This window comes from Streptomyces sp. NPDC051963 (assembly GCF_044593495.1).
Lineage (GTDB): Bacteria > Actinomycetota > Actinomycetes > Streptomycetales > Streptomycetaceae > Streptomyces.
Window position 1 is genome coordinate 294,439 of sequence record NZ_JBIUCC010000002.1, and the last position, 55,593, is coordinate 350,031.

Annotated in this window: 56 protein-coding genes and 1 riboswitch (2 of these 57 cut by a window edge); of the genes, 30 read left to right on the top strand and 26 right to left on the bottom strand. The window is 70.0% G+C overall.

Annotated features, from left to right (window positions below):
- From ACIHFB_RS07820 to ACIHFB_RS07840, 5 genes are all read left to right on the top strand, one after another.
- On the top strand, window positions 1-568 hold the 3' portion of the coding sequence (locus ACIHFB_RS07820; protein WP_365278970.1) for a TerB family tellurite resistance protein. The gene continues 128 nt to the left of window position 1, outside the view; only the last 568 of its 696 coding nucleotides appear in the window; its start codon lies off the left edge, out of view; it ends in the stop codon at window positions 566-568.
- 149 nt (window positions 569-717) lie between these two features.
- Window positions 718-2,808 (top strand): MMPL family transporter, encoded by a 2,091-nt coding sequence (locus tag ACIHFB_RS07825; protein WP_400125874.1) that lies wholly within the window; start codon window positions 718-720, stop codon window positions 2,806-2,808.
- A gap of 102 nt (window positions 2,809-2,910) precedes the next feature.
- Window positions 2,911-4,086, top strand: a complete 1,176-nt coding sequence (locus ACIHFB_RS07830; protein WP_400126745.1) for a sensor histidine kinase — start codon at window positions 2,911-2,913, stop codon at window positions 4,084-4,086.
- On the top strand, window positions 4,083-4,748 hold the full coding sequence (locus ACIHFB_RS07835; protein WP_365278964.1) for a response regulator transcription factor: 666 nt from the start codon (window positions 4,083-4,085) through the stop codon (window positions 4,746-4,748). The genes ACIHFB_RS07830 and ACIHFB_RS07835 overlap by 4 nt, the downstream gene beginning before the upstream one ends.
- A 33-nt stretch (window positions 4,749-4,781) precedes the next feature.
- Entirely contained in the window at window positions 4,782-5,960 is a 1,179-nt protein-coding gene (locus ACIHFB_RS07840; RefSeq protein ID WP_400125876.1) for an exo-alpha-sialidase, read from the top strand.
- Window positions 5,961-6,057: 97 nt separating this feature from the next.
- Here the strand turns inward: ACIHFB_RS07840 and ACIHFB_RS07845 are convergent, their stop codons facing one another.
- The 5 genes from ACIHFB_RS07845 to ACIHFB_RS07865 are packed head-to-tail and all read right to left on the bottom strand — an operon-like array spanning window position 6,058 to window position 12,768.
- Window positions 6,058-6,993 (bottom strand): dihydrodipicolinate synthase family protein, encoded by a 936-nt coding sequence (locus ACIHFB_RS07845; protein WP_400125878.1) that lies wholly within the window; start codon window positions 6,991-6,993, stop codon window positions 6,058-6,060.
- Window positions 6,990-8,021 carry an ABC transporter ATP-binding protein gene (locus tag ACIHFB_RS07850; RefSeq protein WP_365278957.1) on the bottom strand — a complete coding sequence of 344 codons (1,032 nt, stop codon included), beginning with the start codon at window positions 8,019-8,021 and terminating at the stop codon, window positions 6,990-6,992. The genes ACIHFB_RS07845 and ACIHFB_RS07850 overlap by 4 nt, the downstream gene beginning before the upstream one ends.
- On the bottom strand, window positions 8,018-10,165 hold the full coding sequence (locus ACIHFB_RS07855) for a dipeptide/oligopeptide/nickel ABC transporter permease/ATP-binding protein (protein WP_400125879.1): 2,148 nt from the start codon (window positions 10,163-10,165) through the stop codon (window positions 8,018-8,020). The genes ACIHFB_RS07850 and ACIHFB_RS07855 overlap by 4 nt, the downstream gene beginning before the upstream one ends.
- Window positions 10,165-11,124, bottom strand: coding sequence for an ABC transporter permease (locus tag ACIHFB_RS07860; protein ID WP_365278951.1), 960 nt, complete (start codon window positions 11,122-11,124; stop codon window positions 10,165-10,167). Before ACIHFB_RS07860 ends, ACIHFB_RS07855 begins: the two co-directional genes overlap by 1 nt.
- A gap of 18 nt (window positions 11,125-11,142) precedes the next feature.
- Window positions 11,143-12,768: an ABC transporter substrate-binding protein gene (locus ACIHFB_RS07865; RefSeq protein WP_400125881.1), complete on the bottom strand. Its 1,626-nt coding sequence runs from the start codon at window positions 12,766-12,768 to the stop codon at window positions 11,143-11,145.
- Window positions 12,769-13,003: 235 nt separating this feature from the next.
- Here ACIHFB_RS07865 and ACIHFB_RS07870 point away from each other — a divergent pair, with 235 nt between their 5' ends.
- Window positions 13,004-13,738, top strand: coding sequence for a FadR/GntR family transcriptional regulator (locus ACIHFB_RS07870; protein ID WP_365278945.1), 735 nt, complete (start codon window positions 13,004-13,006; stop codon window positions 13,736-13,738).
- 25 nt (window positions 13,739-13,763) lie between these two features.
- Here the strand turns inward: ACIHFB_RS07870 and bla are convergent, their stop codons facing one another.
- A complete protein-coding gene (gene bla / locus ACIHFB_RS07875) occupies window positions 13,764-14,645 on the bottom strand; it encodes a class A beta-lactamase (RefSeq protein WP_400125883.1) in 882 nt (293 codons plus the stop codon).
- Between the two features lie 132 nt (window positions 14,646-14,777).
- Here bla and ACIHFB_RS07880 point away from each other — a divergent pair, with 132 nt between their 5' ends.
- Window positions 14,778-15,908, top strand: coding sequence for an abortive phage infection protein (locus tag ACIHFB_RS07880; protein WP_400125885.1), 1,131 nt, complete (start codon window positions 14,778-14,780; stop codon window positions 15,906-15,908).
- On the opposite strand, the gene ACIHFB_RS07885 is transcribed toward ACIHFB_RS07880, so the two are convergent.
- Entirely contained in the window at window positions 15,905-17,392 is a 1,488-nt protein-coding gene (locus ACIHFB_RS07885) for an alpha/beta hydrolase (RefSeq protein ID WP_400125886.1), read from the bottom strand. The genes ACIHFB_RS07880 and ACIHFB_RS07885 overlap by 4 nt on opposite strands.
- A 104-nt stretch (window positions 17,393-17,496) precedes the next feature.
- Entirely contained in the window at window positions 17,497-18,024 is a 528-nt protein-coding gene (locus ACIHFB_RS07890; RefSeq protein ID WP_365278934.1) for a GNAT family N-acetyltransferase, read from the bottom strand.
- Between the two features lie 176 nt (window positions 18,025-18,200).
- On the opposite strand from ACIHFB_RS07890, the gene ACIHFB_RS07895 reads away from it, so the two are divergent.
- The 6 genes from ACIHFB_RS07895 to ACIHFB_RS07920 all read left to right on the top strand — a co-directional run bounded on the left by ACIHFB_RS07895 (window position 18,201) and on the right by ACIHFB_RS07920 (window position 24,794).
- Window positions 18,201-19,007, top strand: coding sequence for an SCO2525 family SAM-dependent methyltransferase (locus ACIHFB_RS07895; protein ID WP_365278932.1), 807 nt, complete (start codon window positions 18,201-18,203; stop codon window positions 19,005-19,007).
- Window positions 19,008-19,072: 65 nt separating this feature from the next.
- Complete coding sequence (locus ACIHFB_RS07900) at window positions 19,073-20,914, top strand: SCO2524 family protein (RefSeq protein WP_365278930.1); 1,842 nt, start codon at window positions 19,073-19,075, stop codon at window positions 20,912-20,914.
- 4 nt (window positions 20,915-20,918) lie between these two features.
- On the top strand, window positions 20,919-21,836 hold the full coding sequence (locus ACIHFB_RS07905; RefSeq protein ID WP_365278927.1) for an SCO2523 family variant P-loop protein: 918 nt from the start codon (window positions 20,919-20,921) through the stop codon (window positions 21,834-21,836).
- On the top strand, window positions 21,833-22,816 hold the full coding sequence (locus ACIHFB_RS07910) for an SCO2522 family protein (protein WP_365278925.1): 984 nt from the start codon (window positions 21,833-21,835) through the stop codon (window positions 22,814-22,816). Before ACIHFB_RS07905 ends, ACIHFB_RS07910 begins: the two co-directional genes overlap by 4 nt.
- Window position 22,817: 1 nt before the next feature.
- A complete protein-coding gene (locus ACIHFB_RS07915) occupies window positions 22,818-23,786 on the top strand; it encodes an SCO2521 family protein (RefSeq protein ID WP_365278922.1) in 969 nt (322 codons plus the stop codon).
- Between the two features lie 87 nt (window positions 23,787-23,873).
- On the top strand, window positions 23,874-24,794 hold the full coding sequence (locus ACIHFB_RS07920; RefSeq protein ID WP_365278919.1) for a DUF6879 family protein: 921 nt from the start codon (window positions 23,874-23,876) through the stop codon (window positions 24,792-24,794).
- Between the two features lie 14 nt (window positions 24,795-24,808).
- Here the strand turns inward: ACIHFB_RS07920 and ACIHFB_RS07925 are convergent, their stop codons facing one another.
- Both ACIHFB_RS07925 and ACIHFB_RS07930 read right to left on the bottom strand, forming a co-directional pair.
- Window positions 24,809-25,627, bottom strand: coding sequence for an ABC transporter permease (locus tag ACIHFB_RS07925; RefSeq protein ID WP_365278916.1), 819 nt, complete (start codon window positions 25,625-25,627; stop codon window positions 24,809-24,811).
- The gene (locus ACIHFB_RS07930) at window positions 25,624-26,538 is read right to left on the bottom strand and encodes an ATP-binding cassette domain-containing protein (RefSeq protein WP_400125889.1); all 915 of its coding nucleotides are present in this window, start codon (window positions 26,536-26,538) and stop codon (window positions 25,624-25,626) included. Before ACIHFB_RS07930 ends, ACIHFB_RS07925 begins: the two co-directional genes overlap by 4 nt.
- A 133-nt stretch (window positions 26,539-26,671) precedes the next feature.
- Here ACIHFB_RS07930 and ACIHFB_RS07935 point away from each other — a divergent pair, with 133 nt between their 5' ends.
- The 3 genes from ACIHFB_RS07935 to ACIHFB_RS07945 all read left to right on the top strand — a co-directional run bounded on the left by ACIHFB_RS07935 (window position 26,672) and on the right by ACIHFB_RS07945 (window position 29,204).
- A complete protein-coding gene (locus ACIHFB_RS07935) occupies window positions 26,672-27,865 on the top strand; it encodes a sensor histidine kinase (protein WP_400125891.1) in 1,194 nt (397 codons plus the stop codon).
- A complete protein-coding gene (locus tag ACIHFB_RS07940; RefSeq protein ID WP_365278907.1) occupies window positions 27,862-28,515 on the top strand; it encodes a response regulator transcription factor in 654 nt (217 codons plus the stop codon). The genes ACIHFB_RS07935 and ACIHFB_RS07940 overlap by 4 nt, the downstream gene beginning before the upstream one ends.
- A 164-nt stretch (window positions 28,516-28,679) precedes the next feature.
- Entirely contained in the window at window positions 28,680-29,204 is a 525-nt protein-coding gene (locus ACIHFB_RS07945) for a hypothetical protein (protein WP_400125893.1), read from the top strand.
- Here ACIHFB_RS07945 and ACIHFB_RS07950 read toward each other — a convergent pair.
- The 5 genes from ACIHFB_RS07950 to ACIHFB_RS07970 all read right to left on the bottom strand — a co-directional run bounded on the left by ACIHFB_RS07950 (window position 29,201) and on the right by ACIHFB_RS07970 (window position 33,274).
- Window positions 29,201-30,190, bottom strand: coding sequence for an ABC transporter substrate-binding protein (locus ACIHFB_RS07950; RefSeq protein WP_400125895.1), 990 nt, complete (start codon window positions 30,188-30,190; stop codon window positions 29,201-29,203). The two genes, ACIHFB_RS07945 and ACIHFB_RS07950, sit on opposite strands and share 4 nt — an antisense overlap.
- The gene (locus tag ACIHFB_RS07955) at window positions 30,183-30,971 is read right to left on the bottom strand and encodes an ABC transporter ATP-binding protein (protein ID WP_365278898.1); all 789 of its coding nucleotides are present in this window, start codon (window positions 30,969-30,971) and stop codon (window positions 30,183-30,185) included. Before ACIHFB_RS07955 ends, ACIHFB_RS07950 begins: the two co-directional genes overlap by 8 nt.
- The gene (locus ACIHFB_RS07960) at window positions 30,971-32,023 is read right to left on the bottom strand and encodes an iron ABC transporter permease (protein WP_365278895.1); all 1,053 of its coding nucleotides are present in this window, start codon (window positions 32,021-32,023) and stop codon (window positions 30,971-30,973) included. The genes ACIHFB_RS07955 and ACIHFB_RS07960 overlap by 1 nt, the downstream gene beginning before the upstream one ends.
- A 46-nt stretch (window positions 32,024-32,069) precedes the next feature.
- A riboswitch (cobalamin riboswitch) is annotated at window positions 32,070-32,216 on the bottom strand.
- Entirely contained in the window at window positions 32,193-32,459 is a 267-nt protein-coding gene (locus ACIHFB_RS07965) for a DUF397 domain-containing protein (RefSeq protein ID WP_400125897.1), read from the bottom strand. (Overlaps the previous riboswitch by 24 nt.)
- Window positions 32,441-33,274 (bottom strand): Scr1 family TA system antitoxin-like transcriptional regulator, encoded by an 834-nt coding sequence (locus ACIHFB_RS07970; protein ID WP_400125898.1) that lies wholly within the window; start codon window positions 33,272-33,274, stop codon window positions 32,441-32,443. The genes ACIHFB_RS07965 and ACIHFB_RS07970 overlap by 19 nt, the downstream gene beginning before the upstream one ends.
- A 116-nt stretch (window positions 33,275-33,390) precedes the next feature.
- On the opposite strand from ACIHFB_RS07970, the gene ACIHFB_RS07975 reads away from it, so the two are divergent.
- The 7 genes from ACIHFB_RS07975 to ACIHFB_RS08005 all read left to right on the top strand — a co-directional run bounded on the left by ACIHFB_RS07975 (window position 33,391) and on the right by ACIHFB_RS08005 (window position 37,722).
- On the top strand, window positions 33,391-33,597 hold the full coding sequence (locus tag ACIHFB_RS07975) for a hypothetical protein (RefSeq protein ID WP_365278886.1): 207 nt from the start codon (window positions 33,391-33,393) through the stop codon (window positions 33,595-33,597).
- On the top strand, window positions 33,594-33,809 hold the full coding sequence (locus ACIHFB_RS07980; protein ID WP_365278883.1) for a hypothetical protein: 216 nt from the start codon (window positions 33,594-33,596) through the stop codon (window positions 33,807-33,809). The genes ACIHFB_RS07975 and ACIHFB_RS07980 overlap by 4 nt, the downstream gene beginning before the upstream one ends.
- On the top strand, window positions 33,793-33,960 hold the full coding sequence (locus ACIHFB_RS07985) for a hypothetical protein (protein ID WP_400125901.1): 168 nt from the start codon (window positions 33,793-33,795) through the stop codon (window positions 33,958-33,960). Before ACIHFB_RS07980 ends, ACIHFB_RS07985 begins: the two co-directional genes overlap by 17 nt.
- A gap of 383 nt (window positions 33,961-34,343) precedes the next feature.
- On the top strand, window positions 34,344-34,628 hold the full coding sequence (locus ACIHFB_RS07990) for a hypothetical protein (RefSeq protein ID WP_400125902.1): 285 nt from the start codon (window positions 34,344-34,346) through the stop codon (window positions 34,626-34,628).
- Between the two features lie 46 nt (window positions 34,629-34,674).
- Window positions 34,675-35,421 carry a DNA repair protein RecO gene (gene recO / locus ACIHFB_RS07995; protein ID WP_210589469.1) on the top strand — a complete coding sequence of 249 codons (747 nt, stop codon included), beginning with the start codon at window positions 34,675-34,677 and terminating at the stop codon, window positions 35,419-35,421.
- 26 nt (window positions 35,422-35,447) lie between these two features.
- Window positions 35,448-36,287, top strand: a complete 840-nt coding sequence (locus tag ACIHFB_RS08000; protein WP_365278874.1) for an isoprenyl transferase — start codon at window positions 35,448-35,450, stop codon at window positions 36,285-36,287.
- Window positions 36,288-36,378: 91 nt separating this feature from the next.
- The gene (locus ACIHFB_RS08005) at window positions 36,379-37,722 is read left to right on the top strand and encodes a histidine-type phosphatase (protein WP_365278872.1); all 1,344 of its coding nucleotides are present in this window, start codon (window positions 36,379-36,381) and stop codon (window positions 37,720-37,722) included.
- A 27-nt stretch (window positions 37,723-37,749) separates the two neighbouring features.
- On the opposite strand, the gene ACIHFB_RS08010 is transcribed toward ACIHFB_RS08005, so the two are convergent.
- The 4 genes from ACIHFB_RS08010 to ACIHFB_RS08025 form a co-directional block, all read right to left on the bottom strand.
- Window positions 37,750-38,163: a transcriptional repressor gene (locus ACIHFB_RS08010; RefSeq protein ID WP_365278869.1), complete on the bottom strand. Its 414-nt coding sequence runs from the start codon at window positions 38,161-38,163 to the stop codon at window positions 37,750-37,752.
- 68 nt (window positions 38,164-38,231) lie between these two features.
- Window positions 38,232-39,134 (bottom strand): metal ABC transporter permease, encoded by a 903-nt coding sequence (locus ACIHFB_RS08015; RefSeq protein WP_365278866.1) that lies wholly within the window; start codon window positions 39,132-39,134, stop codon window positions 38,232-38,234.
- Window positions 39,134-39,916 carry a metal ABC transporter ATP-binding protein gene (locus tag ACIHFB_RS08020; RefSeq protein WP_365278863.1) on the bottom strand — a complete coding sequence of 261 codons (783 nt, stop codon included), beginning with the start codon at window positions 39,914-39,916 and terminating at the stop codon, window positions 39,134-39,136. The genes ACIHFB_RS08015 and ACIHFB_RS08020 overlap by 1 nt, the downstream gene beginning before the upstream one ends.
- A gap of 33 nt (window positions 39,917-39,949) precedes the next feature.
- Window positions 39,950-40,897 (bottom strand): zinc ABC transporter substrate-binding protein, encoded by a 948-nt coding sequence (locus ACIHFB_RS08025; protein WP_400125903.1) that lies wholly within the window; start codon window positions 40,895-40,897, stop codon window positions 39,950-39,952.
- Between the two features lie 160 nt (window positions 40,898-41,057).
- Between ACIHFB_RS08025 and ACIHFB_RS08030 the strand changes: the two genes are divergently transcribed.
- From ACIHFB_RS08030 to ACIHFB_RS08040, 3 genes are all read left to right on the top strand, one after another.
- Entirely contained in the window at window positions 41,058-42,440 is a 1,383-nt protein-coding gene (locus tag ACIHFB_RS08030; RefSeq protein ID WP_365278857.1) for a glycine--tRNA ligase, read from the top strand.
- A gap of 290 nt (window positions 42,441-42,730) precedes the next feature.
- Entirely contained in the window at window positions 42,731-43,537 is an 807-nt protein-coding gene (locus ACIHFB_RS08035) for a DUF4394 domain-containing protein (RefSeq protein ID WP_400126747.1), read from the top strand.
- Window positions 43,538-43,604: 67 nt separating this feature from the next.
- Window positions 43,605-44,216: a LysE family translocator gene (locus tag ACIHFB_RS08040; protein WP_365278854.1), complete on the top strand. Its 612-nt coding sequence runs from the start codon at window positions 43,605-43,607 to the stop codon at window positions 44,214-44,216.
- Between the two features lie 3 nt (window positions 44,217-44,219).
- On the opposite strand, the gene ACIHFB_RS08045 is transcribed toward ACIHFB_RS08040, so the two are convergent.
- Window positions 44,220-45,272, bottom strand: coding sequence for a chitinase (locus ACIHFB_RS08045; RefSeq protein WP_400125905.1), 1,053 nt, complete (start codon window positions 45,270-45,272; stop codon window positions 44,220-44,222).
- 183 nt (window positions 45,273-45,455) lie between these two features.
- Between ACIHFB_RS08045 and ACIHFB_RS08050 the strand changes: the two genes are divergently transcribed.
- Together ACIHFB_RS08050 and ACIHFB_RS08055 are read left to right on the top strand one after the other, a co-directional pair.
- Complete coding sequence (locus ACIHFB_RS08050; protein ID WP_400125907.1) at window positions 45,456-46,463, top strand: aldo/keto reductase; 1,008 nt, start codon at window positions 45,456-45,458, stop codon at window positions 46,461-46,463.
- A gap of 19 nt (window positions 46,464-46,482) precedes the next feature.
- Window positions 46,483-47,082, top strand: a complete 600-nt coding sequence (locus ACIHFB_RS08055) for a TetR family transcriptional regulator (RefSeq protein WP_400125909.1) — start codon at window positions 46,483-46,485, stop codon at window positions 47,080-47,082.
- Here ACIHFB_RS08055 and ACIHFB_RS08060 read toward each other — a convergent pair.
- From ACIHFB_RS08060 to ACIHFB_RS08075, 4 genes are all read right to left on the bottom strand, one after another.
- On the bottom strand, window positions 47,079-47,927 hold the full coding sequence (locus ACIHFB_RS08060) for an alpha/beta hydrolase (protein WP_365278842.1): 849 nt from the start codon (window positions 47,925-47,927) through the stop codon (window positions 47,079-47,081). The two genes, ACIHFB_RS08055 and ACIHFB_RS08060, sit on opposite strands and share 4 nt — an antisense overlap.
- Before the next feature lie 23 nt (window positions 47,928-47,950).
- Window positions 47,951-49,096, bottom strand: a complete 1,146-nt coding sequence (locus tag ACIHFB_RS08065; protein WP_400125911.1) for a serine hydrolase domain-containing protein — start codon at window positions 49,094-49,096, stop codon at window positions 47,951-47,953.
- Between the two features lie 85 nt (window positions 49,097-49,181).
- Window positions 49,182-49,388, bottom strand: coding sequence for a hypothetical protein (locus tag ACIHFB_RS08070; RefSeq protein WP_365278836.1), 207 nt, complete (start codon window positions 49,386-49,388; stop codon window positions 49,182-49,184).
- Window positions 49,389-49,486: 98 nt separating this feature from the next.
- Window positions 49,487-50,902, bottom strand: coding sequence for an MFS transporter (locus ACIHFB_RS08075; protein ID WP_400126748.1), 1,416 nt, complete (start codon window positions 50,900-50,902; stop codon window positions 49,487-49,489).
- A gap of 116 nt (window positions 50,903-51,018) precedes the next feature.
- On the opposite strand from ACIHFB_RS08075, the gene ACIHFB_RS08080 reads away from it, so the two are divergent.
- Complete coding sequence (locus ACIHFB_RS08080) at window positions 51,019-51,903, top strand: helix-turn-helix transcriptional regulator (protein WP_365278831.1); 885 nt, start codon at window positions 51,019-51,021, stop codon at window positions 51,901-51,903.
- A 50-nt stretch (window positions 51,904-51,953) separates the two neighbouring features.
- On the opposite strand, the gene ACIHFB_RS08085 is transcribed toward ACIHFB_RS08080, so the two are convergent.
- Entirely contained in the window at window positions 51,954-53,405 is a 1,452-nt protein-coding gene (locus tag ACIHFB_RS08085; protein WP_365278828.1) for an MFS transporter, read from the bottom strand.
- Between the two features lie 64 nt (window positions 53,406-53,469).
- Between ACIHFB_RS08085 and dusB the strand changes: the two genes are divergently transcribed.
- Window positions 53,470-54,624 carry a tRNA dihydrouridine synthase DusB gene (dusB, locus tag ACIHFB_RS08090; RefSeq protein ID WP_400125914.1) on the top strand — a complete coding sequence of 385 codons (1,155 nt, stop codon included), beginning with the start codon at window positions 53,470-53,472 and terminating at the stop codon, window positions 54,622-54,624.
- A 23-nt stretch (window positions 54,625-54,647) separates the two neighbouring features.
- Here dusB and ACIHFB_RS08095 read toward each other — a convergent pair whose 3' ends face one another.
- Window positions 54,648-55,593: the 3' portion of an FAD-dependent oxidoreductase gene (locus tag ACIHFB_RS08095; RefSeq protein ID WP_365278823.1), read on the bottom strand. Its footprint extends 386 nt past the window's final position; 946 of the gene's 1,332 nt are visible here — the last part of the coding sequence; the start codon falls outside the window, past its right edge; it ends in the stop codon at window positions 54,648-54,650.

Genomic DNA, 55,593 nt, shown 5'->3' on the forward strand with positions numbered 1-55,593 from the left:
CCAGCGGCTGACCGGCCGCCGCCGCTTCACCCTGCTCGGTGTGCCCGTGCTGCCGCGCGGCGAGACCGGCCCGGTCGTGGAATGCGCCGCCTGCCGCCGCCACTTCGGCACGGACGTCCTCGACCACCCCACCACCACCCGCTTCTCCGCGATGCTCCGCGACGCCGTGCACACCGTCGCCCTCGCGGTCCTCGCCGCGGGCGGCACCTGCAGCCGTACGGCCCTGGAGGCCGCCGCGACCGAGGTCCGCGCCGCCGGCTTCGACGACTGCACGGAGGACCAGCTGAACGCCCTGGTCGAGGCGCTGGCCGCGGACACCGGCCGGGTCTACGGCGAACCCTGCGGTGCGGGCCTGGCCATAGAGCTCCACGAGGCCCTCGACCCGCTGGCCCCGCACCTCGCCGCCCCCGGCCGGGAGTCGATCCTCCTCCAGGGCGCCCGCATCGCCCTCGCGGACGGACCGTACACACCGGCCGAGCGGGATGTGCTCAGCACGGTGGGGGCGGCGCTGACGATCTGCGGGGACGACGTGAGCCGGCTGCTGGCGGCGGCGCGTACACCGTCGTAGTCGTCGCCGTACTCCCCAGGGAGTAAAGCGCCCTCCGTACCGCCCCGGGCAGTACCCCCCAACTCGCCCTCACGCGCGACGAATCGACCCTCTCCCGCCGGGAGTCTGGAGAACGACCCAGACACCCCGACCGGAGGGAGGCCCGTCACATGGGGGCCGCAAAGACATCCGTACGGCGGCGGCGGCGTGCCGTGCCCTGGCTGGTGCTCGGGCTGTGGATCGCCGTACTGGCGATCGCCTCGCCGTTCGCCTCGAAGCTGGGCGACGTCCAGCGTGACCGTGCCGTCGACTATCTGCCGGCCAGTGCCGACTCCACACAGGTCGCCAAGATCCAGGAGCGGCTGCCCGGTGGTGAGGCCACCGAGATGGTCGTCGTCTACCACCGCGACGGCGGGCTGACCGCCGCCGACAAGGCCACCGCCGCCGACCAGATCGAGGCGATCGCGGGTGCGCACACGCTCACCGGCGACCCGGCCGCCGTGCCGTCCCGGGACGGCACCACCCTGATGTACCCGGTGGCCAGCACCGAGCCCGGCACGGACGAGAAGGCCCGGGACGTGCTCGTCAACGACGTACGGGACCTCGCGCAGGGCGGCGACGGACTGAGCGTCGAGGTCGGCGGTCCGGGGGCGCTCGCCACGGATGCCGGCGAGGTCTACAACTCGCTCGACGGACCGCTGCTCTACACCACCGTCGCGGTCGTCGCGCTGCTGCTGATCATCATCTACCGCAGCCCGTTCCTGTGGCTGGTGCCGCTCGTCGTCGCGGGCATCGCCGACTTCCTGTCGATGGGCGTCGCCTACGGACTCAACCAGTGGTTCGGGACATCCGTGTCCGGCCAGAGCTCCGGCATCATGACGATCCTCGTGTTCGGCGCGGGGACCGACTACGCGCTGCTGCTCGTCGCCCGGTACCGGGAAGAACTACGGCGCATCGAGCGGCCGTACGACGCCATGGTCACCGCCCTGCGCGGCTGCGGGCCCGCCGTGCTCGCCTCCTCCGGCACCGTCGCCGCCGGGCTGCTGTGTCTGCTCGCCGCCGACCTCAACTCCAGCCGGGGCATGGGCCCGCTCGGCACGGTCGGCGTGCTGTGCGCGCTGGTGGCCATGCTGACCCTGCTGCCCGCGCTTCTGGTGCTGCTGGGCCGGCGGGTGTTCTGGCCGCTGGTGCCGCGCTACGGCAGCACGCCCAAGGTCCGCCGGTCGCTGTTCTCCGCGATGGGCAGCTCCGCCGGGCGCAGGCCGCTGACCGTGCTCGCCGGCGGCGCGGTCCTGCTCGGGGCGCTCGCGCTGGGCACCCTCAACCTCCCCGGCAACCTCAAGCAGGAGGACTCCTTCACCAGCAAGCCCGACGCCGTCGCCGCCATGGAGACCCTCGCCGCGGCCTACCCCGAACAGGGCACGCAGCCCATCAGCGTCATCACGCCCACCGACCGCGCCGACGCCGCCCTCGCCGACATCCGCGACACCGGCGGCGTGGACAGCGCCGAACGCGGCCGCAGCGGCGACGGCTGGACCGAGATCTCCGTACTCGCCGCCTCCGCGCCCCAGTCCCCTGGCGAGACCCGGACCATCGAGGAGCTGCGCGACCGGCTCGACGGCTCCTACGTCGGCGGGGCCAGTGCCGAGCAACTGGACCTCAAGGACACCAACGCCCGTGACCGGCTGGTCGTCGTACCGATCGTGCTGCTGTCGGTCCTGCTGATCCTCGCGGCACTGCTGCGCAGCATCGTCGCGCCGCTACTGCTGGTCGGCGCCGTGGTCGCGGTGTGGGGCGCGGCGCTCGGCATCGGCGGACTCGTCTTCGGACCGGTGTTCGGCTTCGAGGGCACCGACCCCGGGCTCGGGCTGCTGTCCTTCGTGTTCCTCGTCGCCCTCGGTGTCGACTACGGCATCTTCCTGATGCACCGGATGCGCGAGGAGTCCCTGAACGGCGCCGAACCCGCGGCGGCCGCGCTCACCGCGCTGCGGACGACGGGCGGGGTCATCGCCTCCGCGGGACTGGTCCTCGCGGCGACCTTCGCGGTGCTCACCAGCATGCCGCTGGTGCAACTCGTCGAGCTGGGCTTCGTCATCGCGGTGGGCGTCCTGCTCGACACCTTCCTGGTCCGCACCTACCTGGTCACCAGCGCGAGCGTCGCGCTGCGCCGCAAGGTGTGGTGGCCGGGACGCCTCTCCCGCGAGCCCGAACGGCCGGTGCCGCCGAGGGAACCGGAGCCCGTGGCCGCCTCGACCCACTGACCGACCGGCGCCCCTCCCTCCCGGAGGGGCGCCCTCCTCACGGAAGATGACCGCGTGCAGGCAACCACCACAGCGACGCGACCCCGCCTCGGCGAGCGGGTCATGGCGGCCGTCAACCGCGATCCCCGCACCGCCCCGCACGGCATGCGCAACGACGCGCTGCTCGCCGTGGCGCTGGCCGCCCTCGCCACCGCCCTCGGCCTGGTCGGCGACCACGGGCTGCAACCCGACGCACTCGGCTGGACCCTGCTGCTCGCCGCGCATGTGGCGCTCGTGTGGCGGCGCCGCAGCCCGGTGCTGGTCATGCTCGTGGCGCTGGCCTGCGTCGCCCCGTACCACGCCCTCGACAACAACCACACCGCACCCATCCCCGCGACGATGGTCGTGCTGTACACGATCGCGGCGACCGGCACGGTGCGCCGTACGCTGCTCACCGGCACCACCGTCCTCGGCGCGACACTGATCATCAACGCCGTCACCAACCCCGACGGGGTGCTGGAGATCCTGCGGATCTCCGGCTGGATCGTCGCGGTCCTCTTCCTCGGCATCGACGTCCGCTACTACCGCCAGTACGTCGCCTCCATCGTCGAACGCGCCGTACGCGCCGAACGCACCCGCGAGGAGGAGGCCCGCCGCCGTGTCGCCGAGGAGCGCCTCCGTATCGCCCGGGACCTGCACGATCTGCTCGCGCACAGCATCACCCTCATCGGCGTGCAGACCTCCGTCGCCGCGCACGTCCTGGCCGCCGACCCCGAACGGCTCGACCGTGAGACGGTCGCCAAGGCCCTCGACGACATCGCCGGGACCTGCCGCGCCGCGCGCGGCGAGCTGCGTACGACGCTGGAGGTGCTGCGGGAGCACGGCTCGCCCGACGCCCGCGGCCCGCTGCCCGGCCTCGACGGTGTGCCCGACCTCGTGGAGACCGCCCGGCTCGCGGGGGCGCGCGTGGAGCAGACGGTACGGATACGGCAGGCCCCGCCCGCCGTCGGCGCCGCCGTCTACCGCATCGTCCAGGAGGCGCTGACCAACGCCGTACGGCATGCCGGGCCCGAACCCGCCGTACGTGTCGACCTGTACGAGAAGGACGGCGCCCTGCACCTCGCGGTCACCGACGACGGCACCGGGCCCCCGGACGCCGCACAGCCCGGCTTCGGGATCGTCGGCATGCGCGAGCGGGCCCGCAGCGTGGGCGGCAGCCTCGACGCCGGACCGCGGGCGCAGGGCGGCTTCGAGGTGGCCGCCGTACTGCCCATGACCACCCTGGAAGGGACCGGATGACCATCCGAGTGCTGCTCGCGGACGACCAGACGCTCGTCCGCGCCGCGTTCGCCATGCTCGTCGAGTCGGCCCGCGACATGGAGGTCGTCGGCCAGGCGGGCACCGGTCGCGAGGCCGTGCGGCTGGCCCGCAGCGAACGCGCCGACCTCGTGGTGATGGACATCCGCATGCCCGACCTGGACGGCATCGAGGCGACACGGCTCATCGCGGCGGACGAGGACCTCGCCGGGGTGAAGGTCCTCGTCCTCACCACCTACGACACCGACGAGCACATCGTCGAGGCGCTGCGCGCCGGCGCCTCCGGCTTTCTGGTCAAGGACACCCGTCCGGCCGAACTGCTGGACGCGATCCGCACGGTGGCGGCCGGGGAGGCGCTGCTGTCGCCGGGGCCCACGGCACGGCTGATCGAGCGACTCCTGCGCAGCCCTTCGGCCCCGTCGGCGGCCGTCGGACCCGAATGCCTTTCCGAACGCGAGCGGGAGGTGCTCACGCTCGTCGCGCGCGGGCTCAACAACACGGAGATCGCCGAGGCGTTGGGACTGAGCCCGCTGACGGCGAAGACCCACGTCAGCCGGATCATGGGGAAGCTGGGGGCGAGAGACCGGGCGCAATTGGTCATCGTGGCGTACGAGTCGGGGATGGTCACACCGGGGACCATGTGACGGACAGCATCCGACGATCCGTCAGGGAGAGTGATGACACTCCTGAGCCGCACCCTGCTCGTCACCGCAGCACTCCTCCTCAGTCCGCTCGCCGCTCCCACGGCCGCCCATGCCGCCGCCTGCACCTCCTCGCTGCCGTACGTCTCCGGGCAGGGCGGTTACGACACCTACCGCATCCCCGCCACCGTCAAGACCGGCCAGGGCACGATCCTCGCCTTCGCCGAGGGCCGGCGCGACGGCGCCGGGGATACCGGAAACATCGATGTCGTCCTGCGCCGCTCCGCCGACGGCGGCTGCACCTGGGGCCCGCTCAGGGTCGTCGCCGCCGGGAACGGGGACACCCGGGGCAACCCGGCGCCCGTGTTCGACCCCCGCGCCGACGCGGTCGTCCTGCTCACCTCCTACAACAGCGGAGATGTGACGGAGAGTCAGATCATGCGGGGCGAGGTCACGCCCGCGCAGAGCCGCCGGGTGTTCGTGCAGCGCAGCTGGGACGACGGCCTCACCTTCACAGCGCCGCGCGATGTCACCACCCGGGTCAAGCCCGCGAACTGGCGCTGGTACGCGACAGGACCGGGCCACGCCGTCGCCCTGACCCGCGGCCCGCACGCCGGCCGGCTGGTGGTCCCGGCCAACCACTCGACGGCCCCGCCCGCCGGCTCCGCCGACACCGGCCAGGAGCCCAAGTACTACGGCGCCCACGCCCTGTACAGCGACAACGGCGGCCAGACCTGGAACCTGGGCTTCGTCGACACCACCTACAACGGCTACAACAACGCCAACGAATCCACCGCCACCCAACTCACCGACGGCCGCCTCTACTTCAACTCCCGGGACCAGAACGGCACCAGCACCGGCAACCGCCTGGACACCTACTCCAGCAGCGGCGCCCAGAAGCTGGACCGCCTCTACCGGGTGCAGCACACCCTGGGCGACGTCCCGGTGGTCGAGGGCAGCGTCCTCCAGCTGTCCGACGGCCCGCTCCTCTTCTCCGGCCCGTCCGTACCCACCGCCCGCCAGTCGATGGCCATCTGGCGCAGCACCGACGCCGGCCAGACCTTCCAGAAGGCCCGCACCCTCGACACCCGCCGCGCCGCCTACTCCGACCTGGTACAGGTGAGCGGAACCACGGTCGGAATCCTCTACGAGACGGGAACGAGCGGGACGTACGACACGATCGAGTTCCGCCGGATCCCGGTGAGCAGTCTCTGAGTGGAACGGGTGAACGCAGGGGCGCGGGGAACTGCGCGACCAGCCACGACGGCGCGGCAGCCGCTCAACGACCCATGGCACCCCCCCCGCGGAGCGCTTAAAGCAACCCGGCCGCCGCAAGATGCTTCCCCACCCGTTCCACCTCGTCCGGCGACAGCGGTACCTGCGGCTCCGCCGTCGCCGGGCAGTCGATCACGCCCCGGAGATACAGCGCAGCCTTGAACGCGCCGAGGCCCGACGAGCTGCCGCTCATCCGGGCCGGGTCGCCCACGCCCACCAGGCCGAACAGGGCGCACAGCCGTTCCTGTTCGGCCCGGGCGCGGTCCCAGTCGCCCGCGCGGCAGAGGCGGTCGATGCGGACGTAGCCGTGCGGGTCGACGTTGGCGAGACCGGGCACGGCGCCGTCGGCGCCGAGTGCGAGCGCCGCGTCGACGATCAGCTCGGAGCCGGTCAGCACGCTGAAGCCGGTGATGGCGGGGTGGGTGCGGGCGCCGGTGACGACGGCGCGGAAGCCGCCCAGGTCGCCGCTGGAGTCCTTGAGCGCGGCCAGCACTCCGTCGGCGGCCAGCTCCAGGACCAGGTCCGCGGGGAGTTTGGTGTGGACGGCGGCCGGGATGTCGTAGGCCACGACGGGCACGGGGGAGGCCGCGGCGATCCGCCGGAAGTGGAGGGCGATCTCCGCCGGGTGGGTGCGGGCGTAGAAGGGCGCCGTCGCGACGACCGCGTCCGCGCCCGCCGCCGTCACCTGAGCCACATGGTCCAGCACCCGCGGTGTCGTCATGTCGATCACCCCGGCCAGCAGCGGCAGCGCCCCGCCCATATGTGCCGCCACCGACTCCACGACCAGCCTGCGCTGTCCGTCCGTCAGGAACGCGGCCTCCGAGGACGATCCGAGCACGAACAGCCCGTCCACCCCGCCGTCGATCAGATGGTCGACCAGCCTGAGCAGCGAGGGGACGTCCACCTCGCGGTCCGGTGTCAGGGGCGTGCAGACGGGCGGTACGACACCGGTCAGCGGGGTGGGAAGGTTCATGTCGGCTCCTGGTGCTCTTCCGGTACGGCAGCCTGGCCCACGAGGTCGCGGGTCGGTCGGCCCTCCTCCACTGGATGGTGACACCGGAACCGGTGCACAGGAGTGGACGCAACGGAAAATTCGGGCATCGTGTCGGCGCACTCGGCGTCCGCCTTCCAGCACCGGGTGCGGAAGGGGCAGCCGCTGGGCGGACGTGTCGCCGACGGCACCGGCCCGACCAGCGGGATCGGGTCGATCGGGTGCAGCAGGCCGGGGGTCGCCGAGAACAGGGCGCGGGTGTACGGGTGCCGGGAGCCGTCCGTCACCCGGTCGGCCGGAGCCTCCTCCACGATCCGGCCCAGGTACATCGTGATCACCCGGTCGCTCATCCGCCGCACCGTCTGGATGTCGTGCGAGACGAAGACCAGGGCGAGACCCAGACGCTCCTTCAGGTCGAGCAGCAGATTGAGGATCTGGGCGCGCACCGAGACGTCCAGGGCGCTGGTGGGCTCGTCCGCGACCACGAGATCGGGGTCGAGGGCCAGGGCCCTCGCGATGGCGACGCGTTGGCGCTGGCCGCCGGAGAGCTGGCCGGGGAGCGCGTCGGTCAGCGCCTTCGGCAGACCGACCAGGGACATCAACTCCCGTACGTGTTCGTCCCGTTCCTTCGCGGTGCCCTGCCGGTGCACATCCATCGGGTCCCGCAGGATCTGGCGGATCGTCAGGCGCCGGTTGAGTGCGGTGGACGGGTCCTGGAAGATCATGCCGGTGTTGCGGCCGACGGCGGCCCGGCGTTCGGCGGGCGCCATGCTCCACAGGTCCCGGCCCCGGAAGGACACCGTGCCGGACGTCGGTCGCTCCACACCCACCAGCACCTTCGCCAGCGTGGACTTGCCGCAGCCGGACTCGCCGACGACGCCGACCGTCTCGCCGGGCGCGATGGCGAGGTCGGCGCCGGTCAGGGCGTACACCCGGTCCCGGGTGAACAGTCCGCCGCTGCGGGCCTTGTGGACGACATGGGTGTCGGACAGCTCCACGAGTGCGTTCACTGGACGACCTCCGCGTTCACCAGGTCGATGGCGGGATGGTGGCAGGCCACCGTGTGCGTGCGTGTGCCCGCCAGAACGGGAGCCGTCGTACGGCAGGTCTCGCTCGCCCGTGGACACCGGTCGGCGAACCGGCAGCCCGCCGGGAAGTCCGCGGGGGAGGGTACGACGCCCTTGACCTGCGTCATCCGTTCGGCGGCCGATTCCAGCGAGAGCACGCTGCCGAGCAGCCCGCGCGTGTAGTGGTGGGCCGGTGCCTCCACCAGGTCGGCGGTCACGCCCGTCTCCACGATCTGGCCGCCGTACATCACGACCACCCGGTCGGTGATGTCGGCGATCAGCGCGAGGTCGTGCGAGACGAGGATCAGCGCGAAGCCCAGCTCCTCCCGCAGCCCGAGCAGCAGCTCCATGATCTGTGCCTGCACGGTCACGTCGAGCGCGGTCGTCGGCTCGTCGGCGACGATCAGCTTCGGGTCGCGGGACAGGGCCATGGCGATCAGGACGCGCTGGCGCTGGCCGCCGGAGAGCTCGTGCGGGTAGCTGCGCAGGGTGCGGTCGGGGTCGAGGCCGACCATCGTCAGCAGTTCCTGCGGACTGCGGTGGCCTCCGCGTCGTACGACCTGTTTGAGCTGGGAGCGGATCGTCATCGCCGGGTTCAGGGAGGACAGCGCGTCCTGGTAGATCATCGCCATCTCGTGGCCGAGCAGCCTGCGCCGGACCCGCATCGGCTCGGCGAGCAGGTCCCGCTGGTGGAAACGGACCTGGCCGCGTACCCGGGCCCCCTTCGGCTCCAGGCCCATCACCGTCAGCGCGGTCAGCGACTTGCCGCAGCCCGACTCGCCCACCAGGCCGAGGACTTCACCGGGCTGCACCTCGAAGCTGATCCCGTCGACGATGTCCACGCCCTGGTGCCGGGCCTCGAAGCCGATGGCCAGGTTCTCCACGGCCAGCACCGGCTGAGCGCCGCCGGGCAGCGGACGGGCCCGCGCCCGCAGCCGCGCCGCCGCCTGGGTCAGCCCCGGCAGCTGGAGCACCTCACCGCTCCCCGGCTCCGGTGCCTGAAGCCGGTCCTCCTCGTCGCGGACCGCCACATCCCGTGCCGACGGTGCCGCCCACGCGTCCGAGACGCCCTCGGAGAGGATGTTCAGCGACAGCACGGTCACCAGCATCAGCAGCCCGGGGAAGACGGTCGCCCACCAGCCGCCGGTCAGCACCATGTTCTTGCCGTCCGCGATGACACTGCCCCACGACGGGTCCGGCGGCCGTACACCGGCGCCGATGAAGGACAGCGACGCCTCGAAGACGATGGCCTCGGCGACCTGCACCGTGCAGAACACCAGGACGGGAGCGGCGCAGTTGATCGCGACGTGCCGCCAGACGATGTGCGGGGTGCGGGCGCCGATCACCCGCTCGGCCGTCACATAGTCCTCGCCGTACTGATCGAGCACGTTGGCCCGTACGACCCGTGCCATCGGCGGTGTGAACAGGAACGCGATCGCACAGATCAGCACGGTGATGCCGCCTCCGAAGACGGCGACGAGTACGGCGGCCAGCGCGATGCCGGGGAACGCCATCACCACGTCCAGGCAGCGCATCAGCGTCTCGTCGACGCCCTTGCGGGAGGTGGCCGCCACCGCGCCGATGACCGCGCCCACGAGGAGCGCGAGCGCGGTCGCGCCGAGACCGATGGCGAGGGACCAGCGGGCGCCGTACATCAGCCGGCTCATGATGTCCCGGCCGAGGCTGTCCTGGCCCATCCAGTGCTCGGTGGACGGGTGCCCGGTGCCGTCGACGGGCGGCTGCTGGTCGAGCGGGTCGTCGGGCGCGAGCAGCGGTGCGAACAGCGCCACCAGGACCACGACGGCCAGGAAGCAGACGGCGATCTTCGACAGCAGCGGCAGCCGGCGCCAGCCGCGCAGCCGGACGCCGGGCCGGGCTAGGGCGTGTTGCGAAGGTCCCGTCGTCCGCCCGGAGGGCGGGCCTGGCGGCGTCCGGTGCGTGCTCTCGGCGTGCCGGGCGGAAGCCCTCGTACTGGACGTACTTGGGCTTTCGTCCGGTGCGGCGAGAGTGCGTGCCGGGCGTCGCCAGGCAGGCGGGACTTTCGCAACACGCCCTAGGGCCTCGGTGAGGCTCTTGCGCGTGAACATCAGGCGGCTTCCCTCAGTCGCGGGTTGACCAGCAGGTAGAGGATGTCGATGACGAGGTTGACGATCACGAAGCCGGTCGCCGTCGTCAGCACGACGCCCTGGACGACGGCCGGGTCGCCGTTCTTCACGGCGTCGATCATCAGCTTGCCCATGCCGGGCAGCGAGAAGATCGTCTCGATGACCACCGCGCCGCCGAGCAGATAGCCGACGCGCAGACCGAGCACGGTGAGCGGATTGATGAGCGCGTTGCGCAGGACGTTCCGGCCGACCACCACCCGCGGCGGCAGACCGCTGCCGATCGCCGTCCGGACGTAGTCCTTGTCCAGTTCCTCCACCACGGACGTCCGGACGATGCGGGTGAGCTGGGCCGCGACCGGCAGGGACAGGGCGAGCGCCGGGAGCGTCATCGTCTTCAGCCAGCCGGTGAAGGAGTCCGCCGGGTTGATGTAGCCGCCGGTCGGGAACCAGCCCAGGTCGACCGCCAGGTACTGGATCATCAGCAGCGCCAGCCAGAAGCCGGGTGCCGCGACGCCGGTCAGCGACACGACCCGGATGATCTGGTCCGGCAGCCGGTCGCGGTAGATCGCCGCGGTCACACCGCCGATCAGCGACAGCACCACCGCGATGCCCAGGCCCAGGAAGGTGAGCTGGAGCGTGAGCGGCAGTGCCGTCATGACCTGGTCGATCACCGGCGCCCTGGTGAGTGCGCTGGTGCCCATGTCGCCATGGAGCAGGGCGCCGACGAAGTCGACGTAGCGCACCGGGAACGGGTCGAGCAGGCCGTTCTGCTCACGGAAGTCGTGCAGTTGCTCGGGCGTCGGATTGGCGCCCTGGAAGAACGCGGACGCCGGGTCGACGTCCGAGAACCGCATCACCAGGAACACGAACAGCACGATGCCGAGCATCAGCGGGACGAGCAGGGCGATACGGCGGGCCAGGATCCTGGCGATGGCGACCACGGATCAACTCCTGGAGTTCTAGACCCACTTGGCCTGGAGCAGATTGATTCCCGGGTACGGCTGTGCCCTTATCCCGGCGAGAGTCGTCGGGTCCCAGGCGGTCATCAGCTCGTTGTGGACGACCGGATAGAGCACGGCCTGTTCGGCGACGACGTCGACGTAGTCCTGGATCATCGTCTTCTTCCGGTCCGCGTCCGGCTCCCGCGTCGCCGCGTCCATGTCCTTGAAGAGCTTCCTGGCGACCGCGTTGCCGGCCCAGCGCGTGTACCCCATCCACAGGTTGGTCGGCCCGTAGTTGTAATGCATGATCAGGTCGGCGTCGAGGCCGAACTGGTTGGGGTTCGAGGCGGCGGCGACGACCTGGTAGTCCTGCTTCTGGTCCATCTTGGTGAAGACGGCCGTGGTCTCCTGCGGGGAGAGAGTCGTCTTCACGCCGATCGCGTCCCAGGACGCCTTGATGGTCGGCAGACAGTCGACGATCCAACTGACGTTCACCGCAAGGATGTCGACCTTCAGCCCGCTGACCCCGGCCTCCTTCAGAAGCGCCTTCGCCTTGTCGGGGTCGTAGTCGTAGACGGTCTTGGCGCGCCGGTAGCTCGGGTTGCCCTCGTTCAGGAAGGACGACGACGGCTTGCCGTGCCCCTTCAGCGCCACCTCGACCATTTTCCCGGTGTCGATGGCGTAGTGCAGCGCCTGCCGTACGCGCACGTCGTCGAAGGGCTTGTGCTTGGTGTTGAACATCAGGAACAGGTTGTTCATCCCGGCGCCGCCCGCGACCGTGAGCCCGCCGCCCTTGAGCTGTCCGATGTTGGCGTACGGGATGTTGTCGGCGATCTGCGCGCCCGCGCTGGCCCCGGAGATCCGGGCGACGCGCGGGGCTGCGTCCACGATCGTCAGCCAGTTCATCTTCCTGAAGGCGGGCCTGCGCGGGCCGTTGTAGCCGGGATACGCCTCGAAGGTGGTGTTGGACTTCGGGTGGTGCGCGCTCTGCCGGTACGGTCCCGAGCCGATCGCCGTGCCCTTGATCGCGTCGTCCCAGGCGCCGGGCCGGGAGAACACGTGCTTCGGCATGATCTTGGCGAGGGTGAGCCGCGAAATCCCTTCCGGGAAGGGGAACTTGAGCACCACCTCGACGTTCTGCGCGTCGATCTTGCGGACTTCCTTCAGCCAGCTCGCGAAGAACCCCTTGGCGAGGGTCTGGGTGTCCGGGTCGAGGATCCGGTCGAAGACGAACACCACGTCGTCGGCGGTGACCGGCTTCCCGTCGTGGAACGTGGCCCCGGCGCGCAGCGTGAACTTCCAGGACGTGCTGTTCGGGTCGCCCGGCACCTGCGTGGCGAGCGCCGCGTACGGCTCGCGGGAGATGGGGTCGGTGTCGAGCAGCCCCTCGTAGATGTGGTTGTTGGCGGCCATGCAGAAGGCCGACGCGGTCTGTGTGGGGTCCCAGCTGCCGTCGTTGCCGTAGCCGATCACCGCGGTCAGCGTGCGGTCCTTGCCGCTGCCGCCGGTGTCATTGGTCGACTCCGGTCCCGACGAGCAGGCCGACAGCGACGCGGTGACGGCGGCGGACGCGCCCAGCGCGCCGGTGTACTTCAGGAACGACCGGCGATGCAGCGCCGGCACGTCGTCGGTCACGTCGCGCACGGTTCCTCCAGCGGAATGAGGGTGGGGATACGAGAGGACGGGCGAAAGATATGAAGAGATACGACGTCCTACGTCCTGTAGTCAGCGCGACCATAGGAGGGGCTGTGAGGGCGGTCAAGGGAACGCACACGAATGGCGTATATGCCAGAGGTCGGACCAATGGCGCTGTCGCCTACCGATATTGACGAACCGTCATCGGTGAGACGTGGGACGTGGGACGTCCTGGGCGCGTACGATGCGGCGCATGTCCGAGGAGCCCAGAAACAGTCGGACGGAGCCGCGGAACAGTCGGATACAGCGCGAGGTCGTGCAGCTGATCCTCGACCGCAAGCTCCGGGTCGGTGCGCCGCTGCCCACCGAGACCGAGCTGATGGCCGACCTCGGCGTCAGCCGCAACTCCGTCCGCGAGGCCCTCAAGGCGCTCCAGGCGCTCGACATCGTGGAGATCAGGCACGGTTTCGGGACATACGTCGGACACGCCTCGTTGACCCCGCTGATTGACGGCCTCACCTTCCGCACGCTGGCCCGGCACGAGGACGACAACGACGCGCTCGCCGAGATCCTCCAGGTCCGCGAGGTGCTGGAGGAGGGGCTGATCAGCCGGGTCGCCGTGCTGCTCACCGAGGCGGAGCTGGACCGGCTGGAGGTCGCGGTAGACCGGATGGAGGCAGCGGGCCGCGCCGGGCACGACGTCGCCGAACTCGACGGCGAGTTCCACGAACTGCTCTACGCGTCCCTGGGCAACGCGCTCGTGCCGCAACTCCTCGGCGCCTTCTGGACGGTGTTCCGGCGCGTCGCCCGCGCCCGCGGCTGGACCGACGACCCGGCCCCCGAGGTGACCGTCCGCCGCCACCGCGACATCGTCAGCGCCCTGCGCGCCCGGGACGTGCTGGGCGCGCAGCGCGCGATGACGGTCCACTTCCGCGGAATCGAGGCACGCTCGGCGCAGGAGTCACGCGGGGTGGGGTGAGGCCTGGCGGGGTGCCGCCGCCCCTTCAGCCGAGCGTCTCCGCGAGGACGGCGGCCGTCTCGGCGATCAGCGCGTTGTCCCACGCGGCGGCCTGGTCCGGCTTGGTGGCGAGGACGGACAGGACGAGCGGTGTGCCGCTCTCGGTCCAGGCGATGCCGACGTTGTTGACCGTGCCGTACGAACCGGAACCAGTCTTGTCGGCGATCGTCCAGGTCTTGGGCAGCGCGGCGCGGAAGCGGGCGGCGCTGGTGGTGTTGTTCAGCAGCCAGTGGGTGAGGAGCTGACGGTCCGTGCCGTTCAGGGCGTCGCCGAGTACCAGGTGGGCGTAGGTACGGCCGATCGCGTACGGGCTTGTCGTGTCCGTCGTCCGCCACGGTTCGGCCGAGTTCAGTTCCGTCTCCCAGCGGTCCAGGCGGGTCACCCGGTCGCCGAGGGAGCGGGCGAGGCGGGTGATCGCCGTGGGGCCGCCCAGCTCGCGCAGGAGCAGGTTGCCTGCGGTGTTGTCGCTGTAGCGGATCGCCACGTCCGCGAGTTCGGAGATGGTCATGCCCTCGGCCAGGTGCTCCCTGGTCTTGTCGGAGCCGTCCACCAGGTCGGCCTCGGTGTAGTGGACGCGGCGGGCGAGCACCTCGCCGTGCCGGTCCAGGTCGCGCAGGACGGCCGCGGCGGCCAGGGTCTTGAAGACGGAGCAGATCGGGAAGCGCTCGTCGGCGCGGTGGCGGACGGTGCGCTTCGAGGCGAGGTTGTGGGCGAACACGCCCAGCCGGGCGCCGTGTTGCTCCTCCAGCGCGCGCAGTCGGGCGGTGACGCCGGTGTCCGTGTCGGCGGCGGCGGCCGGAGCGGCCGTGGCTACGAGAGTGGCGGCGGCGGTCGCGAGCACCGTGCGGCGGCGCGGCTCGAACTTCACGGTCAGGCTCTCCTTCGGTCGTACTCCGTCAACGATCTCTTCTGTGATCGACGCAGGACCTCATACCTTGGTTGCCGTGCCGTAGACCTTCGGGCGACGGACACGCCGTTCCCCGCTCGCCACAGTGAGGGCATGGAGAACACCAAGAAGGGGATCAGCAGGGCGCGGTTCCTGGCCGGGGCCGGAGCCGCGGCCGTCGGAGTGGCGGGGGCGCTGCTGCCGGCCACCGGCGCACGGGCGGCGGAGGCGACGACGGGCCGCCGCGGGCTGCGTCACCGGGGCGTCGTCTACACCGTCGGCGCGGGGGAGACCCCGGGCACGGCCTTCAGCGCCGCCCGGATGCGCAGGGACATCCGCGTCATCCGCGACGACCTGCACGCGGACACCGTCGACGTCACCGGCGACGGCGTCGAACGCCTCAACGCGACCGCCACCGAGGCAGCCGAACGCGGGCTGCACGTCTGGCTCCAGCCCACCCTCGGGGACGCACCCGAGCGGGACATCCTCGACCACATCGCCCAGACCGGCCGGCACGCGGAGGGGCTGCGCCGGCAGGGCGCGAGTGTCGACTTCAGCGTGGGGTGCGAGTTCTGGCTGTTCGTGCCGGGGATCGTGCCCGGCGAGACGATCCTGGAGCGGATCGAGAACCTTCAGAACGGCACCGTCGACTGGGTGCGGATGCAGCGCCGCCTCGACCGCTTCACCGCCAAGGCCGCCGCCGTCGGCCGCTCCGTCTTCCACGGCCGCCTCAGCTATGCCGCCGCCCAGGACGACAAGGTCGACTGGAACCTCTTCGACGTCGTCGGCATCGACTACTACTCGTCCCACGCCGACAGCGCGGACTACGTAAGGGAGTTGAAGCGGTACCTGCGCTGGGGCAAGCCGCTCGCCATCACCGAGTTCGGGACGTGCACGTACGTCGGTGCGCCCGAGGCGGGCGGCATGGGCTGGGACATCGTCGACTACGACAAGACCCCGCCGGAGATCAAGGGCGACCTGGTCCGCAGCGAGCGCACCCAGGCCGACTACCTGGTCGAGTTGCTGGACGTCTTCGAGTCGATGGGCCTGTACACGGCGATGGCCTTCGAGTTCGTCACAGCGGACGCCCCGCACCGCCCCGACAGCCCACGCCACGACATCGACCTCGCGAGCTACAGCATCACCAAGGCGATCAAGGACCGCCCCGACGACCCCCGCTCGGACTGGCACTGGGAGCCGAAGGAGGCGTTCCACGCGCTGGCGCGCCGATATCGGCGTTGCTAGTCGCAGTACGTGTCCCGGCCAGGTCGATTCCCGGTCGCCAGGAAACGGGAGACCGTGGTGTCGCCGCACTCTGTGCCGTTGGCCAGGTAGGCGTCATGGCCGGTGGCGTCGTTGACGACCATGACCGCACGCTTGCCGAGGGCCGTGCGTAGCTTCAGGGCGCCGGTGAGGGGGGTCGCCACGTCTCGTTCGTTCTGTATGAGGAGGATGTTGGACGGTCCTCGGTCGGTGATCCGGATCGGCGCCTCGGGCTGCTCGTAGGGCCAGGCGGCGCAGATCATCGCGTTGCGGGGCATGCCGGCGGTCAGGGGGTAATCGGCCCGGCTCCTGGCGACGTCCTTGCGGTAGGCGTCGGCGGAGGCGGGCCAGTCGGCGTCGTTGCAGATGGTGCCGACGCCGACCGCGGCGGCGTTCTGAAGGGCCTCCTCGGGCGGGGCCGGCGGCGCGGGCGGCACGGTTCCCTTCCGGGCGGCCAGGATCAGCTGGGCGAGGCCGGGGAAGTCGTCCGTGTCGTACAGGGCGTTCAGCATCGCCTGACGCAGTTCGTTGCCGTTCAGCACGGGCGGGTTGGCGCCGGGCCAGGGGATCGGCTCGCGGTCGAGGCGGGCGGCCAGGCTCAGGAAGTCCGCCCGCACCCCGACCGGGGTCCCGGCGACCCGGTCCGGATTGCCGGGCGCGGAAGCCCACTTGGCGAACTCCGGGAAGACGTCCTCCACGCCCCGCTCGTACGCGGCCAGCCAGGCGCGCTGGACCTTGACGGGATCGGGGTTGTCATTGCTGTCCAGCACGATCCGGTCGGTGCGGTGCGGGAACAGTTCGGCGTAGACGGCGCCGACATATGTGCCGTACGAGACACCCCATGCGGAGATCTTCTGCTCGCCGAGCGCGGCCCGGACGCGGTCCAGGTCGCGGGCTTCGTTGGCGGAGCTGATGTGCTTGATCAGCTCGCCGCCGTTGCGTGCGCAGGTGTTCGAGATGCGCTCCGCGGTGACCAGGTTCTCCGTGATGGAGCCGTCGGCGGCGGGCCAGGGCCGGGTCGCCGAGAGGGCGAGGTCGGCGTGCCCGAGGTCGCAGCCGACGGCGGTGGACGGGGCCAGCCCGCGCGGGGCGAACCCGATCAGGTCGTAGGCGTCGCGCACCTCCTGCGGCAGCTTCTGGCCCTTGCCCGACGGGTCGTCGATGCTGGTGTTGCCGGGACCGCCGGGGATCAGCAGCAGGGCGCCGCGCCGGGCGGACGGCCGCTCGCCGGCGATACGGGAGACGGCCACCTCGATCGTCGGTCCGTCCGGGTCGGCGTAGTCCATCGGCACCTCGACCGTCGCGCACTGCTGCCGCGGATCGAGCCCGTCGCCCTCGCACTCGGTCCACTTCAGCGGCGGTGCGGACACGTCGTTCGTGGCGGACGCGGTGAGGGGCGTCATGACGCCGAACACGATGCCGGAGGCGGCGGCGATCAGGGCGAGGCTCTTGGTCATCGGCTTCATGTCATCGAGCCTGACGGACCTTGACGAGCCGTCACATCCGGGCAACAACCCACTTCGCCCTGGGGATTACCCCAGGACGGACGTCAGGGTTCCCCCCGGGGGGCTCACAGCCCCATCCGCATGACGATCCGGTCCTCACCGGGCCCGAGATGGTCCCTGCGCACCCCTTCCTCGGACCAGAAGCCCAGCGACCGGTACAGCATGATGGCCGCCGCGTTGGTCGGCTCCACCGTCAGACGGACCTCGTGGACGGCCTGGCCGCGTAACTGGCGCAGCACCTCCAGCATCAGCCGGCGGCCCAGGCCGTGGCGCCGCTGACCGGGAGCGACGGCCAGGCTCAGCACCCAGCACACGCCCCCGTCCGAGGTCGTGGCGAACAGCACGTAGCCCTGGAGGCTCTCCCCGTCGTCGAGAACGAAGATGCCGTCGCCGTGCACGTCGTAGTGCTGGCGGACGACGAAGTACGGGTACGGCTCGTCCGGGAAGACCTCCCTGTCCACGCGCAGGAGTTCGGGCAGGTCCGCCTCGGTGACGCCGCGGGTCGTGAGCGGCCGGTCGGTGCGGTCGGCGAAGAACGCCTGGTCAGCACGGCCGCTCAGAAAAGGGAAACGTTCCTCCGGTACAGCCATCATCCGCCCCCTATGTAATGGATTGGAGTCACTCATGCGAGTGAGCACCTGTTGCCCGCCGTTTCAGGTGTTCAGCCGAGATCCGCCCATCTTGAGCAGGGCAATCCGGATGTTCAAGTGCGCGGAATGTCTATGCCTCGACGCGCTCCCAGTGCGCCTTCTTTTGGTACCGTGAGTGGATGACCTTGAGACCGTCGGGGGGCGCCTTGACCCGGTTGAAGAACGCTGAAGTTTCCTGGGGCGCATTCGACCCGAACGCCTACGTGGAGCACAACTACAGCGTTTTACAGTCAGAGGACGCGGAGATCCTCCACCTGGTCAGAGATCATTTCGGCGATCATTTCCGGAAGCAGGCCGTCGGTCCGGTTTCCGGTATCGATGTGGGCGCCGGCGCAAATCTGTATCCCGCACTCGCCATGCTGCCGTGGTGCGACGAGATCACCCTCTTCGAGCGCTCGCCCGCGAACGTCTCCTACCTCGCGAGCCAGGTCGAGTCCTACGACGAGAACTGGGACCAGTTCTGGCACGCCCTGTGCGAGCACGAGGCGTACGGCTCCCTGGAGATGGCCCCGCGCGAGAAGTTCCGCAAGGTCGTCGGGGTCGAGCAGGGAAATATCTTCCATCTGGAGCAGTTCCGGGGACGGTGGTCCGTGGGGACCATGTTCTTCGTCGCCGAGTCGATGACCGCCTCCCACCAGGAGTTCCGGCTGGGAGTCGAGCGCTTCATGACCGCACTCGCTCCCGGTGCCCCCTTCGCCGCCGCCTTCATGGAACATTCGAAGGGTTATCACGCGGGTGAGCATTTCTTCCCCGCGTGTGACGTGGGAGAATCCGAAGTGCACGCGAGTCTCGAGTCGTTCGCCGAGGACTTCAAGGTCGAACGTCTCAAAGCCTCGGCCGCCGTGCGCAACGGATATACGGGAATGATCGTCGCCTATGGCTGGCGTCGGAAATCGGATCAGGATATTCCGGTCGCTGATCTGTGAATCTTCACAACAGAAGAGGGCTATTCCTCAAGTGATGGCAGTGCGGTCTGTGTGAGGGGCATGGGATGCAGATCAAGCCACGCCAGCATCTGCTGGACATCTGGCAGGCAGTTGCTCGGAACTCCTTCGAGGGCGGAGATTGGGCCTGGGGAAAATGGGGTCGGGAAAGCAGTGTCGCGGACGCGGAGCGCCTGCTCTGCCTGCTCTATCCGGCCACGGAGATCCCCGCGTTCCGGCTGGACGATCCGGACACCACGCAGGAAGACGTCCAGCAGGCGCTGAAGAAGGCAGGCGGACGGCTGGACATTCCGGCCAACATCGTCATGGCCGCCGCCGAGTTCATGCGCACCCACACCGGGGACGACAAGAGGCCCACGTTCTCCGGCGGTTACTACTTCGGGTCCCCGGAGGAGACCACGGACCTCACCGAGGAACAGCGTGAACTCGGCGTGGTCGACTCGTTCTCGATGTCGATCAGTCTCTGCCTGGCCACGCTCGGCTTCCTCAAGGTCTATGCGACCAAGACGAGGCGCAGCGACATCCAGGAGACGATCGCCGAACTGCGCACGGCCACCAGCAACCGGCTCACCGCCGCCATGGTGAGCCTGCTGCGTTCCTTCACCGTCAACGTCTTCGACACCGACTCCTCGCAGGGCCGTACGCTCACCGAACTCCTCGGCCAGGGGCGGCTGTCGCAGCGGCATGTGGTGCAGAAATTCCAGAACCGCTTCCGTCCGCTGCGCGCCGCGATCGCCGAGAGCTTCATCCTCGGTGTCGACGTCGAGGAAGCCCTCAAGGACGAGAGCCAGTTCTTCGAATGCGGCTGGGCATGGGGCCTGGTGCGGGACGCGCCCGAGGTCGAGACCGACGAGCCCATCGGGCCGCAGCCCGCCGGCGTCGCCGACCCGGTGCCGTATCTGTACTTCACCACCGTCGCCCTCGACGGTATCCAGGACCTGTTCTCCGACCGCACCCTCACCCTGGGCCTGCTCAACACCGAACAGCAGAAGCTCGCCGAGGCGCTGCGACTGCGCTGGGAGATCACCCAGCAGTTCTGGTCACGCATCGCCCGCTTCGACGGCGAGCGCTGGCCCCTGGAGGACATTCCCTGGCGTACGACAGGACAGAAGCTGGAGTCGGAGTACTTCTCCCTCTCCGTGGCCGCCATCCTCGTCCACGACCTGATGCGGCGCCGGGCCACCGACGACGACCTGACCCGCACCGTCGCCGTCATGGAGCGCCTCGCCGAACGCGGCCGCATCACCAGCCGCATGACGCGCGACGACCCGGTGATCCTGCTGCACAACCCGGGCGTCACCCTGCCGTTGCAGGGCAGCGAGCGGATCGGGCCGCCCATGCACTGGAAGATGACCGACTTCTCGGCGCAGCTGCTCAAGCGGACCATCCAACTGTGCACGCTCTCCCGCAACTTGAGCTCGCACGACCGGCTGCTGCGGCTGGCCGAGGACATCTTCGGCCATATGTGGCGGCGCCGTATCCGCGACGGCGAGGGCGTCGGCCTCTGGGACAACGTGTTCGCCGTGTATCCCGAATCGCAGCCGCACGAGGGGCCGGTGTCCTGGGCGATCACCGAGCGGGTCGTCGAGGTGATGGTCCAGGTCCACGACATGTACCGGCAGCCGCCGATCCGCAGCCTCGAACTGACCGACCTGACAAGGGCGTTACTCAGTGAGTCCGCCCATCTCCTCGGCAACGAGCAGATGGAACCGGCACCCAAGGACGACGGAAAGCACGGCATGCAACTCAGGAACATCGAGGTCAAGTTGCGCCGCGCCCGCACCCTCGTGGACGAACAGCCCGGCACGGCCTACTCGTTGACCCTCGATGTGCTGGGTCAGCTCGACTCACTCGCCCGGGCCCGCGAAGCCGCGGCCCAGGGAGTGTGACACCGTGCTGATCTTCGCGGCCTCCGACAAGGGAGGCACGGGCCGCTCCGTGACCAGCGCCAACCTCGCCTACCACCGGGCGCTGGGCGGGGACGACGTCTGCTATCTGGACTTCGACTTCGGCTCGCCCACCGCGTCGGCCGTCTTCGACGTGCCCGACGCCCGCCAGGCCGCCGAGGACCGCGGGCTGCACTCCTATCTGGTCGGCGAGGTCAGCGAGCCGGTCCGGATAGACGTCTGGTCGGACACCGAGCACCGGGTGCTGCGCACTCGACCGCCCGGATCCGGCCGGCTGGTGCTGATGCCGGGCGACCTCAGCGGCGGTGAGTTCGCCACCAGCGACGAGAACCTGAGCCGCTGCGTCGATCTGCTGCTGAAGCTCTACCACGAGTTCGATCTCATCGTCGTCGACCTCAGCGCCGGCCGCAGCTACGCCGTGGACATGGCCCTGGAGGCCACCGCACAGCGGGAGATGAGCGGCGTCGACGCCCGCTGGCTGGTCTTCCACCGCTGGACCCGCCAGCATGTGGCGGCCGCCGCGAGCCTCGTCTTCGGCAAGCGCGGCATCGTCGCCGGCGGTGTCGCCCGCGGCCATGACGAGGACGCACTGCGCAGGGCCATCCGCTTCATCCGGGCCGCCGTACCCGATCCCGAATCGGCGCTGTGGTCGCAGGTGTCCGCCACCCAGTCGGCGTGGATGCGCGAATGCGACCGCGACCTCAAGCAGCTCGCCTCCAGCCACGGCATCGGCTGGAGCCAGGTGCTGGGCTCGGTGCCACTGGAGCCGGTTCTCCAGTGGCGTGAGCAGCTCATCACCGACGAGGACGTGCTCGACAGCCAGATCGCCAACATGGAGACCTGGCAGGCGCTGAGTCAACTGGCCGGCCGGCTCACCGACGAGAAATTCTGGGAGCAGGCGTGACCGAAGCCGTGTTCCGGGAGACCACCGCGGATCCCCGCACCCAGTCCGTGCCCTTGTCCCACCTCTCCCTGGAGCTGGGCCACCTCTACATGGAGGACTTCGCGGCGGGCCCCGAGCGGCTGCGCGAGCACTTCGCCGAGGTGCGGATCTGGGTGGAGGCCGCGCGCGCCTCCGCCGCCCGCCGTATCGGAGGCAAACGGCCCCGGATCAGCACCTGCTTCCTCATCGACGACTACTTCACCCGCTTCTCCACGCCGGCCGAACTCGTCCCGCTGATCCTGAAAGAGGCCGAGGAGGCCGGGCTGGTCATCGACTATCTGGCCCGTGAGTCGGGCTGCGCGGTCGCCGACCGGATCGAGCTGGCCGAGTCCGTCATGCACCGTCTCGTCGAGTCACCGCCGCCGGGCAGCCATGGTTCGCGCCCACCGGTCAGCCGTACCGGCTGGCTCGCCAACGGCCAGCGCACGCCCACCACCCGCAACGCCCTGGCCGAGGTCAAGGTCTGGCAGCCGCCCCAGGAGACCGCGGCCCGCAACCACTCGGTGTTCATGGACGTCGAGCTGTGGTCGGAGAAGGACGGCCGCCGCCAGTGGTCGTGTCCTTTCCTGGCCGCCGTATGGCAGTTGGCCCGGCTGGGACTGCTACGGCACCTGGGCGAGCCCGTCCTCACCCCGCACCCCTGGGACGGCGAGGGCTTCCCGCACGACTGGGACCGGCTGCCGCCGCTGCTGAAGCTCAACGACTCCGCGACGCCGTTCAGCGCGTACCGCACCTGCACGCTCATGCCGAACCGTTTCGTTGCCGTCGAGGACGCCGTCCGGCTCATCCTCGACCAGACGGACGTCGACTCCGGGGCCCTGCGGCAGGTCGCCGAGCGGTCCGCCCGCGAAAAGACGGCGGTGCCGGACGCGGTCGCCCAGCGCGCCACCTACGTCTTCTACGAGGAGCCCATCAACTCCTCGGCGTCCGAGGGGACTTGAGATGACGGCCCCCGGACGGTCGGCGCGTACGGTTCTCGCCTGCGGGGAGGTGCGGACCTGTCTGCTGCCGTCCTTCCACGCGCTGGACGGCCGGGCCGCCGCCCAACTGCTCAGGCTGCGGGCCGACGAACACGTGCGGGTCTCCGAGCGGCCCAATCTGTACGCCCTTTCGCCCGAGGTCCTGACCGGAGTCGACTGCCGGCTGCCCACCGCCAACGGCGCCAAGGTCCGGGCCGTCGGCACGGTCGTCTCCCGCGCGGCGCTCACGGAGGGGCGGCTGTTGCAGGCCGGCGCGTACTTCAGCGCCCCGGCCACCGGTCCCGACACGCGCCGCCCCTGGGGTCACTACCTCGTACGCCCCGGTCTGGTCGAGCCCTTCGGGAAACTTCCCGAACAGGCCACGCTGGAGGGCGTGTTGCGAGGTGCCGGGCGCGGTGAGCTCGACCTCGGGGCGATCGCCGAGGATCTGCTGGCCCGACTCGTGCGCCACCCCCTGCTCGACAACAAGGCGCCCTTCAAGTCCCGCCGTACTCACCTGCGTTGGGTGGCCCGGCGGGCCGCCGACGGCGAAGGGGCCTCGCTGCGACGCTTCACCCTGGCCGAGGACGGGCTGCGGACCATGGAGCTGCGGCTGCCGGAGACGGTCCCGGCCGCCACGGCCGCGGGTCTGTGCGAGGACCTCGCGCTGCACGACTGGCTGCTGACGACCGTCGTGCACATGCTGGAGAACAGCCGACTGGGCGCGGCGGACGGCCCGGCGGCCGTCCTGGCGCTGCGCCCCGCCGTCGACCATCTACTGCATCTGTGGATGCCGAGCGCGCACGTGGACCCATCGCTGGGCCACCTGTGGGAGGTGCTGGAGCGAGAACCGGGGTTCAGCCGCCAGTGGCAGAACCTGGTCCAGCGCATCCGCGACCAACTGGCCGTCCAGGCCATACCGCTGCTGCACCAGGCGCTGAGCACGCGCTGAAGGACGGCGGCACCCATCACACACCCGACGGGGGCTACATACATGACCGGAGCATCATTAGGCACCAGGGACAGCGCGGCGGTACGCATGCCCAAGCTGTTCTGGAGAATCCTCATCACCGCCTCGGCGGCGGGCGGGGCCTTCCTGCTGACCAGCGTCCTGAAGGAGGACGACGGGAACATCTGGCAGTGGGTGGCGTCCATCGTCCTCGGCAGCGCGGCGCTGATAGTGCAGTACCTCGTGGACTTCGGGGAGCGGCTCCAGGCGGTCGAGGACAGCCAGCGCAAGCACCTCGACGAGATGAAGTCCAGCCTGACCGCGCACCACGGGGAGATGAGCAGGGCCGTCGACGACAGCTTCTCCAAGATCAACGCGGCGACGGAACTGTTCAGCCGGGTGGACGGTTCGGTGCTCCGCTCCGACGAGGTGACGCGGCTGGTGCGGGCCTACACGGAGGTCGGTGACCAGGGTTCCGACATCGTGAAGTCCTTCGCCGAACAAGAGCTGGGCGACCTCGCCCAGTTGATGGAGGACCTCAGCAACGGCATCTCGACGTGTCCCGGTGAGAACAACGAGTGGCTGGTCGACCTGACCAAGTGCGTCAAGAAGACGCTCTACGCCACGAGTACGTCCGTCGACCGGGACTTCTGGGCCAGCGAGCCCGCGAAGCGCTATCTCACCGAGCAGGAGAAGGCGAAGCAGCGGGGCGTGGAGATCCGGCGGCTGTTCCTCGTGGACGAGCCCGAAGAGGTCACCGACAGCCTTCGCCGACTCTGCGAGCGGCACCGCACGTTCGGAATCGACGCGCGTATCGCCATCCAGTCGGAGGTGGAACCGAACGCCCAGTTGAACGACTTCATCATCTTCGACGGCGAACTGTGCCACGAGACCGAGCCGGACGTCCGGGGCAGGCCCGCCAGGACGACACTGAGGATGACCCGCCACCACGTCGAGGAACGCATCAGCCACTTCAACAGGCTCTGGGACGCTTCACCTTCGGAGAGTTGAGAGGACCGGGGGGCTCACACATCCCTCCGTTCCACGACCACCACCGCGACCGCGGCCGCCACCGCCGCCCACGCCGCGAGCACCACCCAGCTGCCCGTCACCGTCGTCGGATAGTGGGGCGGATAGATCCTGACCGCCGACTCGCCGTATGTGACGTCGACCAGGCGGGCCCAGGCGTGGATGGGAAAGGCGTTGCGGACGGCCGCCGTCCAGGCGTAGCGGTCGGTGATGAAGGTCGGCAGGAGGATGAGTACGACGGTGATGGCGGCCGTCGTCGTGGCGCCGTGCCGGATCACCGCGCCCAGCCCCATGCCGGCCAGCGCGGCGACCGGCGCGAGCAGTACCGAGGCCAGCAGCAGCGACGCCACGCCCGGGTGACCGACCGGGACGTCCGCGCCCCGGCCGGAGAGGATGCCCTGCGTGGCGGCGTAGGACGCCCCGGCGACGACGGCCCCGAAGCCGGTCATGACCCCGGCCACCACCGTCACCTTCGCCGCCATCAGCGCCCGCCGGTCCGGAACGGCCGTGAACGTCGTACGGATCAGCCCGGTCGCGTACTCGCCCACGATCGTGAGCGCGCCGACGCTCGCGCACACGAGGATCAGGATCAGCGCGGCACCGTCGGTGAAGGCGGAGCGCAGCGCCCAGTCCACGTATCCCGTCTTCATGTCCGCGGGCATGTACGGATAGTTGGCGTAGTCGGAGCGGGCCGCGTTCGCGTTGAAGCCGACGACGGCCAGTGCACCGATGCCGAGCGCCCAGTAAGTGGAGCGCAGGGAACGGAGTTTGAGCCACTCGGCGGCGAGGAGGTCGGTGAAGCGGGCGTTCGTCATCGTCGGTCTCCGGCGGTGTACTCGATGCTGTCGGCGGTCAGTTCCATGAAGGCCTTTTCCAGGGAGGCGGCTCGTGTCGTCAACTCCCGGATCAGGAAACGGTGTTCGAAGGCGAGCTCACCGATCCGTTCGGCGCTCAACCCGGCGACCTGCAACGTCTCCTCGTCGTACGGCGCCACCGCGGCGCCCTCCGAGGCCAGGACGGCCGCCAGCGCACCCGCGTCCGGGGACCGTACGGTCACCGTCGGCGCCGTACCGCGCGCGGCGAACTCGGCGAGGCTCTCGGCGGCGATCAGCTCGCCCCGCCCGATGACGATCAGCTCGTCGGCCGTGTGCTCCATCTCGGACATGAGGTGGCTGGAGACGAAGACCGTACGGCCTTCCGCGGCCAGCCCCCGAAACAGCCTGCGCACCCACAACACACCTTCTGGATCAAGCCCGTTGAGGGGTTCGTCGAAGAGCAGCACCGGCGGGTCGCCGAGCAGTGCGGTCGCGATGCCGAGCCGTTGCCTCATGCCCAGTGAGAATCCGCCGACCCGGCGCCGGGCGGTGGCACCGCTGAGCCCCACCTCGGTGAGGACCTCGTCCACCCGGCGTGCGGGGATGCGGTTGCTGCGGGTCAGCGCCCCCAGATGCGCCCGCGCACTGCGCCCGCCGTGCACATCACCGGCGTCCAGGAGCGCGCCGACGTGACGCAGCCCGCGGCGATGGTGGCGGAAGGCGTGGCCGTCGACCGTGGCGGTGCCGCCGCTCGGCTCGACGAGGCCCAGCAGTATCCGCAGGGTCGTGGTCTTGCCCGCGCCGTTCGGACCGAGGAAGCCGGTGACCCGGCCGGGGCGGACGGTGAAGGACAGGTTGCGTACGGCAGTTGTGTCGCCGTATTTCTTTGTCAGCTCGTTGACTTCGATCACGGCACTACGGTCGCGCGGTGGGCCGGTGCGGCACATCGGGCCTCCGCTGACAGTCGTACTGGCCCGATGTCGACCGTGGTTGTACGTCTCCGGGCCGATGACCTGGGCCGCACTGCCTGCCTACGATCCCGGCATGCCCGCCACCGAAGCTCCGCCGCCCCTGCACAAACGCCTGCCGCCGGGTGTCTGGGTGGCGCTCGCGTGGTGTGCGGGGGAACTGTTCAGCCGCCTCGCTCGCGTGCGCCTGCCGGGTGAGATAGAGCCCGACGAGGTGCCCGCGGCCCAGCTGTACCGCTGGGAGGGGCTGGCGACTCTGGCGCTGTCCACCGCCCTGGCCCTGTACGGCAGCCGTCTGCTGTCCCGGAAACCGCTGGCCGCCCTCGTCTGCCTGCTGACGGCCGCGTGCTGTGCGACGACCTCGCTGGGAGGGGGCGAGATACCGATGGCCCAGTTCGTCGCGCCCACCGTCGCCCTGTACTTCATCGCGGCGTCGCACGCCCGCCGGACCGCCCTGATCGCCCTGGCCCTGGCACTCGGCACCCTGGCCGGCTGGCTCACCGCGCGGCTGCTCAGCGGCTGGCATGTCGGCACCTCCGCCGAACTGACCGTCGCCATGGTCGCCGTGATCGCCTGGCTGCTCGGCAACTCCTCCCACCAGGCCCGTGTCCACGCCGAACGGCTCGTGGCCGAGCATGCCGCCCAGGTCGTCACGGCCGAACGCCTGCGCATAGCCCGCGAGATGCACGACACGGTCGCCCACAGCATCGGCATCATCGCCCTCCAGGCCGGAGCGGCGGTCCGCGTGGCGACGACCCGCCCGGCGTCGGCTCTGGAGGCGATGCGGGCGGTGGAGAACGAGGGGCGGGAGACCCTCTCCGGTCTGCGGAGGATGCTGGTCGCGCTGCGGGCGGCGGACGAGGGACGGAGCGTGATCTCCGCGGGTCTGGCGGACGTGGACCGGCTGGCGGCCGTGACGACGGCGGCGGGCGTACTGGTCGAGGTGTGTCGGGTGGGCGACCCTCGCGCGTTGCCCCCGGACATCGACTTGTCGGCCTTCCGGATCGTCCAGGAGTCGGTCACCAATGTCGTACGGCATGCGGGCACGCGCGCGTGCCGGGTCACCCTCGACTATCGCGCCGACGACGAACTGGCCCTGGAGATCACCGACGAGGGCCGCGGGCAGGGGAGTTCGACGGACACCGGGTTCGGGTTGGCCGGCATGAGGGAGCGAGTCGCTCTGCTCCACGGCGAGTTCTCGGCGTCGCCGCGCCCCGAGGGCGGCTTCCGAGTGGCGGCCCGGCTGCCGGTCCCGGCGGTGGGGCGATGAGCACCAGGGTGGTGCTGGCCGACGACCAGCAGCTGATCCGTACCGCACTGAGCATGGTGCTGGCCGACCTGGCCGACATAGAGGTGGTGGGGGAGGCGGCCAACGGGGAGGAGGCGGTACGGCTGGTCGCCGAACTCGCCCCGGACGTGGTGGTGATGGACATCCGGATGCCCGGGATGGACGGCATCGAGGCCACGGACCACATCACCCGGGACCGGCCGGACACCAGGGTGGTGGTCCTCACCACCTTCGACGACGACGATTACGTGTACGGCGCGCTGCGCGCCGGCGCATCCGGGTTCCTGGTCAAGGACATGGCCCTGGACGACATCATCGCGGCCGTGCGGATCGTGGCGGCCGGCGACGCGCTCATCGCGCCGAGCGTGACGCGCCGGCTGATCCGTGACTTCGCGGCCCGTCCGCAACCGTCCGGCGCCGGCCGCGATCTGACGTCCATCACGGACCGGGAACGCGAGGTGCTCACCCTCGTCGGCTCGGGTCTGTCCAACACGGAGATCGCCGCCGAGCTGTGCATCAGTGTGGCGACCGCGAAGACGTATCTGACGCGTCTGCTGGCGAAGCTGGACGCGAGGGACCGGGTCCAGCTGGTGATCATCGCGTATGAGGCGGGGCTGGTGTCGGTGGGCTGACCTACGATGACGCAGGTGGCTCAGATGGCGCAATAAATGGCTCGCGATGGCACCACGTGTGTGCCATGATGGTGTCACAAGCGGCGCACGCCTTGGTCCTGGAGGCCGAGGGGTGCGCGTTTCGCGGAGTGAGCCAGCAAAGGGGGCGGGTCATGGAACGGGTCATGGAAACAGCGCAGAGCCGGCAGCCGGCGGCACCCGGCGCGTTCATCGCCTTCGCCCGATTCGTGTTCTGCGGCGGCGGGGTGGGGCTCGCCTCCAGCTTCGCCGTGGCGGCCGCGGCCTCCTGGATTCCCTGGGTCCTGGCCAACGCCGTCGTCACCGTGGTCTCCACGCTCCTGGCCACCGAGCTGCACGCCCGCTTCACCTTCGGCGCGGGCGGGCGCGCGACCTGGCGTCAGCATGTGCAGTCGGCCGGGTCCGCGGCGGTCGCGTACGCGGTGACCTGCGCGGCGATGGTCGTCCTCCAGCAGCTGGTGGCGGCGCCCGGTGCGGTGCTTGAGCAGGTGGTCTATCTGACCGCCTCCGCACTCGCCGGTGTCGGGCGGTTCGTGGTGCTGCGCGTCGTCGTCTTCGCGCGGAACCGCTCGCAGACCGCGGCCACCGTCCGCGCCGCCCGTCCCGTGCCCGCGGCCATGAACCGCGCCTCGGTCCCGGCGGAACCCGCGACGCTCTGCCACGCCGCCTAGGACGCGGTCGCCCGCAGGTACTTCCCGAGGCGGGCGATCGCGGACGGGTTCCGTGGGCTCTCCACCAGGTCGACGTAGTCCAGCGTGAAGATCCGCTTGTTCTTGACGGCCGACACCTTCCGCAGCGGGGCGTAGGACAGCAGGAACTTCTTCTTCTGTTCCGCCGTCACATCGCCGTAGTCGCAGATCACGATCACGTCGGGGTTCCGTTCCACGACGGTCTCCCAGCCGACCGTCGTCCAGGAGTCCGCCACGTCGTGCATGACGTTGACCCCGCCGGCCTCGCTGATGATCTGGTCGGGCGCTGCGTACCGGCCGGAGGTGAAGGGCTGGTCCTCGCCGCTGTCGTAGAGGAAGACCTCGGGGGAGTCGGCCGGGGCCTTCGCCTTCACCCCGGCCACCACGCGCTTGAAGTCGGCGATCAGCGCGGCCGCCCGCTTCTCCACGCCGAACAGCCTGCCCAGGTTGGTGAGGTCCTCGTACAGCGCGTCCAGCGGCGGCATGATGCCCCGGGAGGTGTCCGTACGGCCGTTGCGGCAGGACTCGGTGAGGATGTATGAGGGGATGCCGAGCTTGCCCAGCGCGTCCGGCGTGAAGCCGCTGTCCTCGCGGAAGCCGTAGTTCCAGCCGGCGAAGACCCAGTCGCCGCGGGCGTCGAGGACGTTCTCCGTGGTGAGCTGGTCCTTCGACAGCCACTTCACCTTGTCGTAGCCGTCCTTCCACGGCACGCCACTCAGGTCGCCCTTGTCGTCGGGCATCGCGAACCCGGCCATCCGGTCCTCCAGGCCGAGCGCGAACATCAGCTCGGTGATCCCGACGTCGTTGGTGACGACCCGCTCCGGGACCTTGTCGTACGTCACCTTGCGCCCGCAGTTGGTGAGCGTGACGGACGACGCTGCCTTCGAGTCGGGCGCGGGCTCGACCTCGGCGCCGCAGCCCGTGGTGAGCACGGCCAGGCAGACGGCGGCGACAACTGGCTTACGCATGGCGGGGAGTTCCTTGATCGGACGGCGGGAGAAGGTCGAAGAGGAGTTGGACGGCGCCCGTCTCCGGATGCCGGACGGGATGGGCGCGCACGCCGAACACCTCGGCGAGCAGGTCAGGGTGCAGGACGTCGTGCGGGGGACCGGTGGCGACGACCCGCCCGTCCGCGATCACGTACAGCAGATCGCAGTGCGCGGCGGCCAGGTTGAGGTCGTGCAGCGCGGCCAGCACCGTCAGACCGCTCGCCCGGACCAGGGACAGCACGTCCAACTGGTGGGCGATGTCGAGGTGGTTGGTCGGTTCGTCCAGGACCAGTACCCGGGGACGCTGGGCCAGCGCCCGTGCGATCAGCACGCGTTGCCGCTCGCCGCCGGACAGGGCCAGAAAGCCCCGATCCGCGAGCCGGTCCACGCCCGTGGACCGCATCGCCTCCGCACAGATCGCCCGGTCCTCGGCCGCCGTACGGCCCCGGTGCGGCAGCCGCCCCATCGCGACCACCTCGGCCACGGTGAAGTCGAACTCCGACGACGACTCCTGCGGCAGCGCGGCCAGCCGCCGGGCGGCGGCACGGGGATCCAGTGCGTGTACGTCGTCCCCGTCCAGCCGTACGACCCCCGCGGCCGGCCGCAGCGCCCGGTACACGCACCTGAGCAGCGTCGACTTCCCGCTCCCGTTGGGCCCGACCAGCCCCACGAACGCCCCGCTGTCCACGGTGAGTTTGATCTCGTCGACGAGCCGCTTTCCGGCCGCCTCGAACGTCACGCCCTCCACATCGAGCCGCATCAGCGCCCCCCGAACGCGTAGCCGCCGCGCCGCATCAGGAGCAGGAAGGCCGGGACACCGACCACCGCCGTGATCACCCCGACCGGCAACTCCGCCGGCGCCGGCAGCAGCCGGGACAGCACATCCGCCCACACCAGCAGCACGGCCCCGGCGAGCGGGGCGACCGCGAGCACCCGCCGGTGATCGGCGCCGACCAGCATCCGTACGACATGCGGCACCATCAGCCCGACGAACCCGATGGCTCCGCTGACCGCCACCACGGTCCCGGTCACCGCCGCCGTGACCAGGAACAACTCCCGCCGCAGCCGGGTCGGTTGCACCCCCAGCGCCGCCGACGTCTCGTCCCCCATCGCCAGCGCGTTCAGCGCCTCCGCCCGCCACCGCAGCCACACCCACCCGGCCGCGACCGTCACGGCGGCGATCGGCACCCGTGGCCAGGTCGCCCCGCCCAGACTTCCCAGCAGCCACATCACCGCCGAGCGCGCCGCCTCGCCCCGGGCCGCGCCGAACACCATCACGGTGGTCAGCGCCTCGAAGCCGTACGCCAGCGCCGTCCCCGTCAGGATCAGCCGCAGCGGCGTCAGCCCGTGCGTCGCCGAACGGGCCGCGGCGTACACGATCGCCATCGCGGCGAGCGCCGAGCAGAACGCGGACACCGACAGCGCCCACACCCCGAGGCCCGCGAACGCCCCCAGCAGGATGACCGCGTTGGCCCCCACGGCGGCACCCGACGAGATCCCCAGCACGAACGGGTCGGCCAGCGCATTGCGCACCATCGCCTGCACGGCCACCCCGACCGTCGCGAGCCCCGCCCCCACGACGGCCGCCAGCACGACACGCGGCAGCCGGATCTCCCAGACGATCGTGTACGCCGCCACGTCCTCGGCGTGGATGGCCCCACCGGTGAAACCGGCCCCCAGGAAACGGAAGACGTCCCCCCAGCCGACCCCCGCGGCGCCGAGCCCGACGCCGGAGACAAGGGAGACGAGGAGCAGGATCGCGAGGGCGGCAACCAACGGCGGCACGGGTATTCGGCCTGGTGAGGGGCGCACGCTCGGCGGTCCTTCGCCTCGGCTCGCAGTCCTCGGCGAGCGGTCAATGGGCTGACAAACCGCCTGCGGGTAATCGGGCTTGTGCGTCGGCCCCAAGGGGCCACGCACACACCGTTGCGGGTCAGCGCCGGACTCTCACCGGACTTCCCCCGCAGGAGGCTCGGGGAGACTAGCAGGCGCGAGTGAAGGCGGCCCAGGTGGCTTCGCCGATAAGGATGACGGGGCCGTCGGGGTTCTTGCTGTCGCGTACCGGTACGACGCCGGGGACTCCGTCGGCGACCTCGACGCACTCGCCGCCGTTGTCGTCGCTGTAGGTGCTTTTGCGCCAGCGGGCGGCACCAGGGAAGTCGTACGCGACCTCGACGCAGCTGCCGCCGTTGCCGTCGCTGTACGTGCTTTTGCGCCAGTGGGCGTTGCTCAGGTCGTACTCGCGCATCGTCTGTGATCCTCCGCCGCCGACTCGATCAGGGCCAGGGACACCTCTGGCGACAGGGCGGCGCCCCTGAGCAGATCGTATGCCGACTTCGCGCGCTTCACCACAGCGGGATCGTCCAGCAGGCTCCCCGAATACACGGCTTCTGTATAGGCCGTTGGGGGCGCGTCTTCGAACTCCATCAGCACCACCATCCCGTTCATGAGCGCGTACGCCCCCGCCGAGTACGGCAACACCTGCACCAGCACCACCCGCTCCCGCGCCAGCCTCGCCACATGCTCCAGTTGCTCGGCCATCACCCCGGCGCCTCCGACCGGAATCCGCAGCACGTTCTCATGCAGGATCACCCAATACACGGGCCGTGTAGCGTCCCGGAGGATCTTCGCCCGGTCCAGGCGGCCGGACACCTTCTCCTCGATGTACTCCTCCGGCGCGAACGGGTTCATTGCCACGGTGATCGCCCGTGCGTACGACGCCGTCTGCAACAGACCCGGCACCAGCGCGGGCGCGAACTCGCAGATCTCCGTCGCCAGAGCCTCCAGCTCCGCCGCCCTCGCGAAGTAATCCGCATACCGTTTGTCGTCAATCAGCTTCCGGCACAGCCGCTCGAAAATACCGTCGGTTTGTAGCGCCTCATCAATCCGCTGCGCGATATCCAACTGTGGCTTTCGAATCGCCTGCTCGAACTGACCGATATAGGCGCCCGAGACGAAGACGCGCGCCCCCAACTCAACCTGAGTGAGCCCCCTATCCTCCCGGTGCCGCTTCAGTTCCGTGCCGAAGAACTCCCATGCCGCCTGACGTGAACCGTTGGCCACAGTTCAACCCCCTTGTACTGCCTCGCACTTGTAGAGCACAGACTCCTGCCGAGTGTAGATGTCGTGCGTCACCCTTGAGATGTGAAGCGTAAAACCCGAAAAGGGAGGGGAACCACGTGAAGGCACAGCACTCGGCGCTCTGCGTCGAAGAGGCGGAGGAAGCAGTGAAGGAATTGCGGGCAGCATTGGAAAACGCAGGAATCATTCTGCCGTCCCTGCGGATCGACCCGGCGAGTCTTGCGCGGGAGGCCCCCTGTCCGCTCGTCGAATTGGGCCGCTGTTCCGTCGAAGCCGCGCAGCGACTCGCCGCGGTGCTGCGGTGAAGCCGCCGGTCGGGTCGTACGTGGTGGACACCCGTAGCGGCAGGGTCGGCATCGTCATGGGGCACGAGGGTCCGTACGTCCAACTCAGACCGTACGGCGGCGGCAGGGAGTGGGACGCCGAGCCGGGCGTGGTACGGGGCGCCACGTCCGCCGAGCGGCTCAGCGCCGCCACGGCCCACGCGAACGCACGCAGTCGTGGCGAAATCCCGTGACGGTGGAGTCTTCACCCTGGTCTCCATGGACGGCACCCGGCAGCTGTCGCCGGAGTTGACGGGTGCCTTCGCCGGCGACCTCCGCTTCCCGGTGGGCGGAACGGTGGTGGCCTTTCTGCACCGTCACCGCGGAAACGCGATCCGCTTTTAGGCGGAGGGCAAGTCGGTCTCCATCGATGCCATGATGGCCGCGGAACTGCTCGCCGAGTCCGGCAACACCGTGATGTTTCTCGACGCCGACATCGCCCACTGCGGCGGCACGAGCGCGCGGTGCGAGCGCGCCAAGGTCGAACTGGGCGACGTCCCTGCGTTCGCCGACCATGTGGCGCTGTTCTCCCGGGCGCGGACGGGAACACGCGGGCGCCGTTTCAGCGAGCGGCTTCTCGATGTCACCCCGGCCTGCTTGAGAAGGCACGACTGCGGGCGGATCCTGCTGCTCCCCGCCACCCGGCCGAGCGACCGGACGTTCGCCTTCGAGGGGTCCGTCGTCACCTTCCTCGGCTGCATCCACCAGATCGGCGGGACGCTTTCGCGATGCCGGCCGGCTGCGCGGCGCTGGTGTTCTACGGCAGGACCAAACTCCCCGACCCGCTCACGGTCATGCCCACCGGTTCGTCGGCCGCGTCGAGAATGCTCGACACCCTCGTCGGATCCGCGTACATCGTGCTGATGCTGCGGATGGCGGTGACGCTCGCGATCGTCTCGGGCGGCGGCCAGAGCAGTCTGCCGACCTGGCTGACGGTGGCGTTCGGTGCCATGGTCGTGGCCCGTGGAGTCAGCCGTATCAAGCGCCTCGCCGAGAAGATCCAGGTGGGCTGACCCACAACCGCACCACCCCACGCACGCCATGGGCGAGAATGGCCCCATGAGCCTGTTCCGCGACGACGGCATCGTGCTGCGCACCCAGAAGCTGGGCGAAGCGGACCGGATCATCACCATGCTCACTCGCGGTCACGGTCGGGTGCGGGCCGTGGCTCGTGGGGTGCGGCGGACGAAGTCGAAGTTCGGGGCCCGGCTCGAACCGTTCTCCCATGTCGACGTGCAGTTCTTCGCGCGGGGGAGCGAACTGGTCGGGCGCGGGCTGCCGCTGTGCACACAGAGCGAGACCATCGCTCCGTACGGTGGTGGCATCGTGAGCGACTACGCCCGGTACACCGCCGGGACGGCCATGCTGGAGACCGCCGAGCGCTTCACGGACCATGAGGGCGAGCCGGCGGTCCAGCAGTATCTGCTGCTCGTCGGCGCCCTGCGCGTGCTCGCTCGCGGCGAGCACGCCCCCCACCTCGTCCTCGACGCCTTCCTGCTGCGCTCCCTGGCCGTCAACGGGTACGCGCCCAGCTTCAGCGACTGCGCGAAGTGCGGGCTGCCGGGGCCGAACCGATTCTTCTCGGTGGCCTCCGGAGGATCCGTCTGCGTCGACTGCCGGGTCGGCGGGAGCGTCGTACCCTCGCCGCAGACCCTGGAACTCCTCGGCGCGCTGCTTACGGGAGACTGGGAGACCGCGGACGCGTGCGAGCCGCGGTATGTGCGGGAGGGAAGCGGGCTGGTGTCCGCTTATCTGCACTGGCATCTCGAGCGCGGCCTGCGCTCGCTCAGGTACGTAGAGAAATAGGCACAGACCAAGGAGACGAGAAGCACATGGCCGTACGCGGGTTCCTGGGGCGCCAGCGCCGCGAGTACAAGACGCCGGAACCGCACCCGTCCGGTGCCCGCGCGCCGAAGCTCCCCGGCGAGCTGATCCCCCGCCATGTGGCGATCGTCATGGACGGGAACGGACGCTGGGCCAAGGAACGCGGGCTGCCGCGCACGGAAGGGCACAAGGTCGGCGCGGAGCGGGTGCTCGACGTGCTCCAGGGCGCGGTCGAGATGGGCGTCGGCGCGATCTCCCTGTACGCGTTCTCCACCGAGAACTGGAAGCGCTCGCCCGACGAGGTGCGGTTCCTGATGAACTTCAACCGGGACTTCATCCGCAAGAGCCGTGACCAGCTCGACGAGCTGGGGATCCGGGTGCGCTGGGTGGGGCGGATGCCCAAGCTGTGGAAGTCGGTCGCCAAGGAGCTCCAGGTCGCCCAGGAGCAGACCAAGGACAACGACAAGCTGACCCTGTACTTCTGCATGAACTACGGCGGCCGCGCCGAGGTCGCCGACGCGGCGCAGGCCCTCGCCGAGGACGTGAGGGCCGGGCGGCTCGACCCGTCCAAGGTCGACGAGAAGACCTTCGCGAAGTACCTCTACTACCCCGACATGCCCGACGTGGACCTCTTCCTGCGGCCCAGCGGCGAGCAGCGCACCTCCAACTACCTGCTCTGGCAGAGCGCTTACGCCGAGATGGTCTTCCAGGACGTCCTGTGGCCCGACTTCGACCGGCGTGACCTGTGGCGCGCCTGCGTGGAGTTCGCCTCCCGCGACCGGCGGTTCGGGGGCGCGATCCCCAACGAGGAGCTGCTCGCGATGGAGGGGCGGTCCGAGAAGGGCTGAGGTCGCGGTGTCACCGTGTCGCCAGTGCATTTGGAACACCCCATAGGTTCCGGCCATGGCGCGTTCATGTCGCCTGCCCAGCATGTGCCCCATGAGACGCCTCACGCCCGCCCTGGCCCTCGGGCTCACCTCCCTGCTGGCCCTCCCGCTGCAGGCGCAGGGTGCTGCCGGACACTCCTCCGGCAGCACTCTCAGCTACGGGACGAAGGCCACGTACGCGCCGCAGCAGAACCCTCGCAGCTATCAGCGTCCGCCTGCCGGCTTCGCCCCGGTGTTCACGGAGAACGTCTCCCGGCACGGCTCGCGTTCCGCCACCGACAGCGAGGACGGCGATCTGGTTCTCGGGCTGTGGGACAAGGCGGACGGCGAGGGGCAACTCACCCGCACAGGGCGGGAGTTCGGCCCCAAGGTGCGGGCGCTGCAAGCCGCCATGGCCGCCGTGGGGTACGGCAACCTCAGCGGGCGCGGTGAGCAGGAGCTGAAGGGTGCCGCCGAGCGGCTGGCGCAGCGGCTGCCGGGGCTGTTCCGGCAGATCGTGAAGGACGGCGAGAAGATCGACGTCGTCAGCTCCGGGCAGGGCCGGGCCGTCGACAGCGGCAATGTGTTCGCGGCGACCCTCGGGGACGCCGACCCGGAGCTGAAGCCGCTGATCGGCCCGGCTCGCGCCGATGCGGACCTGCTCTACTTCCACAAGGCCGACGGCGGTGCGGCGTACCGCGACTACATCGCGAACGACCAGCGGCTGGCCGACACCCTGAAGTCGATCACCGACCAGCCGAAGACGCACCGGGCCGCCCGCAGCGTCCTGCTGCGCCTGTTCAAGCCCGCCTTCGTGGACCGACTCGGCGGCGCCGACCAGGTCGCCGCCGCCCAGGCCGTCTACAACCTGTACGCCATCGGCCCGGCGATGAGCGAGGAGAGCCCGGACGGCAGGGGCTGGGGGATGCAGCGGTACATCTCGCCGTCCGACGCGTCCTGGTTCGGCTACCTGTCCGACGTCGAGGACTTCTACGAGAAGGGCCCCGGCTTCGCCGACAGCGACATCACCTACAAGATGGCCGGTGTCCTGCTCGACGACCTCTTCAAGCAGGTCGAGGCCAAGCGCGCCGGCACCAGCACCCTCGGCGCCGAACTCCGCTTCACCCACGCCGAGGAGATCATCCCGCTGGCCGCGCTGATGGGCCTGCCGGGCAGTACGAAGGCGGCGACGCCGGGACAGCCGTACACCTACGCCGACAACCCGTGGCGCGGCGCGTCCGTCGCCTCCCTGGGCTCCAACATTCAGTGGGACGTCTTCAAGAAGGGCGACCGGTACCTGGTCCGCATGCTCTACAACGAGAAGGAGACGGCCTTCAAGACGGGGTGCCACCCGATCGAGAAGGGCAGCAAGTTCTACGACCTGAACGAGCTGGAGCGCTGCTTCGGGCGGTCGTAGCCGTCGTGGCGGTCGTAGCGGTCGTGGTTACTTCGCCGCCGCGCACTCCGCGCAGGTGCCGAAGATCTCCACCGTGTGCGCCACGTTGACGTACCCGTGCTCCTCCGCGATTGCGTCCGCCCACTTCTCCACCGCCGGACCCTCGACCTCAACGGCCTTGCCGCAGACGCGGCAGACGAGGTGGTGGTGGTGTTCGCCGGTGGAGCAGCGGCGGTAGACGGACTCGCCGTCGGAGGTGCGCAGGACGTCGACCTCGCCGGCGTCGGCGAGGGACTGGAGGGTGCGATAGACCGTGGTGAGTCCGACGGAATCGCCCTTGTGCTTGAGCATGTCGTGCAGGTCCTGCGCACTGCGGAACTCGTCGACCTCGTCGAGCGCCGCCGCCACGGCGGCACGCTGCCGGGTGGCTCGGCCCTTCACCGGCTGTCCAGCGGTCGTCACCGGTTGCCTCCTCACTCACATCTGCGCTTGCCGTGCCGGGCCATTGTGCCAGTCCGGCATGTGCGCGGTCAGACGCCGACCGTCCCGTCCCGTCCGCGGGTGGCCGGAATGGCACACTCCGCCGGGTCGCCCACGGGGTGCGCGGCGGCCAGGGCCCGTGCGCGGCGCCGGGCCAGCGGAGCCGCCAGTGCGGTCAGCACGATGAACGCGGCGATGGTCAGCAGCACAATTGTCGCTCCGGGCGGCACGTCCTGGTAGTACGACGTCACCGTCCCGCCGATCGTCACGGCCACGCCGATGGCCACCGAGATGGCGAACGTGAGCGCGAAACTGCGGCTGAGTTGCTGAGCCGCCGCGACGGGCACCACCATCAGCGCGGAGACGAGCAGCAGGCCCACCACACGCATCGCGACCGTCACCGTGATCGCCGCCGTGATCGCCGTCAGCAGGTTCAGCGCGCGCACCGGCAGACCCGTGACCCGCGCGAACTCCTCGTCCTGGCTGACCGCGAACAGCTGCCGGCGCAACCCCACGGTGACCAGCACCACAAAGGCCGCGAGCAGGCAGATCGCCGTCACGTCGTCCTCGGAGACCGTGGAGAGCGAGCCGAACAGATACGAGTTCAGGTTGGCGTTGGAGCCGCCCGGCGCGAGGTTGATGAACATCACGCCGCCGGCCATACCGCCGTAGAAGAGCATCGCGAGGGCGATGTCGCCGCGTGTCCTGCCGTACCAGCGGATCAGCTCCATCAGGACGGCGCCGATCACCGCGACCGCCGTCGCCATCCACACCGGGGAGGCGGACAGGAGGAAGCCGAGGCCGACACCCGTCATCGCGACATGGCCGATGCCGTCGCCCATCAGGGCCTGGCGGCGCTGGACGAGGTAGATGCCGATCGCGGGGGCGGTGATGCCGACCAGGACGGCGGCGAGCAGGGCCCGCTGCATGAAGGCGTAGTCGAGGAATTCCATCAGCCCAGCAGTCCCGTCCGGATCGGTTCGGCGTCCGGCGCCGCGTGCGGGTGGACGTGGTCGTGGCCGGGCAGCGCATGCTGGCCGACGGCCTTGGGGGGCGGGCCGTCATGCAGGACGCAGCCGTCGCGGAGGACGACCGCGCGGTCGATCAGCGGCTCCAGGGGCCCCAGTTCGTGCAGCACCAGCAGGACCGTCGTGCCCTGGGAGACCTGCTCCGTGAGCGTTTGCGCCAGCACTTCCTGGCTCGCCAGGTCGACGCCCGCCATCGGCTCGTCCATGATCAGCAGCTCGGGTTCGGAGGCGAGCGCGCGGGCGATCAGCACACGCTGGTGCTGGCCGCCGGAGAGCGCGTTGACCGAGTCCTTCGCCCGGTCCGCCATGCCGACCAGCTCCAGGGAGCGCCGTATCGCGTCCCGGTCGGTCTTGCGCAGGACGCCGAAGCGGGCGCGGGAGAGGCGGCCCGAGGAGACGACCTCGGTCACCGTCGCGGGGACGCCGCCCGCCGCGGTCGTGCGCTGCGGGACGTATCCCACCCGCGCCCAGTCGCGGAACCGGCGTCGCGGGGTGCCGAAGATCTCTATCTCGCCCTGGGAGACGGGGACCTGGCCGATGATCGTGCGGATCGCCGTCGACTTGCCGGAGCCGTTCGCGCCGAGCAGGGCGACGACCTCGCCGTGGCCCACGGTGAGGTCGATGCCGCGCAGGACAGGGCGCGAGCCCAGCTCCGCCGTCACGCTCCGCAGGGATATGACGGGGTCGCCGACTTTATGTGCCGTCATGGCGTGCGCCTCCGAACTGCCGGATTCTGCTGGTCACTTGGCGCCGAGCGCCTTCTCCAGGGCCGTCAGGTTCGCCTGCATGACCTGGAAGTAGTCATCGCCCTTGGACTTGTCCGTGATGCCCTCGAGCGGGTCGAGTACATCAGTCCTCAGCCCGGCGTCGTCGGCCAGGGTCTTTGCCGTCTTGTCGGAGACCAGGGTTTCGTAGAAGACGGTGGTCACGCCGTCCGCCTTGGCCTCCGACTGGAGTTCCTTCATGCGGGCCGCGCTGGGCTCGCTCTCCGGGTCCACGCCGGTGACGGACTCCTGGGTCAGGCCGTAGCGCTCGGCGAGGTAGGCGAAGGCCGAGTGGTTGGTGAAGAAGACCTTGGTCTTGGTGTTCTTCAGCCCGTCCGTGTACTGGGTGCTGAGCTCGTCGAGCTTCTTGACCAGGGACTCGGTGTTCGTCTTGTAGTCGGCCGCGTTGTCCGGGTCGGCCTTCTCGAAGGCGGCGCCGACACCCTTGGCGACCTCGGCGTACTTCACCGGGTCCAGCCAGACGTGCGGGTCGAGCGCCGACTCCGACTCCTCGGAGTGCTCCTCCTCGCCCTCGTGGCTGTGCCCGGCGGTGCCGTGGTTCTCCAGCTCGGTGAGGGTCGCGGCGTCGATCTTCGTCTTGATCTCGGACTGTCCGACCGCCTTGTCGACGGCGGGCTGGAGGCTCTTCAGATACAGCACCGCGTCGGACTCCTGGAGCTGCGCGGTCTGCTTGGCACTGATCTCCAGGTCGTGCGGCTCCTGACCGGGCTCGGTCAGTGTGGTGACGTTCACATGGTCCCCGCCGATCTGCTCGGCGAGGAACTGCATCGGGTAGAACGACGCGACGACGTCGAACTTGTCCGTGTTGCCGGCGCCCGCACTGGCGCTGGAGCAGGCGGAGAGAGCCGCGAGACCGAGGGCGGTCACCACGGCCGTGGGTATCAGACGACGACGTACGTTCATGACAGTCATTTTCAACAAATCTGGAAACGGTTGTCAACAAAGGTCCGGGACGGCTTGAAGGGCAGCCCGATTTGGTTGAGGGGGAGCCTCCGCCGGTAACCTGAAGCATTCGCTGGAAGCACCTCGCTTCGTCGCCCGTCGTCGTAATGAAGAGAGCACCGTGGCCGCCGACAAGATCGACACCATCGTCAGCCTGAGCAAGCGCCGTGGCTTCGTATTTCCCTGCAGTGAGATCTACGGCGGACAGCGCGCCGCCTGGGACTACGGGCCGCTGGGTGTCGAGCTCAAGGAGAACCTCAAGCGTCAGTGGTGGCGCTACATGGTGACGTCGCGCGAGGACGTCGTCGGCATCGACTCGTCCGTGATCCTGGCCCCCGAGGTGTGGGTCGCCTCCGGTCACGTCGCCACCTTCACGGACCCGCTCACCGAGTGCACCTCCTGTCACAAGCGGTTCCGCGCGGACCACCTGGAGGAGGCGTACGAGGCCAAGCACGGCCGTATGCCGGAGAACGGCCTCGCGGACGTCAACTGCCCGCACTGTGGCAACAAGGGCCAGTTCACCGAGCCCAAGCAGTTCTCGGGTCTGCTCTCCACCCACCTCGGCCCGACCCAGGACAGCGGCTCCATCGCCTACCTGCGTCCCGAGACCGCCCAGGGCATCTTCACCAACTTCGCCCAGGTGCAGACCACTTCGCGCCGCAAGCCGCCGTTCGGCATCGCCCAGATGGGCAAGTCCTTCCGCAACGAGATCACGCCCGGCAACTTCATCTTCCGCACCCGCGAGTTCGAGCAGATGGAGATGGAGTTCTTCGTCAAGCCGGGCGAGGACGAGAAGTGGCAGGAGTACTGGATGGAGCAGCGCTGGAACTGGTACACGGGCCTCGGTCTCCGTGAGGAGAACATGCGCTGGTACGAGCACCCCAAGGAAAAGCTCTCCCACTACTCCAAGCGCACCGCCGACATCGAGTACCGCTTCCAGTTCGGCGGCAACGAGTGGGGCGAGCTGGAGGGTGTCGCCAACCGCACCGACTACGACCTCGGCGCCCACTCCAAGGCCTCCGGCCAGGACCTCTCCTTCTTCGACCAGGAGGCCCAGGAGCGCTGGACGCCGTACGTCATCGAGCCCGCCGCCGGTGTCGGCCGCGCGATGCTCGCCTTCCTCCTCGACGCCTACATCGAGGACGAGGCGCCCAACGCCAAGGGCAAGATGGAGAAGCGCACGGTGCTGCGCCTCGACCACCGCCTGGCTCCCGTGAAGGTCGCGGTGCTGCCCCTTTCGAGGAACCCCGAGCTGTCCCCGAAGGCCAAGGGTCTCGCCCAGGCGCTCCGCCAGAACTGGAACATCGAGTTCGACGACGCCGGCGCGATCGGCCGCCGCTACCGCCGCCAGGACGAGATCGGTACGCCGTACTGCGTGACGGTCGACTTCGACACCCTGGACGACAACGCGGTGACGGTGCGCGAGCGCGACACCATGAAGCAGGAGCGGGTGTCGCTGGACCAGATCGAGGGCTACCTGGCCAGCCGGTTGATCGGCGCGTAGCTGTCCGAAAACCCCGGTTTCGTTACGGACGTAACAGACGTAACGGAACCGGGGTTTTTGCCATCCGATGCCCGTGCGGCTCCGAAGGAGGGGACATGCGCGACCCGCAGTGGGCGGGTCGCGGTGAGAACCTCCACGGGGGCACCATGCGCAAGCAAGCAGTCATCGCCGCGTCCGTCATGGCGCTGGCCATCGGAACAGTCGGCTGTGGGGCGATGGGCGACGGGGCGGCGAAGGCAGAGCCGTCGTCGTCCTCGTCCTCCGACGCCGCCGTCGAGAACAAGGGCGGCATGGCCGCGGACACGGGCGCGGCGCAGAGCGGCCGGCTCACCGCCATCGGCCTCACCGCCGACCAGCGGCTCGTCAGCTTCCGCACCGACCGTCCGGACCGCACCCTCCCGCTCGGCAAGGTGAACGGCCTGGCGGGCGACACCAAGCTCGTCGGCATCGACTACCGCGTGCAGAACGGCAAGTTGTACGGCGTCGGCGACCGCGGCGGCATCTACACCATCCGCGAGATCGGTGCGAAGGCCACGAAGGTCTCGCAGCTGAGCGTGGCCCTCCAAGGCGGCGCCTTTGGCGTCGACTTCAACCCGGCCGCCAACCGTCTGCGGGTCATCGGCGACACCGGCCAGAACCTCCGCCACAACATCGACGACCCGGCGGGCGCACCGGCGGCCGGCACCACGGCCGTCGACGGCACCCTGACCAACCCGCCGGTCCCGCCCGCGACGGTGGGCGCCACGGCGCAGGGCGTGACGGGAGCGGCGTACACGAACAACGACCTCTCCCAGACCACGGCCACCACGCTCTTCGACGTGGACACGGTGAACGACCAGGTCTCGGTCCAGTCCCCGGCGAACGCGGGCAACCTCGCCCCCACCGGCAAGCTGGGCGTCGACGCGGGGCCGAGCGCCGGCTTCGACATCTACACGTCCACGAGGAGCGGTGCGAACACGGCGTACGGCGTCTTCAAGGTCGGTGGCGCCCAGCGGCTGTACCGCGTGGACCTGCTGAACGGTTCAGTGACGCGGGCCGGGACCTTCGACGGCGGCCGGGCGGTCGTGGACCTCGCGCTGCCGCTGAAGCAGGGCTGAGTGGTCCCCGTACCGGACGTGTGATTGGCCCTGTACGGGTGCGTGGCGGCCCCGACAGGGTGGCGGCATGAGCATCGCGTTCCTGCTGACCACCCTGGTCGTGGTCGCCACTCCCGGTACCGGCGTCGTCTACACCCTCGCGGCCGGGCTGTCGCGCGGGCGCCGCGCGAGCGTCGTCGCGGCGGCCGCCTGCACCCTCGGCATCGTCCCGCACATGCTGGCCTCGATCACCGGCGTCGCCGCCCTGCTGCACGCGAGCGCGACGGCTTTCCAGGTCCTCAAGTACGCCGGTGTCGCCTACCTCCTGTACATGGCGTGGGCGACCCTGAAGGACCGGGACGCGATTGCGGTGGACGAGGAGACGGCCCCGCAGTCCGCGCGCCGGGTGATCGTGCGGGGCGTCCTGATCAACATCCTCAACCCGAAGCTGACGATCTTCTTCTTCGCGTTCCTGCCGCAGTTCGTGAGCCCGGGCGAGCCCGACTCGCTGCTCCGGATGCTCGCGCTCAGCGGCGTCTTCATGCTGCTGACCTTCGTCGTCTTCGCCGCCTACGGCATCCTCGCCGCCTCCGTCCGCAGCCACGTCACCTCCCGGCCGAGGGTGATGACGTGGCTGCGGCGGAGCTTTGCGGGGTCGTTCGTGGCGCTGGGGGCGAAGCTGGCGGTCACGGCACGTTGATGATCAACGGCCCTGCAGGGACTTGACGTTGTCGCCGAATGTCCAGTTCTTCGAGCCGTCCCAGTTGATGGACCAGGTCATCAGGCCCTTGAGGCCCGTGCCGTAGTGCTGCCAGGCCTGGGAGACCAGGGACGGTGCCATGTAGCCGCCGCCGGCACCCGACTGGGCGGGCAGACCCGGGACCTGCTTGTCGTACGGCACCTTGATCGTCGTACCTTGAATGACCAGGCCCCTGTTGAGGCAGTCGGTCTGGGCGACGAAGCCCTCGACGGTGCCGGCGGAGTAGGAGTCGCCGGAGCAGCCGTACATGCTGCCGTTGTAGTACTGCATGTTCAGCCACCACAGGCGGCCGTTGTCGGCGTACTTCTTGATGACGGGGAGATACGCGCCCCAGATCGAGCCGTACGTCACGCTGCCTCCGGTGACGTATGCGGTCTCCGGGGCCATGGTGAGGCCGAAGTTCGACGGCATCTGGGCCAGGATGCCGTCGATGATGCGGATCAAGTTGGCCTGGGACGTGGACAGTTGGCCGATGTTGCCGCTGCCCGTGAGGCCCGTCTCGATGTCTATGTCGATGCCGTCGAAGTTGTACGCCTTCAGGATCGGCACGATGGTCGCGACGAAGCGGTCCGCGACGGCCGTCGAGTTGAGGTCGATGCCGGCCGTCGCGCCGCCGATCGACATCAGGATCGTCTGACCGGCCGCCTTGGCCGCGCACATCTCCGCGGGCGTCGCCACCTTCACGCCCGTGTCCATGCCGTCCTCCCACAGCGCGGTGCCGTCGGAGCGGATGACGGGGAAGGCCGCGTTGATCACGTTGTAGCCGTGTGCGGCGATAAGGGAGTCGGTGATCGGGGTCCAGCCGAAGGGAGGGTGGACGCCGTTGGCGGAGCCGTCCCAGTTCTCCCAGTAGCCCTGGAGGACCTTGCCGGCGGGCTTCGACTTCACGGCGCAGGTGTCGGCGGCGGACGCGGTGGGGGCGAGGGCGATCGAGAGCGGGGCGAGACAGACGGCCGCGAGGGCGCCGGCGAGCAGGCGCAGTCTCCTGCGGATCATGCGAGGCCTCCCGGTGGGGGGTGCGGTGAGGTGTCGTAGGCATGACAGTCGCGCGGTCCAGACCTTTAGTCAATAGGTCTGGACCACTCGAAAGTCAACGGGGGAGATGTGGGAGGGGTAACGGGTGACGGATGACAGCTGACAGATATTGAAATCTGTCAGCTGTCATGTCATGGTGGACGCATGACGATGCAGACCAGAACTCTCGGTACCACCGGCCCCCAGGTCTCCGCCCTCGGCCTCGGCTGCATGGGCATGTCCGCGTTGTACGGCGGCGCGGACCGGGCCGAGTCCATCGCGACCATTCATGCCGCGCTGGAGACAGGGGTGACCCTGCTCGACACCGGCGACTTCTACGGCATGGGTCACAACGAGCTGCTGATCGGCGAGGCCCTGCGCTCCGCGCCCGCGGCCCGGCGTGAACAGGCGCTCGTCAGCGTGAAGTTCGGTGCGCTGCGGGATCCGGACGGCGGCTGGAGCGGATACGACGGACGTCCGGCGGCCGTGAAGAACTTCGCCGCGTACTCGCTTCAGCGCCTGGGTGTCGATCACATCGACGTGTACCGGATCGCCCGGCTCGACTCGGCCGTGCCGGTCGAGGAGACGGTCGGTGCGATCGCGGAGCTGATCGAGAAGGGGTATGTGCGGCATGTCGGTCTGAGCGAGGTCGGTGCGGACGCCATCCGGCGGGCGGCGGCCACGGCACCGATCGCCGACCTCCAGATCGAGTACTCGCTGATCTCGCGCGGCATCGAGGCCGAGATCCTGCCGACCACGCGTGAACTGGGGATCGGCATCACGGCGTACGGCGTGCTCTCCCGCGGGCTGATCTCCGGCCACTTCACCGCCGACCGGCAGCTCGCCGCGAACGACTTCCGGGCGCTGTCGCCGCGCTTCCAGGGCGAGAACCTCCAGCACAACCTGAGCCTGGTCGAGGCGCTGCGGAAGATCGCCGAGCAGAAGGGCGTGAGCGTCGCGCAGATCGCCATCGCCTGGGTGCTGGCCCGCGGCGAGGACATCGTGCCGCTGGTCGGCGCCCGGACCCGGGAGCGGCTGACCGAGTCGCTCGGTGCGCTGGACGTCACGCTGGACGCCGCCGACCTCGCCGCGATCGAGCGGGCCGTACCGGCGGACGCGGCGGCCGGCGACCGCTACCCGGCCGCGCAGATGAGCCACCTCGGCGCCAAGTAGCGGCAGGTACGGTCTCCCCATGTCACCGACCTCCGAGACCCTGACCGCCGAGCGCATCCTCGAAGCGACCGAGGAGGTGCTGCGCCGCCACGGCCCGGCCAAGGCCACCGTGGTGGACGTGGCCCGCGCGCTCGGCGTCAGCCATGGGAGCGTGTACCGGCACTTCCGCACGAAGGCCGCGTTGCGGGAGGCGGTGACGAAGCGGTGGCTGGACCGTACGTCGGAGGTCCTGTCCGGCATCGCGGCGGCGACGGACCGCGACCCGGAGTCCCGGGTGCGCGACTGGCTGCGTGCACTGTTCGACGCCAAGCGCCACAAGGCGGGCGACGACCCGGAACTCTTCGCCACGTACACCGTCCTGACCACGGAGAACAGCGACGCCGTCGACGAACACCTCACCGACCTCACCACCCAGCTCACCGAGATAGTCCGAGCGGGAGTCGAATCCGGCGCCTTCACCACCCCGTCCCCGTCCACCACCGCCACCGCCCTCTTCCAGGCCACCGCCCACTACCACGACCCCGGATACCACCGGGAGTGGGAACGGGCCGGGATCGAGGGCGAGTTCGAGGCGTTGGTGGATCTGCTGGTGCGGGGGTTGCGGGCCGCAGCCGGCTAGCGCGGTGACCCGGGAGGGGCCTGCTGGAGGAAGGCGATCAGGGCGGATGTGAGTTCCGCAGGGGCGTCTTCCTGGACCAGGTGGCCTGCGTCGGGGATGGGGGTGAGGTGGGCGGTGGGGATGCGGGTGGTGAGTTCCTCGCCCTTGGTGGGTGGGATCCAGGTGTCGTCCTGGCCCCAGCAGATCAGGGTCGGGATGGTGATCTCGCCGTAGCGGTCCTGTACTTCGTCGGTGTGGAGCTGGTCGGCCTGGGCGATCTGGCGGTAGAAGGCGGGCTGGCCGAGGTCGCCGAGCCAGGGCTGGACGAGTTGGTCGAGGACTGCGGGGTGCAGGCCGGGGCTGCTGGCCGAAGTCACGTACTCGCGCACCAGGGCCTGGTGCAGGGCGGGCGGGAGCTGCTCGAAGACCTTGGAGTTCTCGCCGACCAGCCGGAAGAACGGGGAGCCCCACGGCGCCAGCGCGACCGGGTCGACGAGGGCGAGCGCACGGTAGCGGGCGCCGTGCAGCAGATGCGCCCGCAAGGAGACGGCACCGCCGAAGTCATGGGCGACCACCAGGGGTTCCGTCAGGCCCCAGTGGGCCAGGAGCTCGGTGAAGACCCTGCCCTGGGCGGCCAGGGAGACATCCTGGCCGGCGAACTTCTCCGAGGCCCCGTAACCCGGCATGTCCCACACGAACACCTGGTGGCGGTGGGCGAGTGCGCGGGCTACGGCGCGCCAGACGTAGGAGGAGAACGGCGTGCCGTGGAGGAGGACGACCGGGTCCCGGCCGGGTTCTCCGAGGCTGTCCCAGCGAAGTTCGCCGGAAGTGCTGCGGAAGGTCCGGGTCAGCTGCCATGCGCTCACGGTTGTGGTTCCTCTCGGTCGGCTCAGGGGTGTGCTGTGCACCACCAGAAGTCCTGCAACAGCCGCACCGGGGCCGGGCTTTCCACGCCCACCTGGGTCAGCAGGATGGTGATCGTTCCGGTGAGTGGGACCAGGTAGGCCGTCGTGCCGGTGCCGCCGACCCAGCCGTAGCGGCCGGGGACGTTCCACGGGTCGCTGGGCGTGACGTCGACCTGGCCGCCGTAGCCCCAGCCCTGGTCCTGAAGGAAGAGCATGCCCAGTTCGCGCTGGCGGGCGGTGAGGTGGTTGCTGGTCATACGGCTGACCGAGCCGGCGCTCAGAAGGCGGTGGCCGTTCGCCTCCCCGGAGGACCTCAGGAGGCGGGCGAAGGCCAGGAGGTCGTCGGCCGTGGAGGCCAGTCCGCCGCCGCCCGACGGGAAGACGGGCAGGCGGCTCCAGTCGCCGTCCGGGGTGTCCCTCGGCTCCAGGGCGCCGGTCGGGCCCGTGCGGAAGTACGTCGTGAAGCGGTGCCGCTTCGACTCCGGGACCTCGAAGGCCGTGTCCCGCATGCCCAGCGGTTCGAAGATCCGATCCGCCAGGAAGTCCGGGAGCGTACCGCCCGACGCCCGGGCGACCAGGATGCCCTGGAGGTCGGACGACGTGTGGTACAGCCAGCCCTCGCCCGGCTGGTGGAGCAACGGCACCTGCGCCAACCGCCGTAGCCATACGTCCGGTTCGGGGTAGGTGTGCGGCTCCCGGCTGTCCTTCTGCACCTCGGCGAGGGCCTGCACGGCCGGGAAGGAGAAGTCGGACGCCCAGCCCCAGCCCGTCCGGGAACTCAGCAGGTCCTCCACCGTGATCGGACGGGCCGCCGGGACCACGTCGTCCACGGGACTCGACGGCGTACGCACCACCATCGGTTTCGACAGCTCCGGCAGCCACTCCCCGACGGGATCGTCGAACCCGATCCGTCCGTCCTCCACCAGCATCAGCACCGCCGCCGCGGTGATCGGCTTGGTGAGCGAGGCGATCCGGAAGATCGCGTCCCGGGTCATCGGGGCGGTGCCCTCGACGCCCAGCGAGCCGACGGCCGCCACCTCGACGTCGTCGCCGCGTGCCACCAGCCCGACGGCTCCCGGGACCGAACCGTCGTCCACGTGCCGTCGCAGGGTGTCGTACAGAGCGCTCATCGGCCGGCCTTCCGCGCTGATCGTCGTATGCCTTCGTACGTACGACCGCTGCCGCCCCGGAAAATCATCGCCGCCGCGGCCGCCCCTACGCCGCCGACGGATCCACCGTCGCCTGATGCGCCTCCGCCAGATGCTCCTCCGCCTTCAGCCACGGCAGGAACTGCGCCGGCTTGCGCCAGCCGCAGGTGTCGCATCTGATCGTGCGCTGCACTCCGGTGCGCTGGACCCGCACGACGTGCTCGCGTCCGTGCTGGTCCCAGCGGCTGACCTTGCTCGAGTCGATCTGCGGCATGACGCCTCCAGCGTCCTGGGAAAGTCAAGGAGGAGTGTGCAGCAAGACCAACATCAACAGGGGGTCCTTCACATTGAGTTGGGCAAGCTGTGTCCCGCTCAGCCGATCGTCCGCGGCAGTCGCAGGCTCAGCAGCCCGGTCAGCGCAACCCCCACCAGCTGCACCGCCAACGTCGTGACCAGCGCGTCTCGCATGCCGAAGCCCGGGACGAGGGAGAGGAAGAGCGTGCCGAGGGTGGCGACGCCCAGTGCCAGTGACGTCTGCTGGGTGGTGATCATCACGCCGCCGCCGACACCCGCGCGGACGGCCGGCACCTCGGAGAGGACGACCCGGAAGATGATCGGGAGCTGGAGGGCCTGGCCCGCTCCGGCGAGCGCCGCCCCGGGGAGCAGTTCGACGATGCCGAGGTCCGGCCAGGAACGCCACGCGGCCAGCGCCATCAGCCCCACACCCACCGCCTGGAGCGCGGCACCCGCCGTCACCACGCGCGTGCCGTACCGGGCGACCAGCCGCGGCCCGGCGAGTGAGGTGAGGAAGAACACCACCGCGAACGGGGCCAGCGCGAGTCCCGCCTGGACCGGGCCGAGGCCCGCGCCCCGCTGGAGCGCCACCGCGATCACGAACATGAAGCCGCTGAAGCCGATGGAGAGCGGGACCAGCAGCACCAGCCCGCGCCGCAACGACGTGAGCGCGAGCAGGCTCGGGGGCACGAGTGGCGTACGGCCCTGACGGTCCGCCCGGCGCTCCACCGCGTAGAAGGCGCCCGCCAGCAGCGGGAAGGCGGCCAGCGACAGCCACGTCCACAGCGGCCAGCCCGCCGTCCTGCCCTCGGTGAGCGGGACCAGCAGCGCGAGCAGGGAGGCGGCGAGCAGGACCGTGCCGGGTATGTCCACCGGCTCGGGGCGCTGCGAGCGGGTCTCCGGGACGGTACGGGCGGCCAGCACCAGGCCGACCAGCACCACGGGCACGTTCACCAGGAACACCGAGCGCCAGCCGGTGCCCGCGATGTCCGCGGACACGAGGACGCCGCCGAGGATCTGGCCCGCCACCATGGCCAGGCCGGCCGTCGCGCCGTACAGGCCCATGGCCTTCGCCCGGCGCGGCCCCGACGTCGCCGCCTGGATCGTGGCCAGCACCTGCGGCAGCATCGCCGCGGACGCCATGCCCTGCGCGACCCGGGCCGCGACCAGCGTCCAGGCGGTGGGCGCTAGCCCGCAGGCCAGCGAGGTCAGCCCGAAGGCCGCCATGCCGCCCAGGAAGAGACGGCGCCGGCCGAAGAGATCGCCCAGCCGGCCGCCGAGGACGAGCAGGACGGCGTACGCGACTCCGTACCCGGAGACGACGAGCTCCAGGACGGACTCGCTCGCCGCCAGGTCCCGGCCGATGGTCGGCAGGGCGACGTTGACGATGAAGAAGTCGATGAGCGGAAGTGCCGCACCGAGCAGCACCGTGAAGAGTCCGAGACCGCCGAGTACGGGTGACGCGGCGGGGGAGCGGACCGTGGTGGTTGACATCGTGGTTTCGGTCACGAAGATGAGCTTGCGCGCGCGCTCAGACTGGTACCAGAGTCTTCTTGTCCTGGTAGTAGCACTACCTGGCAACAGGGTCCGCGAGGCGGCAGGCTGGAGGTATGACGACGATGGCCCAGGAGACGCCGGTACGACAGCCCCAGGCGACCCGCGAAGCGGAGATCCGCCGGCATGAACTCGCCGCCTTCCTCCGCCATCGCCGCGAGCACATCGCCCCCGAGCAGGTCGGCCTGGACCGCGGCCGCCGACGCCGCACGCCGGGCCTGCGCCGCGAGGAGGTCGCCCAGCTCTCCGCCGTCGGCGTCACCTGGTACACGTGGCTCGAACAGGCCCGTGACATCCAGGTCTCCGTCCAGGTCCTGGACGCCCTGGCTCGCACCCTTCTCCTCGACCCGAGTGAGCGCGGCCACCTCTTCCAGCTCGCCGGCGCCGTCGACCCGACCCCGGCGACCACCTGCTCGTCGGTCACCCCCGCACTCCGTGCGGTACTGGAGCAACTCGAGCCGATGCCGGCCTGCCTCCAGAACAGCCGCTACGACATCCTCGCCTACAACCGCACCTACGGCCTGCTCCTCTGCGACCTGGACGCGATCCCGCCCGAGGACCGCAACTGCATGATCCTCTGCTTCACCAACGAGGACTGGCGCTCGTCGATCGTCCACCTGGAGGAGACCCAGCGCCTCATGGCCGCCCGCTTCCGCGGCTCCATGGCCGGCAACCTCGCCGAGCCCGCCTGGAAGATGCTCCTCAAGCGCCTGAGCGCCGAGTCCCCGGAGTTCCGCACGGCCTGGGACCGCCACGAGGTCCTCTCCGTACGCGGCAAACGCAAGGAGTTCGACAACGCCCACGTCGGCCGGATCACGGTGGACCACACGGACTTGTGGCTGGGCCCGGCTCAGGGGTCGCGGATGGTGACGTACGCCCCGGCGGACGAGGAGTCGAGGCAACGACTGGAGAAGCTGCACAAAGTAGCGCAGGCGAGGTGACGCCCCTAGGGGCGCGGGGAACTGCGCGACCAGCCACAACGGACCCGCAGTCACCGACGCTCAGAAACCCCTACGGTCTGACGCACTTCAAAAGACGACAACCTCTCAGCCGTACGCTCAGCAGTCCCCCGAGCCCACCGCCCACTGGTCACCGCCCCCAGCACCAGCACAGCCAGCCCACACCCGGTGAGAATCCACCACCCCGGCACGGCAGCCGACACAAACGCAGCTTTGTACGACGACGCCCCCACGCCCGTGGCCAGCACAGCTCCCACCACCGCGACGCCGAGCGTCTGCCCCAACTGACGGCTGGTCGAGGCAACGGCGGCGGCCACGCCGGCCTGAGCCCGCGGCATACCGGAGACGGCCGTGTTCGTGATCGGTGCGTTGACGAACCCGAACCCGATACCGAACAGGACGTAACCCAGGAACAGCGTCACATCGGATGTCTCCGCGTCGAACACGGCGAACAGCAGCGCGCTGGCCGTCATGGCCACCCCCGCGATCAGCAACGGCAACCGCGGCCCCCGGTTCCCGACCAACCGCCCCGCCAGCGGAGCGCACAGCAGCGTCGGCGCGGCCATCGGCAGCATCCACAGTCCCGCGTGCAGCGCGTCCAGCCCCCGCACGTTCTGCAGATACAGCGTCGACAGGAACAGGAACCCGCCCAGCGCGGCGAACGCGCTGATCGCGATCACGGTCGCCCCACTGAACGGCGCCGACCGGAAGAACCGCAGATCGATGAGGGGTTCGGCGCGCCGGGGTTCGTACCAGAGGATGCCGATCAGCGCCGCGCCCGCGACCACCGCGAACGGCAGCACGGCGGCGAATCCGGAGTTCGGCGCCTCGATGATCCCGTACGTGGCGCAGCCGAACAGCGCCATGACCAGGAGCTGGCCGACCGGGTCGGGGCGGCGGGCCTTGGGGGCGCGGGACTCGGGGACGTAGCGCAGGGTCAGCAGGAGCGCGGCCAGGCCGACCGGCAGGTTGACCCAGAAGATCGACCGCCAGCCGACCGACTCCACGAGCAGTCCGCCGACGACCGGGCCAGCGGCCATCGAAATGCCGATGACTCCGCCCCACACCCCGATCGCGCGGGCGCGTTCGCGCGGGTCGGTGAAGGTGTTGGTGATGATCGACATGGCGACCGGGTTGAGCATGGAACCGCCGACCGCCTGCACCATGCGGAACGCGACCAGCGCCTCGAGGTTCGGCGCGATCGAGCACAGCGCCGAGCCGATCGTGAAGATGACGAGGCCCGCCATGAAGACGCGCCTGCGGCCGATCCGGTCGGCGGTGGAGCCCGCGAGCATCAGCAGCGAGGCCAGCACCAGCGTGTAGGCGTCGATCGTCCACTGGAGGCCCGCCGTGCTGGCGTGCAGCTCCCGCTGCATCGAGGGCAGGGCCACGTTGAGGATGGTGTTGTCGAGGCTCACGATCAGCAGGCTCATACAGCAGATCGCGAGCACCAGCATGCGGCGGCGGGGGCTGAGCTCGGGCATGTGTGAATAGTACGCCTAACTAACGAGTTTCGCCGCACCCCTTTCGGTACGTGAGAATGGGTGGATGCCCACGCCCACGTCCACGATGAACTCGACCCTGAACATCGGTCCGCACTCCGTCCAGCCGCCCGTCGTGCTGGCACCGATGGCGGGGATCACCAACGCGCCCTTCCGCACGCTGTGCCGGGAGTTCAGCGGCGGCAAGGGCTTGTTCGTGAGCGAGATGATCACGACCCGGGCGCTGGTCGAGCGCAACGAGAAGACCATGCAGCTGATCCACTTCGACGCGACCGAGAAGCCGCGCTCGATCCAGCTGTACGGCGTCGACCCGTCGACCGTCGGCAAGGCCGTCCGCATGATCGCGGAGGAGGGCCTCGCCGACCACATCGACCTGAACTTCGGCTGCCCGGTCCCGAAGGTGACGCGCAAGGGCGGCGGTTCGGCGCTCCCGTACAAGCGCCACCTGCTCCGCGCGATCCTCCGCGAGGCGGTGAGCGGCGCCGGTGACCTCCCGGTCACGATGAAGATGCGCAAGGGCATCGACGACGACCACATCACCTACCTCGACGCCGGGCGTATCGCCGTCGAGGAGGGCGTGACGGCCATCGCACTGCACGGCCGCACCGCCGCACAGCACTACGGCGGTACGGCGGACTGGGACGCGATCGCCCGCCTCAAGGAGCATGTGCCGGAGATCCCGGTGCTCGGCAACGGCGACATCTGGTCGGCCGAGGACGCGGTGCGGATGGTGCGGGAGACGGGCTGCGACGGGGTGGTCGTGGGGCGTGGATGCCTCGGCCGTCCGTGGTTGTTCGCGGACCTGGTGGCGGTCTTCGAGGGGCGCGGCGACGCCATCGCGCGGCCGGGGCTCCGCGAGGTCGCCGACGTCATGGTCCGGCACGCCACCCTCCTCGGCGAGTGGATCGGCGACGAGGCGCGCGGTGTCATCGACTTCCGCAAGCACGTCGCCTGGTACCTGAAGGGCTTCGCGGTCGGCTCCGAGATGCGCAAGCGTCTCGCGATCACGTCGTCCCTCGACGAACTCCGCTCGGGCCTCGACGAGTTGGACCTCGACCAGCCCTGGCCGTCCGGCGCCGACGGCCCCCGCGGCCGTACGTCCGGAAACAACCGCGTGGTCCTCCCGGACGGCTGGCTGAAGGACCCGTACGACTGCGCCGGCATCAGCGAGGACGCGGAGCTGGACACGTCCGGGGGCTGAGGCGGCCCCCTTCGGTCCAGCCGTCAGGCGTGCATGCGGCGCAGGGCGTCCATGGCGCTGTCGATGACCTGGCGGTCGGTGAGACGGGCGTGGTCGTGGGCGGGGCGGCCGGCGTTGAAGCCGAGCAGGACGGGCTTGCCGAAGGCCCGGTATCCGTTGACCCACAGGGACCAGCGGCCGGGGTCGGTGTGGTCGAACCATTCGATCACGTCGGCCTTCCTGTCCCAGAAGACGGACGGGAACCGGAGCCAGAGCTTGTCGAGGAGCCCGGATCCCAGGGCGGCGATGGCCTCGCGCTTGCCGTCGGGCAGTGCCGGTTCGAAGGTGATCTTCTCGGCCTTCAGGACACCGATCGGGACGGTGACGACGCACCGGTCGGCTCGGACGACTTCGCCGCCGGCGAGGGCGACCGTCACACCGTCGGTGCCGCGGGCGACGCGGGTGACGACCGCGCCGGTCTGTACGGGGATGCTGCCGCGGACATGGGCGAGGAGACGGTCGTAGCCGTCGGGCAGCAGGAAGTCGCTGCCGCTGCCGCCCGTGCCTTCCTCGTCGGCGGCGACGGCGAGGTCCTCGGGTTCGGCGCCGTACTCCTGGACCAGGACGGAGCTGGCCGCGTAGCGCAGCGCCGGTGACATCTTGCGGGGCAGAAGGGCGGAGTAGGGGGTGGTGTCGGGGTCTTCGACGTCCTCGGCCTTCGCCAGACAGGTGTCGAGTTCGGCCAGCGCGTCCTCGTCCTGGCCGACCGAGTTGTCGTAGTCGAACGGATAGGAGCGTCCGCCGGTTTCGCGCAGGAGCTCGGTGAGCGGGTTTCCCTCGTGCCCGTGGATCCAGGAGGCGCCCATCTCGGCCGGGATGCCGTCGAGGCGCTCGGTCCAGGTCCGGCCGCCGATACGGTCGCGGCCCTCCAGGACGGTGACGCGCACGCCGGCGTCGGTCAGGGCGCGTGCGCAGCCGAGGCCGGAGAAC

Coding starts and splice junctions, on each gene's coding strand:
- ACIHFB_RS07825 (WP_400125874.1), top strand. CDS start 718: ATGGGGGCCGCAAAGACATCCGTACGGCGGCGGCGGCGTGCCGTGCCC.
- ACIHFB_RS07830 (WP_400126745.1), top strand. CDS start 2,911: ATGGCGGCCGTCAACCGCGATCCCCGCACCGCCCCGCACGGCATGCGC.
- ACIHFB_RS07835 (WP_365278964.1), top strand. CDS start 4,083: ATGACCATCCGAGTGCTGCTCGCGGACGACCAGACGCTCGTCCGCGCC.
- ACIHFB_RS07840 (WP_400125876.1), top strand. CDS start 4,782: ATGACACTCCTGAGCCGCACCCTGCTCGTCACCGCAGCACTCCTCCTC.
- ACIHFB_RS07845 (WP_400125878.1), bottom strand. CDS start 6,993: ATGAACCTTCCCACCCCGCTGACCGGTGTCGTACCGCCCGTCTGCACG.
- ACIHFB_RS07855 (WP_400125879.1), bottom strand. CDS start 10,165: ATGTTCACGCGCAAGAGCCTCACCGAGGCCCTAGGGCGTGTTGCGAAA.
- ACIHFB_RS07870 (WP_365278945.1), top strand. CDS start 13,004: ATGCGGCGCATGTCCGAGGAGCCCAGAAACAGTCGGACGGAGCCGCGG.
- ACIHFB_RS07880 (WP_400125885.1), top strand. CDS start 14,778: ATGGAGAACACCAAGAAGGGGATCAGCAGGGCGCGGTTCCTGGCCGGG.
- ACIHFB_RS07885 (WP_400125886.1), bottom strand. CDS start 17,392: ATGAAGCCGATGACCAAGAGCCTCGCCCTGATCGCCGCCGCCTCCGGC.
- ACIHFB_RS07890 (WP_365278934.1), bottom strand. CDS start 18,024: ATGATGGCTGTACCGGAGGAACGTTTCCCTTTTCTGAGCGGCCGTGCT.
- ACIHFB_RS07895 (WP_365278932.1), top strand. CDS start 18,201: ATGACCTTGAGACCGTCGGGGGGCGCCTTGACCCGGTTGAAGAACGCT.
- ACIHFB_RS07900 (WP_365278930.1), top strand. CDS start 19,073: ATGCAGATCAAGCCACGCCAGCATCTGCTGGACATCTGGCAGGCAGTT.
- ACIHFB_RS07915 (WP_365278922.1), top strand. CDS start 22,818: ATGACGGCCCCCGGACGGTCGGCGCGTACGGTTCTCGCCTGCGGGGAG.
- ACIHFB_RS07920 (WP_365278919.1), top strand. CDS start 23,874: ATGCCCAAGCTGTTCTGGAGAATCCTCATCACCGCCTCGGCGGCGGGC.
- ACIHFB_RS07925 (WP_365278916.1), bottom strand. CDS start 25,627: ATGACGAACGCCCGCTTCACCGACCTCCTCGCCGCCGAGTGGCTCAAA.
- ACIHFB_RS07935 (WP_400125891.1), top strand. CDS start 26,672: ATGCCCGCCACCGAAGCTCCGCCGCCCCTGCACAAACGCCTGCCGCCG.
- ACIHFB_RS07940 (WP_365278907.1), top strand. CDS start 27,862: ATGAGCACCAGGGTGGTGCTGGCCGACGACCAGCAGCTGATCCGTACC.
- ACIHFB_RS07945 (WP_400125893.1), top strand. CDS start 28,680: ATGGAAACAGCGCAGAGCCGGCAGCCGGCGGCACCCGGCGCGTTCATC.
- ACIHFB_RS07950 (WP_400125895.1), bottom strand. CDS start 30,190: ATGCGTAAGCCAGTTGTCGCCGCCGTCTGCCTGGCCGTGCTCACCACG.
- ACIHFB_RS07955 (WP_365278898.1), bottom strand. CDS start 30,971: ATGCGGCTCGATGTGGAGGGCGTGACGTTCGAGGCGGCCGGAAAGCGG.
- ACIHFB_RS07965 (WP_400125897.1), bottom strand. CDS start 32,459: ATGCGCGAGTACGACCTGAGCAACGCCCACTGGCGCAAAAGCACGTAC.
- ACIHFB_RS07990 (WP_400125902.1), top strand. CDS start 34,344: ATGCCGGCCGGCTGCGCGGCGCTGGTGTTCTACGGCAGGACCAAACTC.
- recO (WP_210589469.1), top strand. CDS start 34,675: ATGAGCCTGTTCCGCGACGACGGCATCGTGCTGCGCACCCAGAAGCTG.
- ACIHFB_RS08000 (WP_365278874.1), top strand. CDS start 35,448: ATGGCCGTACGCGGGTTCCTGGGGCGCCAGCGCCGCGAGTACAAGACG.
- ACIHFB_RS08005 (WP_365278872.1), top strand. CDS start 36,379: ATGAGACGCCTCACGCCCGCCCTGGCCCTCGGGCTCACCTCCCTGCTG.
- ACIHFB_RS08015 (WP_365278866.1), bottom strand. CDS start 39,134: ATGGAATTCCTCGACTACGCCTTCATGCAGCGGGCCCTGCTCGCCGCC.
- ACIHFB_RS08020 (WP_365278863.1), bottom strand. CDS start 39,916: ATGACGGCACATAAAGTCGGCGACCCCGTCATATCCCTGCGGAGCGTG.
- ACIHFB_RS08025 (WP_400125903.1), bottom strand. CDS start 40,897: ATGAACGTACGTCGTCGTCTGATACCCACGGCCGTGGTGACCGCCCTC.
- ACIHFB_RS08035 (WP_400126747.1), top strand. CDS start 42,731: ATGGCCGCGGACACGGGCGCGGCGCAGAGCGGCCGGCTCACCGCCATC.
- ACIHFB_RS08040 (WP_365278854.1), top strand. CDS start 43,605: ATGAGCATCGCGTTCCTGCTGACCACCCTGGTCGTGGTCGCCACTCCC.
- ACIHFB_RS08045 (WP_400125905.1), bottom strand. CDS start 45,272: ATGATCCGCAGGAGACTGCGCCTGCTCGCCGGCGCCCTCGCGGCCGTC.
- ACIHFB_RS08050 (WP_400125907.1), top strand. CDS start 45,456: ATGACGATGCAGACCAGAACTCTCGGTACCACCGGCCCCCAGGTCTCC.
- ACIHFB_RS08055 (WP_400125909.1), top strand. CDS start 46,483: ATGTCACCGACCTCCGAGACCCTGACCGCCGAGCGCATCCTCGAAGCG.
- ACIHFB_RS08065 (WP_400125911.1), bottom strand. CDS start 49,096: ATGAGCGCTCTGTACGACACCCTGCGACGGCACGTGGACGACGGTTCG.
- ACIHFB_RS08070 (WP_365278836.1), bottom strand. CDS start 49,388: ATGCCGCAGATCGACTCGAGCAAGGTCAGCCGCTGGGACCAGCACGGA.
- ACIHFB_RS08075 (WP_400126748.1), bottom strand. CDS start 50,902: ATGTCAACCACCACGGTCCGCTCCCCCGCCGCGTCACCCGTACTCGGC.
- ACIHFB_RS08080 (WP_365278831.1), top strand. CDS start 51,019: ATGACGACGATGGCCCAGGAGACGCCGGTACGACAGCCCCAGGCGACC.
- ACIHFB_RS08085 (WP_365278828.1), bottom strand. CDS start 53,405: ATGCCCGAGCTCAGCCCCCGCCGCCGCATGCTGGTGCTCGCGATCTGC.
- dusB (WP_400125914.1), top strand. CDS start 53,470: ATGCCCACGCCCACGTCCACGATGAACTCGACCCTGAACATCGGTCCG.